The 57,671-nt window shown below is 53.6% G+C and carries 52 protein-coding genes and 1 tRNA gene (1 of these 53 running past the window's edge); 21 read left to right on the top strand and 32 right to left on the bottom strand.

Annotated elements, in window-relative coordinates; translation table 11 throughout:
• Together LJ739_RS10300 and LJ739_RS10295 are read right to left on the bottom strand one after the other, a co-directional pair.
• Nucleotides 1-742 carry the 5' portion of a general secretion pathway protein GspB gene (locus LJ739_RS10300; protein WP_229160168.1) on the bottom strand. The gene continues 308 nt to the left of window position 1, outside the view, so 742 of the gene's 1,050 nt are visible here — the first part of the coding sequence; it begins with the start codon at nt 740-742; its stop codon lies off the left edge, out of view.
• Complete coding sequence (locus tag LJ739_RS10295) at nt 735-1,646, bottom strand: ExeA family protein (RefSeq protein WP_229160166.1); 912 nt, start codon at nt 1,644-1,646, stop codon at nt 735-737. Before LJ739_RS10295 ends, LJ739_RS10300 begins: the two co-directional genes overlap by 8 nt.
• Before the next feature lie 147 nt (nt 1,647-1,793).
• Here LJ739_RS10295 and LJ739_RS10290 point away from each other — a divergent pair, with 147 nt between their 5' ends.
• From LJ739_RS10290 to hemW, 6 genes are all read left to right on the top strand, one after another.
• Nucleotides 1,794-3,020 carry a multifunctional CCA addition/repair protein gene (locus tag LJ739_RS10290; protein WP_229160164.1) on the top strand — a complete coding sequence of 409 codons (1,227 nt, stop codon included), beginning with the start codon at nt 1,794-1,796 and terminating at the stop codon, nt 3,018-3,020.
• A 174-nt stretch (nt 3,021-3,194) separates the two neighbouring features.
• Complete coding sequence (locus tag LJ739_RS10285) at nt 3,195-3,677, top strand: acyloxyacyl hydrolase (protein WP_229160683.1); 483 nt, start codon at nt 3,195-3,197, stop codon at nt 3,675-3,677.
• Between the two features lie 170 nt (nt 3,678-3,847).
• The gene (gene srmB / locus LJ739_RS10280; RefSeq protein WP_229160681.1) at nt 3,848-5,059 is read left to right on the top strand and encodes an ATP-dependent RNA helicase SrmB; all 1,212 of its coding nucleotides are present in this window, start codon (nt 3,848-3,850) and stop codon (nt 5,057-5,059) included.
• Between the two features lie 39 nt (nt 5,060-5,098).
• Entirely contained in the window at nt 5,099-6,016 is a 918-nt protein-coding gene (locus tag LJ739_RS10275) for a M14 family metallopeptidase (RefSeq protein ID WP_229160159.1), read from the top strand.
• A 23-nt stretch (nt 6,017-6,039) separates the two neighbouring features.
• On the top strand, nt 6,040-6,639 hold the full coding sequence (locus LJ739_RS10270) for an XTP/dITP diphosphatase (RefSeq protein ID WP_229160158.1): 600 nt from the start codon (nt 6,040-6,042) through the stop codon (nt 6,637-6,639).
• On the top strand, nt 6,632-7,771 hold the full coding sequence (hemW, locus tag LJ739_RS10265; protein WP_229160679.1) for a radical SAM family heme chaperone HemW: 1,140 nt from the start codon (nt 6,632-6,634) through the stop codon (nt 7,769-7,771). Before LJ739_RS10270 ends, hemW begins: the two co-directional genes overlap by 8 nt.
• A gap of 9 nt (nt 7,772-7,780) precedes the next feature.
• On the opposite strand, the gene LJ739_RS10260 is transcribed toward hemW, so the two are convergent.
• From LJ739_RS10260 to LJ739_RS10215, 10 genes are all read right to left on the bottom strand, one after another.
• On the bottom strand, nt 7,781-8,587 hold the full coding sequence (locus LJ739_RS10260; protein WP_229160157.1) for a YggN family protein: 807 nt from the start codon (nt 8,585-8,587) through the stop codon (nt 7,781-7,783).
• Between the two features lie 136 nt (nt 8,588-8,723).
• Nucleotides 8,724-9,254, bottom strand: coding sequence for an Lcl C-terminal domain-containing protein (locus LJ739_RS10255; RefSeq protein ID WP_229160153.1), 531 nt, complete (start codon nt 9,252-9,254; stop codon nt 8,724-8,726).
• The gene (locus LJ739_RS10250) at nt 9,251-10,942 is read right to left on the bottom strand and encodes an Lcl C-terminal domain-containing protein (RefSeq protein ID WP_229160151.1); all 1,692 of its coding nucleotides are present in this window, start codon (nt 10,940-10,942) and stop codon (nt 9,251-9,253) included. Before LJ739_RS10250 ends, LJ739_RS10255 begins: the two co-directional genes overlap by 4 nt.
• A 53-nt stretch (nt 10,943-10,995) precedes the next feature.
• Nucleotides 10,996-11,478, bottom strand: coding sequence for a PAS domain-containing protein (locus LJ739_RS10245; RefSeq protein WP_267494317.1), 483 nt, complete (start codon nt 11,476-11,478; stop codon nt 10,996-10,998).
• Nucleotides 11,479-11,502: 24 nt separating this feature from the next.
• Nucleotides 11,503-12,498 (bottom strand): response regulator, encoded by a 996-nt coding sequence (locus LJ739_RS10240; RefSeq protein ID WP_229160147.1) that lies wholly within the window; start codon nt 12,496-12,498, stop codon nt 11,503-11,505.
• Nucleotides 12,499-12,708: 210 nt separating this feature from the next.
• The gene (locus LJ739_RS10235; RefSeq protein ID WP_229160144.1) at nt 12,709-13,392 is read right to left on the bottom strand and encodes an LrgB family protein; all 684 of its coding nucleotides are present in this window, start codon (nt 13,390-13,392) and stop codon (nt 12,709-12,711) included.
• On the bottom strand, nt 13,392-13,757 hold the full coding sequence (locus LJ739_RS10230; protein WP_229160142.1) for a CidA/LrgA family protein: 366 nt from the start codon (nt 13,755-13,757) through the stop codon (nt 13,392-13,394). Before LJ739_RS10230 ends, LJ739_RS10235 begins: the two co-directional genes overlap by 1 nt.
• A gap of 58 nt (nt 13,758-13,815) precedes the next feature.
• Entirely contained in the window at nt 13,816-14,640 is an 825-nt protein-coding gene (locus LJ739_RS10225; RefSeq protein WP_229160140.1) for a LytR/AlgR family response regulator transcription factor, read from the bottom strand.
• Nucleotides 14,641-15,195: 555 nt separating this feature from the next.
• Nucleotides 15,196-15,513 (bottom strand): DUF3718 domain-containing protein, encoded by a 318-nt coding sequence (locus LJ739_RS10220; protein ID WP_229160138.1) that lies wholly within the window; start codon nt 15,511-15,513, stop codon nt 15,196-15,198.
• Nucleotides 15,514-15,887: 374 nt separating this feature from the next.
• Nucleotides 15,888-16,217 carry a hypothetical protein gene (locus tag LJ739_RS10215; RefSeq protein WP_229160136.1) on the bottom strand — a complete coding sequence of 110 codons (330 nt, stop codon included), beginning with the start codon at nt 16,215-16,217 and terminating at the stop codon, nt 15,888-15,890.
• A gap of 249 nt (nt 16,218-16,466) precedes the next feature.
• Here LJ739_RS10215 and LJ739_RS10210 point away from each other — a divergent pair, with 249 nt between their 5' ends.
• The 6 genes from LJ739_RS10210 (at nt 16,467) to LJ739_RS10185 (ending at nt 21,731) form a co-directional block, all read left to right on the top strand.
• A complete protein-coding gene (locus tag LJ739_RS10210; protein ID WP_229160134.1) occupies nt 16,467-17,861 on the top strand; it encodes a DUF945 family protein in 1,395 nt (464 codons plus the stop codon).
• A 120-nt stretch (nt 17,862-17,981) separates the two neighbouring features.
• A tRNA-Ile gene (locus LJ739_RS10205) sits at nt 17,982-18,058 on the top strand.
• Nucleotides 18,059-18,912: 854 nt separating this feature from the next.
• Nucleotides 18,913-20,295: a hypothetical protein gene (locus LJ739_RS10200; RefSeq protein ID WP_229160132.1), complete on the top strand. Its 1,383-nt coding sequence runs from the start codon at nt 18,913-18,915 to the stop codon at nt 20,293-20,295.
• 326 nt (nt 20,296-20,621) lie between these two features.
• Nucleotides 20,622-20,831 (top strand): transcription antiterminator/RNA stability regulator CspE, encoded by a 210-nt coding sequence (gene cspE / locus LJ739_RS10195; protein ID WP_229160129.1) that lies wholly within the window; start codon nt 20,622-20,624, stop codon nt 20,829-20,831.
• A 133-nt stretch (nt 20,832-20,964) separates the two neighbouring features.
• Nucleotides 20,965-21,129, top strand: a complete 165-nt coding sequence (locus LJ739_RS10190; protein ID WP_229160127.1) for a hypothetical protein — start codon at nt 20,965-20,967, stop codon at nt 21,127-21,129.
• Between the two features lie 173 nt (nt 21,130-21,302).
• Nucleotides 21,303-21,731 carry a hypothetical protein gene (locus LJ739_RS10185; RefSeq protein ID WP_229160125.1) on the top strand — a complete coding sequence of 143 codons (429 nt, stop codon included), beginning with the start codon at nt 21,303-21,305 and terminating at the stop codon, nt 21,729-21,731.
• Between the two features lie 66 nt (nt 21,732-21,797).
• On the opposite strand, the gene LJ739_RS10180 is transcribed toward LJ739_RS10185, so the two are convergent.
• Nucleotides 21,798-22,460, bottom strand: coding sequence for a hypothetical protein (locus LJ739_RS10180; protein WP_229160123.1), 663 nt, complete (start codon nt 22,458-22,460; stop codon nt 21,798-21,800).
• A gap of 99 nt (nt 22,461-22,559) precedes the next feature.
• Here LJ739_RS10180 and LJ739_RS10175 point away from each other — a divergent pair, with 99 nt between their 5' ends.
• Nucleotides 22,560-23,327, top strand: a complete 768-nt coding sequence (locus LJ739_RS10175) for an SDR family oxidoreductase (protein ID WP_229160121.1) — start codon at nt 22,560-22,562, stop codon at nt 23,325-23,327.
• A gap of 74 nt (nt 23,328-23,401) precedes the next feature.
• Entirely contained in the window at nt 23,402-24,115 is a 714-nt protein-coding gene (locus LJ739_RS10170; protein ID WP_229160118.1) for a hypothetical protein, read from the top strand.
• A 10-nt stretch (nt 24,116-24,125) separates the two neighbouring features.
• On the opposite strand, the gene LJ739_RS10165 is transcribed toward LJ739_RS10170, so the two are convergent.
• The 5 genes from LJ739_RS10165 to LJ739_RS10145 form a co-directional block, all read right to left on the bottom strand.
• The gene (locus tag LJ739_RS10165) at nt 24,126-25,385 is read right to left on the bottom strand and encodes a serine hydrolase domain-containing protein (protein WP_229160117.1); all 1,260 of its coding nucleotides are present in this window, start codon (nt 25,383-25,385) and stop codon (nt 24,126-24,128) included.
• 84 nt (nt 25,386-25,469) lie between these two features.
• Nucleotides 25,470-26,525 (bottom strand): AraC family transcriptional regulator, encoded by a 1,056-nt coding sequence (locus LJ739_RS10160; protein ID WP_229160115.1) that lies wholly within the window; start codon nt 26,523-26,525, stop codon nt 25,470-25,472.
• Between the two features lie 97 nt (nt 26,526-26,622).
• Entirely contained in the window at nt 26,623-27,711 is a 1,089-nt protein-coding gene (locus LJ739_RS10155; protein WP_229160112.1) for a M12 family metallopeptidase, read from the bottom strand.
• A gap of 270 nt (nt 27,712-27,981) precedes the next feature.
• Complete coding sequence (locus tag LJ739_RS10150; RefSeq protein WP_229160110.1) at nt 27,982-28,812, bottom strand: hypothetical protein; 831 nt, start codon at nt 28,810-28,812, stop codon at nt 27,982-27,984.
• A 131-nt stretch (nt 28,813-28,943) separates the two neighbouring features.
• Complete coding sequence (locus LJ739_RS10145) at nt 28,944-29,309, bottom strand: hypothetical protein (protein ID WP_229160108.1); 366 nt, start codon at nt 29,307-29,309, stop codon at nt 28,944-28,946.
• A gap of 256 nt (nt 29,310-29,565) precedes the next feature.
• Between LJ739_RS10145 and LJ739_RS10140 the strand changes: the two genes are divergently transcribed.
• Nucleotides 29,566-30,591: a LacI family DNA-binding transcriptional regulator gene (locus LJ739_RS10140; protein WP_229160106.1), complete on the top strand. Its 1,026-nt coding sequence runs from the start codon at nt 29,566-29,568 to the stop codon at nt 30,589-30,591.
• Nucleotide 30,592: 1 nt separating this feature from the next.
• On the opposite strand, the gene LJ739_RS10135 is transcribed toward LJ739_RS10140, so the two are convergent.
• From LJ739_RS10135 to LJ739_RS10105, 7 genes are all read right to left on the bottom strand, one after another.
• On the bottom strand, nt 30,593-31,945 hold the full coding sequence (locus LJ739_RS10135; RefSeq protein WP_229160104.1) for a Na+/H+ antiporter NhaC family protein: 1,353 nt from the start codon (nt 31,943-31,945) through the stop codon (nt 30,593-30,595).
• Between the two features lie 78 nt (nt 31,946-32,023).
• Nucleotides 32,024-32,959, bottom strand: coding sequence for an alpha/beta fold hydrolase (locus LJ739_RS10130; protein WP_229160102.1), 936 nt, complete (start codon nt 32,957-32,959; stop codon nt 32,024-32,026).
• The gene (locus tag LJ739_RS10125) at nt 32,959-33,819 is read right to left on the bottom strand and encodes an SDR family NAD(P)-dependent oxidoreductase (protein ID WP_229160099.1); all 861 of its coding nucleotides are present in this window, start codon (nt 33,817-33,819) and stop codon (nt 32,959-32,961) included. Before LJ739_RS10125 ends, LJ739_RS10130 begins: the two co-directional genes overlap by 1 nt.
• The gene (locus LJ739_RS10120; protein WP_229160097.1) at nt 33,819-35,282 is read right to left on the bottom strand and encodes a flavin-containing monooxygenase; all 1,464 of its coding nucleotides are present in this window, start codon (nt 35,280-35,282) and stop codon (nt 33,819-33,821) included. Before LJ739_RS10120 ends, LJ739_RS10125 begins: the two co-directional genes overlap by 1 nt.
• Before the next feature lie 96 nt (nt 35,283-35,378).
• Nucleotides 35,379-36,386, bottom strand: a complete 1,008-nt coding sequence (locus LJ739_RS10115; protein ID WP_229160096.1) for a LacI family DNA-binding transcriptional regulator — start codon at nt 36,384-36,386, stop codon at nt 35,379-35,381.
• Between the two features lie 57 nt (nt 36,387-36,443).
• Complete coding sequence (locus tag LJ739_RS10110; RefSeq protein WP_229160094.1) at nt 36,444-37,769, bottom strand: glycoside-pentoside-hexuronide (GPH):cation symporter; 1,326 nt, start codon at nt 37,767-37,769, stop codon at nt 36,444-36,446.
• 4 nt (nt 37,770-37,773) lie between these two features.
• Entirely contained in the window at nt 37,774-39,117 is a 1,344-nt protein-coding gene (locus tag LJ739_RS10105; protein ID WP_229160093.1) for a GH1 family beta-glucosidase, read from the bottom strand.
• 211 nt (nt 39,118-39,328) lie between these two features.
• On the opposite strand from LJ739_RS10105, the gene LJ739_RS10100 reads away from it, so the two are divergent.
• The gene (locus tag LJ739_RS10100; RefSeq protein WP_229160092.1) at nt 39,329-40,336 is read left to right on the top strand and encodes a glycoside hydrolase family 16 protein; all 1,008 of its coding nucleotides are present in this window, start codon (nt 39,329-39,331) and stop codon (nt 40,334-40,336) included.
• 55 nt (nt 40,337-40,391) lie between these two features.
• Here LJ739_RS10100 and LJ739_RS10095 read toward each other — a convergent pair whose 3' ends face one another.
• The 5 genes from LJ739_RS10095 to LJ739_RS10075 form a co-directional block, all read right to left on the bottom strand.
• The gene (locus tag LJ739_RS10095; RefSeq protein ID WP_229160091.1) at nt 40,392-41,234 is read right to left on the bottom strand and encodes a tetratricopeptide repeat protein; all 843 of its coding nucleotides are present in this window, start codon (nt 41,232-41,234) and stop codon (nt 40,392-40,394) included.
• Nucleotides 41,235-41,379: 145 nt separating this feature from the next.
• Nucleotides 41,380-42,936 carry a methyl-accepting chemotaxis protein gene (locus tag LJ739_RS10090; RefSeq protein ID WP_229160090.1) on the bottom strand — a complete coding sequence of 519 codons (1,557 nt, stop codon included), beginning with the start codon at nt 42,934-42,936 and terminating at the stop codon, nt 41,380-41,382.
• 178 nt (nt 42,937-43,114) lie between these two features.
• A complete protein-coding gene (locus tag LJ739_RS10085) occupies nt 43,115-44,611 on the bottom strand; it encodes a tryptophan halogenase family protein (protein ID WP_229160089.1) in 1,497 nt (498 codons plus the stop codon).
• A 10-nt stretch (nt 44,612-44,621) separates the two neighbouring features.
• Nucleotides 44,622-45,335 carry a SapC family protein gene (locus LJ739_RS10080; protein ID WP_229160088.1) on the bottom strand — a complete coding sequence of 238 codons (714 nt, stop codon included), beginning with the start codon at nt 45,333-45,335 and terminating at the stop codon, nt 44,622-44,624.
• A gap of 157 nt (nt 45,336-45,492) precedes the next feature.
• A complete protein-coding gene (locus tag LJ739_RS10075; protein ID WP_229160086.1) occupies nt 45,493-48,462 on the bottom strand; it encodes a TonB-dependent receptor in 2,970 nt (989 codons plus the stop codon).
• Between the two features lie 559 nt (nt 48,463-49,021).
• Here LJ739_RS10075 and LJ739_RS10070 point away from each other — a divergent pair.
• The 5 genes from LJ739_RS10070 to LJ739_RS10050 all read left to right on the top strand — a co-directional run bounded on the left by LJ739_RS10070 (nt 49,022) and on the right by LJ739_RS10050 (nt 55,532).
• Nucleotides 49,022-50,254: a sugar MFS transporter gene (locus LJ739_RS10070; protein ID WP_229160084.1), complete on the top strand. Its 1,233-nt coding sequence runs from the start codon at nt 49,022-49,024 to the stop codon at nt 50,252-50,254.
• A 10-nt stretch (nt 50,255-50,264) separates the two neighbouring features.
• Nucleotides 50,265-52,802, top strand: coding sequence for a glycoside hydrolase family 3 protein (locus LJ739_RS10065; RefSeq protein ID WP_229160082.1), 2,538 nt, complete (start codon nt 50,265-50,267; stop codon nt 52,800-52,802).
• 125 nt (nt 52,803-52,927) lie between these two features.
• Nucleotides 52,928-54,298, top strand: coding sequence for an oxygen-independent coproporphyrinogen III oxidase (gene hemN, locus LJ739_RS10060; protein WP_229160080.1), 1,371 nt, complete (start codon nt 52,928-52,930; stop codon nt 54,296-54,298).
• 69 nt (nt 54,299-54,367) lie between these two features.
• The gene (locus LJ739_RS10055) at nt 54,368-55,135 is read left to right on the top strand and encodes a HesA/MoeB/ThiF family protein (protein WP_229160079.1); all 768 of its coding nucleotides are present in this window, start codon (nt 54,368-54,370) and stop codon (nt 55,133-55,135) included.
• Nucleotides 55,128-55,532 (top strand): hypothetical protein, encoded by a 405-nt coding sequence (locus tag LJ739_RS10050; RefSeq protein WP_229160077.1) that lies wholly within the window; start codon nt 55,128-55,130, stop codon nt 55,530-55,532. Before LJ739_RS10055 ends, LJ739_RS10050 begins: the two co-directional genes overlap by 8 nt.
• Nucleotides 55,533-55,546: 14 nt before the next feature.
• Here the strand turns inward: LJ739_RS10050 and LJ739_RS10045 are convergent, their stop codons facing one another.
• The gene (locus LJ739_RS10045; protein WP_229160075.1) at nt 55,547-55,738 is read right to left on the bottom strand and encodes a hypothetical protein; all 192 of its coding nucleotides are present in this window, start codon (nt 55,736-55,738) and stop codon (nt 55,547-55,549) included.
• A 99-nt stretch (nt 55,739-55,837) separates the two neighbouring features.
• Nucleotides 55,838-57,613: a cyanophycinase gene (locus tag LJ739_RS10040; RefSeq protein WP_229160073.1), complete on the bottom strand. Its 1,776-nt coding sequence runs from the start codon at nt 57,611-57,613 to the stop codon at nt 55,838-55,840.
• Between the last annotated feature and the right edge of the window lie 58 nt (nt 57,614-57,671).

Raw genomic sequence — 57,671 nt, 5'->3', positions numbered from 1 at the left:
CAAAGCGACGCAGCAGTTCCGGCGACAATTGCTCGCTGTCCGGTTGTTGTGCTGGAGCGTTCAGCACCCGACCTTCAGGCTCGGACGCCTGTTGTGGCGAAGCGCTATCCGCTTGCAGCTCATTGCTCATCACCATGGCGGCCTGGTTTTGCTGCGCGGTATCCGATTCTACCAATGCACTGTTATTTTCAACCGCCGGCTGGGCAGGCGCACTCGCCTGAGACGCAATGCTGTTAGTGGGGCTGGCCGCAGGTTGTTGTGCCGGTTGTTGTAGCGGTTTAGTCATCGGCGCTGACTGCTGTGCCAGCAAGCTGTCGACTTCAATCGGTTGATGCAACCAGCGCGCGCCGCCAAAACCAATAGCACCACCGAGCAGCAACACCACGAGTGCCTGCAAAACCGGTTTGGCATAGAAGCGCAGCGGCGTGGGCAATTCATCGGCAGTGGTCAGAAACAGGCTGCGGTTAATGTGATCATGCCCGTCAGGGTCCCTTGCCGGCCCTTTATCACCCTGTTTGAGCAATTGTGCGGTGGCCGACAAGTTGGCCGGTGTGGATGCAATTTCAACGGTCTGCGCAGTATCAATTTCCACCTCGACCACGCCCATCTCGCGCAAGCCGTTGATCATGTCCTGGCTGCTGATCAAGCCTGATTTTTTGATCGTGACCGGGCCGTTTTGTTCGGTAATCTGAACAATCACCATGCCGGGACTCAGCGCATCAATGTGCTTACGCTCACGCATAGCCACCTCCCACAACAAACCCCATCAGCACCGCCAGCGTGAACAAGCCCGTCAGCCATATCCAGCGGCGTTTTTCCTGGCGCTGGCTGACCACATCGGTACCGAGGATCTGTTCAGCAGCCACCACCAACACATGACGACGTACACGGGTCTGTTGGGCCATAAATGCCAACGACAGGGCGCGATCACACAGCAGGTTAATCACCCGCGGTATGCCGCCAGTGATTTGATACAAGGCAGTCAGGCTGTGAGCAGAAAACAGCGGCGCCTGACACCCGGCAACCGTCAGGCGGTGCGCAACATAGGCCTGCACCTCAGTCGCGGCCAATGGCAACAGATGGTAACGGGCGGTAATTCGCTGAGCCAGTTGGCGCAATTCATTGCGCTTGAGCAATACCTGCAATTCAGGCTGGCCTATCAACACCACCTTGAGCAACTTTTCCCGCCGGGTTTCAAGATTGGTCAGCAAGCGCAGTTGTTCCAGCACTTCAGGCATCAGGTGCTGGGCCTCATCGATAATCAAAACCGTGTTGACGCCCAGGGCGTGATTGCTGGCCAATTTGGCCAGAATGCGATCGGTAAAATACTTCAGACTGGCTTGTTCCGCACTGTACTCAATCCCCAGCTCATCGCTGATGGTGGCCAGCAACTCCATCGCCGACAAGGTCGGATTGAGGATCATGGCAACCTGGGTATTGTCAGGAAGCTGTTCGAGTAGCTTACGTGCCACGGTGGTTTTGCCGGTCCCGACTTCGCCGGTGAGCATCACAAAACCGCCACTTTCTCTCAGGCCGAAGGTCAGGTGAGCAAGGGCTTCTTTATGCCGGGGACTCATGTAAAGGAAGTCCGGATTAGGGGCAATCGAAAATGGGTTGTCGGTCAAACCGAAATAATTAAGATACATGCACGTCTGTTATGGTTGGTTCACGCCGGAAGCGAGCCTAAACTAACCACTTCTGCCATGCATGTCAAAGACACTACAGTGACAAGCAGTTGGGGCATGAGCCAAGTTCAGGCATACTGATAGCCTGACAGTTTACGCGTGGGATTTATGCAAGTCTATCTGGTAGGTGGCGCCGTTCGCGACCAAATGTTGAACCGACCGGTCACTGAACGTGACTGGGTTGTTGTGGGTGCGACCCCGGACGATATGCTGGCGAAGGGATTTACCCAGGTAGGAAAGGATTTTCCGGTCTTTCTGCATCCCCAGACCCGTGAAGAATATGCCCTCGCCCGCACAGAGCGCAAGGCCGGTCGGGGCTATACAGGCTTCGTCTGTCACACCACTCCTGACGTTACCCTGGAGCAGGACTTGCTGCGCCGCGACCTGACCGTCAATGCGATGGCCGAGGATGAGCACGGCAACCTGATTGACCCCTTTAATGGCAAAGCCGACCTGGAACAACGAATTTTACGCCACGTGTCCGATGCCTTCGTGGAAGATCCCCTGCGGGTGTTGCGGGTAGCCCGCTTCGCGGCACGCTATCACGGTCTTGGCTTTAGCATCGCCCCCGAAACCCTCACACTGATGCAGGACATCGCGGCATCGGGCGAACTGGTGAGCCTGACCGCTGAACGGGTCTGGAAGGAAACCTCACGGGCCCTGACCGATCCTCACCCTGCGGTGTATTTCGATATTCTGCGCCAATGCAATGCACTGTCGCCCTGGTTCGCTGAGCTGGAGCCCCTGTGGGGGATCCCGAACCCGGCCAAGTGGCACCCTGAAATCGACACCGGCATTCATACCCTGATGGTGGTTGAACAGGCGGTGAACTTGTCAGAGCGTTTGGATGTGCGCTATGCGGCGTTGGTGCATGATTTGGGCAAAGCCAAAACAGACCCAGAGCAATGGCCCTCCCATCATGGCCATGAACACCTGGGACTTGAGCCCATTGACGCGCTGAATAAACGCCTCAAAGTCCCTAACCATTGTGCCGAATTGGCCCGCCTCGTATGTCAGTATCACACGCTGGTACACCGGGCCATGGCAATTAAACCCACGACCATGCTACGGCTGTTTGACAGTTGTGATGCCTGGCGCAAACCCGAACGCTTTGAACATATCCTACTGGCCTGTGAGGCGGATGCCCGCGGACGCACCGGTTTGGAACAAACCCCTTACCCTCAGGCTGATCATGTCAGACGGGCACTCCGTGCCGCGCAATCGGTTGATATCAAAGCAATCGTTGCCCAAGGCTATCAGGGAGCAGCGATCAAGGAGGCCATTCAGCGTGCGCGTCTGGAAACGATTCGGCAACTGGGTGTAACCGACGCATAAAAAATCCTGATGACCGGCATACCGTTGTTCAATGCTTTCGGCCTGATCGAACGTTTATTCCAATATTTGCTAATATTTTTAATATCTATACGTTTTTAGAATAGGCCACCATTAAGGAGGTCTGTTGTGAAACGCTACATTTTTCTGCTTTTATGCCTGAGCCTTGTGACTACGATGACTGCCAATGCCGGCCAGGCAGTGGCCATTGATTACCTGCAGGGTGAGGGCAATGTCAAAGGGCTGCGACTCGGCTACCGGCCGGTAGAAACGCAGCTGATAACGCTGCCTTGGGTCGGTGACGTGGATATTTACTGGGAAGCCAGCCTGAATCTTTGGGAATTTGGCGATCCGGCTCGCCATGAGTCAAACCTGGTGCTGGCCCTGTCACCGGTGATCAGCAAACAGTTCGCGACACTGGCAGGTACCTATCCGTTGTATTGGGAAGCCGGCATCGGTGTGTCATTGGTCAACGATACCCGTTTTGCCGGCAAGGATATCGGCTCTCACTATCAGTTTGAGGACCGGCTCGGCGTAAGACTTGAGTTTTCCCGCCAACACACGATTGCGGTGCGCTATCTGCACTATTCCAACGGCGGACTGAATTCCAAAAACCCCGGTATGGACTTTTTTAATCTGGCCTACGTGCATCGCTTCTGATTGTGCCAGAAGCCGTGACATTGCCAGTGGCGGGCATACATCGGTCAATGCTACAATTCGCCCATTATCAGTACCGATCATCCGCTGTGGGTTAGCCACACATCGCCCAGTCATTCTGACACATGGGGCAACCCGGTTGATCCGTTCATACAGTGGGAAAACTGCACGTGATGTTTGAAGAATTGGAGCTGGACACCAGCTTATGCCGGGCCGTGGCAGAGATGGGATATTCCCGTCCGACCGGCATTCAGCGATCTGTTATACCGGTGGCGATGGAAGGGCATGACATACTCGCCTCTGCCCCCACCGGCACCGGCAAAACCGCCGCCTTTTTGTTGCCATTGTGTCAGTTTTTGCTCGACTTCCCACGCCAGGAACCCGGTCCCTGCAGGGCGCTGATCCTGACTCCAACCCGTGAATTGGCTTTGCAAGTGTATGAACAGGCGCGACAAATCGCTCGCTTCACCGAACTGCAATGCGGCGTCATAACCGGTGGTATCAACTACGGTACAGACCGGGAAACCCTGAGCCAGAACATGGACATCATGGTGGCCACGCCGGGGCGGTTGTTTGAGCACATCGAAAAAGAAAGCTTCGACTGTCGCGCCATCGAATGCCTGGTATTAGATGAGGCTGACCGCATGCTGGACATGGGCTTTGGCGGTATCGTGAACCAAATTGCTGCCGAAGCGCGCTGGCGTAAACAGAGCATGTTGTTTTCCGCCACCCTGGAAGGTAAAGGTATCGAACGCTTTGCCCGCGACATTCTCGACGACCCCGCCCATCTGGAAGCCGACGCAACGCGCAAAGAGCAAGGCAAAATCCTCCAATGGGTGCACCTGGCAGATGACTCGGCACACAAATACGCGTTGCTGAAACACATCCTTACCCAGGACATGCAAAGTGCGGTTGTGTTTGTCAAAACCCGGGACCGACTCATTCAGTTGCGGGATCTGCTGGCCCGGGACGGCATTGAAACCTGTTGGCTGCAAGGTGAAATGCCCCAGGACAAACGGATTGCCGCACTGGCTCGCTTTAAAGCCGGTGAAATCAATATTCTGCTCGCTACCGACGTTGCGGCGCGAGGGCTGGATGTGGAACACATCAGCCATGTGATCAATTATGATTTGCCGCGCTCGGCCGATGTATATGTGCACCGTATTGGACGCACCGGTCGCGCAGGCAAAAAAGGCAATGCCATTTCCATTGTTGAAGCCCATGACATGGGTATTCTGGGTAAGATTGAGCGTTACACCCAACAGCGAATCAAACGTCGGGTGATCGAAGGGCTCAAACCCAAACACAAAGAAGCCAAACCGCCGGTACGTAAGAAGAAAAACAAAGCCGTCGCCAAAAAATCCGCCAAAAAGAAACGCAAATAAGCGTTCTGGCAGTGACGGTACAACGACAGGAGAAGCATCATGCACGGAAATGACTATCCCATTGGAACCCCTGGTACACCGTGGGGCGACGCTGAGCGCGCCGCCTGGCGTCAGCAACAGTCGGTAAAGCGCAGCTACCGTGACGACGTCATCACTCGCCTGGACGGCTTGAACGACGCATTTGAGTGCGTTCAATATGGCTCCTTACCCTACGACACAGAATACCCATTGTTTGCCCTCAAAAGTCGCCAGTGGGATCACCAGCGACCCACGGCGCTGATCACCGGAGGCGTGCATGGCTATGAAACCAGTGGTGTACATGGCGCACTGCAATTTGCCGAACAAGGCGCGGGCGCGTATCTGGATAAACTCAACCTGGTCGTCTGCCCTTGCGTCAGTCCATGGGGCTATGAAACCATCAATCGCTGGAACCCCGAAGCGGTGGATCCCAACCGTTCATTCCTGAATGACAGCCCAGCCCCTGAGTCCGCTGCATTGATGGCCTTTGTCGGGCAACTACCCGGCGCACTGCTGGTGCACATCGATTTGCACGAAACCACCGACACCGACAACAGCGAATTTCGTCCGGCGCTGGCGGCTCGAGATGGCGTGACCCATGACGAGTGGGACATCCCGGATGGTTTTTATCTGGTTGCCGACAGCCACAAGTCAGAACTGGCGTTTCAACAGCACATCATTCGCGCAGTCGCCAAGGTCACCCAGATTGCGCCGGCCGATGGCCAGGGACGCCTTATTGGCGAACCCATTCTGGATAACGGGATAATCGAATATGCCGCCAAACCATTGGGATTGTGTATGGGTCTGTCAGATGCGCCGTTTGTAACCACCACCGAAGTTTACCCGGACAGCCCCAATGCATCGCCGCAAAACTGTAACGATGCTCAACAGGCTGCGGTACAGAGCGCGCTGGACTATGCTCTGGGCGTCAGATCCTAATCCTTCGGCAAAGAGGACTCGTTATGCAAATCGTTTTAGCCACCGGTAATCAGGGCAAAGTGAATGAACTGGCCAGCATGCTTGAGCCGATGAACATTGACGTTTTGCCACAAAGTCAGTTCGATGTGCCTGACGTCGCCGAAACCGGCACGACCTTTGTTGAAAATGCCATTATTAAAGCCCGGCATGCAGCACGGATCACCGGCTTGCCGGCGATTGCCGATGATTCCGGCCTGGCCGTCGATGCGTTGGGCGGAGCCCCTGGCGTGTATTCTTCACGCTATGCCGGTCCCGACGCCAGTGATCAAGACAATATCGAGAAGCTGCTGGCCGCGATGAAAGATGTGCCCATCGCCAAGCGCCAGGCGCGATTTTTGTGTGTTCTGGTGTTCATGCGTTCAGCCGACGACCCCACGCCGCTGATCTGTCAGGGCGAGTGGGCAGGCCGTATACACCTCAAAGCCGAGGGCCAGGGTGGCTTCGGCTATGATCCGGTGTTCTTTATTCCCGACAAAGCCTGTGTGGCAGCACAGTTGAGCGCGGTTGAAAAAAATGCCATGAGCCACCGGGGTCACGCGCTGCGTCAACTGGTTGAACAACTGGACGCGACTTTTGCTGACTAACCCGCCTCTGGGGCTGTACATCCATATACCCTGGTGCGTGCAAAAATGCCCTTACTGTGATTTCAACTCCCATGGTCAGAAAGGCCAGATCCCTGAACAACAGTATGTGCATCATCTGCTCGACGACTTAAGTCAGGAGGCGATGTTGGTCGGCGATCGCACGGTGGATACGGTGTTTTTCGGTGGTGGTACCCCAAGTCTGCTCAGCGCCGATGCTGTTCATACACTGCTGCGTGGTGTGGCCGCTCGGGTGAACTTGTCTGCACAGGCGGAAATTACCCTCGAAGCCAATCCCGGCACAGTGGAAGCCGCCCGTTTTGAAGGCTATCAACAGGCCGGCATTAACCGTATTTCTGTGGGGGTACAAAGCTTTCAGGCCGACAAACTGGCCGGATTGGGACGCATCCATGACCCGTTGCAGGCGACCCAGGCTATCCAGTTGGCGCACCGCATCGGCCTGACGAGTTTTAACCTCGATCTGATGCACGGGTTACCCGGACAATCATTGGCCGACGCACTGTCAGACATTGACCAGGCCATTGCCCTGTCCCCTCCCCATCTGTCCTGGTATCAGCTGACCATTGAACCCAATACCCAGTTTGCCAGTCGACCACCACGACTACCGGAAGATGAGATCTTGTGGGACATTCAGGAACAAGGGCACCAGCGCCTGGTTGCTGCCGGTTATCGCCAATATGAGATTTCAGGCTACAGCCAACCCGGGCACCAGTGTAGCCATAACCTCAACTACTGGCGTTTCGGCGACTACCTTGGGATCGGCTGCGGCGCACACGGAAAAGTAACCCATGTCGACAAAGGCCTGATTGAAAGACGGGTGAAGGTCAAGCACCCCAAAGGCTATATGGATCTCACCCGACCCTATCTGGATCAGCACTGGCATGTCGGCGCCGATGAACTACCGTTTGAGTTTTTCATGAACCGGTTGCGACTGGTAGAGGCCTGCCCAAAACAGGATTATCAGGCCTTCACCGGGCAAACATTGGATGCCCAGACGCGCGCTAAAATTGAACAGGCGATCCACAAAGGCCTGCTCGACGACCAGACAGACCATTGGCAAGTCACCTCACTGGGCCGTCGCTATCTGAATACATTGCTGGAAACCCTGGTATAGCGGGATGCTTCAGGGGTTTTGATCACCCTGTGGTTGTGCGGTAGCCCGGGTCAGGATGACGTTGTATTTTTTTAACGCCGGCACTTCATTCCTGAGGTTATCTTCAATTTCATCAAGCAAGTGCATTTTATTGCAGAACCAGCGGGCTTTCTGACGCAGCGAATTGGCGCGCGGATTCACTTTACGCTCAATTTCCTGCTCCATGATTTCAATCCGTCTCGACAGGTTTTCAATCCGTTGTTCGGTGTTTTCATCGCCGCCGGCATTCAATCCGCCAATGGCCGTCAGTACGCCACCGACAGAGGTGCTGATGGCTTGTTCCAATTGCTCTTCTAATTCGCGGTCGACCAGATCATCCACGTTTTCAAGGCTGCCTGGCCCCATGTAAAAATTGTCGTTCGACTGAATAAATTTTTCGCGAATACGGCCTTTGACTTTGCGCAACGAGGCGGTGAGCTTCTCGTAGCTGTTATGATCCTGCCCCACCAGCCCCTGATACACATGTTCTACAGTATCCACGGCCAGTTCGACCCCTTCAGTGGCCAACAGGATCATTTTAGGCACCACATAATGCAGGCCCTCTGCTAAGCGCTCCAGATCACGCTGTTGCTGGCCTTCAAGGGGCAACCAGTTGCCCTCAACGATTAACTGATCGGTGCCGTTGATCTGGTAAACGGTGCGACTCTCTTGCATGATTCGAATATGGCGCTCGTTCACTACGATCCCATACTGCAAATCAACGTCACATTGTAAATCGCCTCGCACGCTACTGCACATCAGCAACGTAACAATGGCCAACAGGCCTCTGAACATCATCGTCCTTCCATTCAACGCACACGTTGGCGCGTCTGAAACTGCGTTTATCTGCCTCTATTGTGGCGTCTGTTCGTGCACCTGAAAAGGGTTAATCCGACAAGGCGGGCAAAATTCAGGGTAATTGACCACAATTCCATCAGCGCTGGGCGACGGCTGGGTCAATCTGGCGTACCAGACGGGCAAACACAAAACGCTGTTTCTCTTTCAGTGCGTTGCTGGAGTTGAAAAACGCCACCACCCAGGCTTGAGAGGCTGACCGTACCGACGGTGTGGCACTCCAGTAATCATCAGATGGCGTGGACGGAAAAAGGTCCTCGTTGATTGCCGGACGCACACAGGCCCGTTCAGTCAGGGAAGACAGTTCTTTCAGATTAGGTAAACGCCAGTCGCTGTATCCGGCGAATTGGTTGCCATGCGCATACGCAAGCGCCTCCTGCCAGTTCAGGCCTTCAGGATCGCCAAGGCAACTGCCGTTAGACCATGTTTGTCCTACGCTGCATTGACGCCACATCAGGCCGGTGGCCAGATCGCTGACGGTACCATCACCGTTGTCCACCCATAGATCTTCAGGGGTGGTTGAATCGATCCCATCCACACAGGTCTGGCCGTTGACTGTGGCACTGAGCAACAGCAAGCTCATGCTTAACCAGCGAAATACATTCATCATCGTCCCCCCCGTACCAGCCGGACACGAACCGGTGTAGATTTATTAAGAAAGTTGTCGTTACCGGACAAAAAGTCTATCGCCCAGGCATTCTGCGCATCCTCCTGAACCCCGTCGGCGCTGGGGATCCTCGTCCAGTACCACAAGGGATCAGCGCCACCGCCAGTCGAGTTAGGAAAGTAATCCGTATCCAGCAGCACACCACTGGTCTTGCCGAAATGGGCAATAGACATCAGTTCATTATGGGTTGGTAATCGCCAGTCATAAAAATTACACAAGCCTTGGGCGTTCACTGCGGCAATAAAGGCGGTGGTATTACAGGAGGCCAATGAACAAGACGTTCCCGCCCCATTTGTATCGCCTTGGTCACCGCCATTATTGGTGGTGTGATACCATGAATAGGTGTGGTCCCGTCCGTGTAGTGATGTACTGGTATCCTTTACTTCCCACACCAGACCTGAAACATTGTCGCGCACACACGCCCAGCTGGTAGCACTGTCATCAATTTCATCACCGAGCACATCGAGACGGGTAAAATCAAAGCCCTGACTGCCCTGCCCAGCTTTTTCCAAAACACCATTGGCAGCGATCACATCACGACCGCGCTGACCATCTTGTCCTAGGAAGGCTGATTGATAGGTGGTTGCTACCTGAGTCAATGACGCCTGAGCCGCCACTCCGGTGTCGTTCATCGGACTTAAAGGCATTGGCTTTACGGTGATCGCGACGGCATCTTCGACCACATTGCCGAACCGATCAGTTACCGCGAGACTAAAACTGATCACCTGGCTACTGCTCACCATCGGCGCAATTGCGTAGGTTTTCAGTGCGGTACTGTCGGCAATGGTCGGTTCAAGGGTGGAATCATTGAGCCAGCGATAAGCCAGCGGTGTTGCCGCCGGCACCGTTGAATTGGCGTCCCCGACCAAAGCGATCAACTCGCCCGGATACACAGTGTGGTCTGTGCCTGCATCTACCGTAGGGACAGTATCCGCCTGGCTGAGTACCGACAGCAGAATACTGGCTGTGTGACTGCCACCTTCCTGATCGGTCACGGTCAGTGAAAAGCCCAGTTGTGACGCATCGTCCCGTAGGGGCGTGGTAAATGCCACACTGTCACCATTGAGGCTGACATTCTGCAATACCGATGGTCCTTCCGTCTGCGCCCATTGCCACTGTGCAATTGCGGCGCCGGTGGCCGGTGCATCGATATCCACACTTTGCTCGCCAGACAGCACCACATCTATCCCTGCGGGTAGAGGCGATGGAACCGGGTCCGGCGAACGTACGGTGATCACGGCCCGCGGCAATTCATTGACTGGCTCTACAGTAATGATCACCGAATCACTGCCTTGGTTGCCGTTCGCGTCTGTCACTAACAGGGTAAAGGTGTATTCCAACGGCTCGATGGTTGTCGGTGCGGTAAATGTCACCTCAGGCACACTGGTGTCAGCCTGCTCGATGGTCAAAGCCGGTACCACCGACCAGCTGTAAGTAAACGGCGTCGCTTCGCCGCTGGCCTCACCGGTCAGGGTCACATTGGCCCCTTCTGACACCGAGCGATTGGCACCGGCGGTCACCAGTACGGTTCGGTTCTGATCATCGGAATCACTGTCCAGCGAACCGCCAGAGCATCCGGACAACAGTGCTGCCAGCAGTATCAGCAGCCCCGGAAGGCGAATTGTAGGCATGGGATGTTCTATCCTGTGTTGGAAATTTGTCACTGGGATGGAGAATGCAAATATCAGACCGGATTACGTGATTTAACTGACAACGACTCCTGCTGCTCGCTCATTCTTACCTGCAGCGACTCCAACTGCTTCTTGTGTACAGCGACATCGGTCACGTCATACAACATCATGCAGATATGATCGGTCTTCCCGGCTGCACTGGTCAGTGCTGACAAGGTCAGATTCTGGTACATGAAATCTTCACTGCCGGTGATGGGCCGGTAGTTGGGGAATTTGAACAGGTAAGGCCGCTGCTCCCAGGTCATAAATGCCCGGGTGCCTAATTCAAACACCGGTCGCGCCTTGCGTTCAAACCATTTGCGACTGATGTCGGGAAACAATTCAAACAGTGTCTTACCCTGTACTTGACTGGGTAGCATACCACTGTGACTTTCCATAAAGCCGTTCCAGACTTTTACCCGAAAATCCCTGTCCAACACAACAATCCCGACATCCACGGTTTGCACCATGTCCATCATCCAATGGAATTCCGCCATGCTGTCATCATGTTCAGTCACTGCTCAGTCCTCCAGCAAATGGGACAGTTTGTAGTTCATCACGTTCATGGACTCTTCGGTAAACAACAACACCAGGTCGCACTGCACATTGTAGCCTTCCAGCCCATAACTCAATTCAATGGCCAACGTTCGCCGCCAGCGGTTTTTGTTACTGGAGATCAGCTCTTCAACATTACGGTGCTGGCCAAGCACGACGGGATGGCCCTGACTGAAATACAGGTCAAGCTGGTTGGCGAGCCCACGCAGACACGTCCCTATCAGGATGTTGGCCGCATCCATCAGCATTTCCAGCTGCATCTGATCATCAACATCTTCCTCGATGTTAAGGATCTTGGCCACATCGCCAAAACTGGAGTCACTGAGCATGAACAATGCTTCACCGCTGACCCCTGGACCAAGAAATCCCTGACAAATGCCGGACACCGTATCTTTGTCCCGAATGTCCTGCAGCATCATGTGCATCTCAGACACTTCAATCAGGTTGACGTTGGGGATCGGTAGTCGTACAAACACACCCAGGATCCGCGCCAGATGGTCACCGGCCTGCCCCATCGCAATATTGGTAATTTCCTGATAAACATCTCGAATATCCGGATCGAGGGAGGGCTCTTCAGTCACGTCTTCGGGCGCATCTGGCGCCAACAACTGGTGCTTAATCAGCACCTCTTTGAGGGTCTCAGGTGAAACCGGCTTTTCAATGAAATCAATCGCGCCGAGCTTTTTGACCCGCTCCTGGGCTTCGGGCTGAATATCACCGGAGATGACAATAACCTCGGACTGTAGCTTCTTAATGCCGATGGTTTTGAGGGTCTGATAGCCATCCATGAAGGGCATATTGAGATCGAGAAACATGATCTGTCCTTTGCCATCTTCGAGGGCCTGAATCGCTTCCTGACCATGCTTGGCAAAATGGACAGCCACTTCCCAGTCTTGCGGCAAACACTTCGCTACCTGCTTGCGCGCCACCAGTGAGTCATCACATATCAACACCGAAATCATAAAGGGGAGTACGTTCCATAACGAAGGTTGAAAACAGTCCGTAGTACTGACAAACAACGCCAGCGACTTGTGTAATAGATAGCAGCAATCCCGCTAATAACCAAGGTCAGAAGCAACAATTTAGACCAATTGACGAACAACAAGCCGTTGATTTACTTAACGCTTATGATCTTTAACGGCTGAGTGAGGTTGACCTTGACCCCAACAATGCTAAAAACCCAGCAACCACAACAAAAGCGGTAACAATAATGCGGTAAGAATGCCATTCAGGCACAAGGCCAGGGTGGAATAAGCCCCGGTCGTTTCGCTTAACTGAAGTGCTCTGGCGGTACCCACCGCATGGGCGACCGTGCCCAGCGCCGCCCCCTGAGCTTTGGCACCGGTGACACCCGACAAGCGGAAAATCCACCCCGCCGCCAGTGCGCCAACGATACCGGTCAGAATAACAATCACCGCGGCCAGCGCCGGAATGCCTCCCACTTGTAAGGCCGTTTCCATCGCCAGCGGGGTCGTGATTGACTTGGTCAGCATGGTACGCAGATAAATGCCATCCACGTCACACATCCACAGTCCGGCAACGGCCAGCAGCGGTGCAATCGTGCCGCCGGCAATGATGGGCACTAACACCCGACGTCCATCCTTGCGCAAATGCGCCAGTTGATTGTACAGCGGCAATGCCAAGGCAACCGTGGCAGGCCCCAATAGCCAGTGCAGCCAGGCCAGGTCCTGCTGATAGCGTTCCACCGGAATATCTGTCCACAGCAGAAATCCACCGATCAGGACACTGGTGACTACCAGCGGATGCACGATCACTGCGTTGCGACACCGGGCAAAGACCCATAAAGCCATCACATAGCAGGCCAGGGTTAAGCCCCCCAATCCCAGCATTGTCATCAGCCCTCATCCTCATCGGGCAACACCCGTTGGGCGATCAGGCTGGTGATCCACAGGCTGGCAATGGTACTGGCCACCAACACCAGTGCTATGGCCCAGACATGTGCTTGTAACCCTTCGTAAAGGGTGATCACACCCAGTGTGGCAGGCACAAACATCACCGACATGTGCCGCAGCAGCCATTGTCCGCCAAGCTGAACCTGAGCGGCCACGGACGGAAAAAGCACCAACAGTCCTAACAGGATGAACATCCCCAGCAACGGTGCCGGTAGCGGCAGTTGCCAACGCTGCACACACCACACCGAGAGGGTATAGAGCAAACAAATAAACGCGATGGCCAACAGTGATTTGCACCAATGCAGCATGGGGACCTCCAGCAGACAGTGGCTTTGATGCTAACCCGCTGGTGTTAGATTACAAGCCCTATGCCGGTTTTCTGAGTTCTTCGAGGCGAAACTTATACTTGCGACTGACCTTGACTTCATCACCGGTCGACAGCAATGCCAGGTATTCACCGTTCGAATTGGGTCGCAACCGCTCCAAGCGGGATAAGTTGATTATCGCCGAGCGATTCACCCGAGCAAACAAGGTAGGGTCAAGCTGATGTTCCAGCTCTTTGAGGGTGACACGGACAATGTGGTCGCCCTTTACGGTGTGCAGGCACATGTAATCGCCAGCCGCCTCAATCCAGTCGATGGATGACAAGGGAACCCGCAGCCAATCGTTGCCACTTTTCAGCGCAATGGTATTGGGCAGCTCGGCCAGGTCGAGCCTGTCAACCTGATCCAGGGTCTGAATAAGGTGGGTTACCCCCCGCCCCGTTTTACGGGTCAGCAGGGATTCCAATTGCTGCTGCCGTTGATTGGCGCACATCACCTGTCTGGCCTGACGCAGGTTGAGCAAACACACCGCCAGGCGCTCTTCGGAAAAGGGTTTCAGCAAATAATCAAACGCCTGGCAATCAAACGCCTGGCAGGCAAATTCTTTATACGCAGTAACAAAAACGATTTGGGTGGGGAGACGCTTTTCACGTTGCAGTTGTGTCACCAGCTCCAGACCGGTGAGTCCGGGCATTTCAATGTCTACAAACAGGACATCGGGCGTGGTGGCACGCAACACACTCAACGCATCGTTGCCATCCCGACACTGGGCAACGATGGTAATGTCATCGTGCTCCTCAAGACGTTTCACCAACCCCTCTCGGGCCAGCGTTTCGTCGTCTACCACAACTGCAGCTATTTGCTCCATACCACCAGTGTCCTCTTTTATGCAGCAGAAAATATCGTTGTTAACAGTGCAGCACCTGACGCGGGGAATTCAACCACAAGATGTAACAAAGTATTGGACCTGTAACAGCCTGCACTGGGCTTCATACTAGACCGCTAAGCGGATTATCGAGGCAGCGCTGCGACCAAATCACCGGATGATTCGTTGAAGGGTTGATTGAGCGCCAGCGGCGCAAAAAAAAGAGGCTGAGCCTTTGCAGACCGACAGCCTCATAATCCAGGAAACAATACACATTGTTAAATATGTATTCATCGGGTCACTACTCCGACAATCAAAGTTTAGCCAAAATACCGGCAGTTAGTAGTCGTATGTGACGAAAACCCACACTGGTGGGATCAGTGGGTAGGAGATTGAGAAAAACGGTCTTAACCTATAGAGCAGCGGTGCACATTCAGGTGCGAAGAGGGACTTACGGTGCTGCAGTGCCTATCTTGTCGGGGTAAACGCAGCGTGTCAAACTTGCCAACAGGCAACAAAAAAGGGGCTTGCGCCCCCTTTTTCATTACAACGAACCACTTAGCGTTTCGCCAGCATGTTATCGACATCCAGGTTGGCGCGCTTGGCCAACAGGTCGGCGGTCTTGGTGGCGTTGTTCGAAACCGCGAACTGATGGGCAGATTGGCCGTTACACATTAAATCATCTGCCACCGCACGATAGTTAACACGCGCCCGTTTAACCGCGCGCTTCAGGTCCAGCACGCTGCCGCTCTTCAGTGCTTTACAGATATTCACCAGGTTTTGTTCGGTTGATTCGTCATACTTCATGGTTGCCTGCGCCATCGCACTGGTACCTAAACTCAAGGTTGCTGCAATTGCTATGATTACTTTTTTCATGTCCTATCCCCTTACTGGAATCTCATCATCTTCATCGATGCGAACACCGTGTCCGCTCAGTGAGTAAGATAGGGTTTACCCCCCCAAAAGTTGTCTCGGTTTCGCTTTGTCGCGGTGAAATACGACCAAGCGACCAACGGCGGAAAAGTGCGATAAACAAACCGGGATTGCGGTGATTTGGTCGACAAAATGACATACTTTGTTACGTCCTGACCTGAGCAGACTCAGCGAAGAAGAACAGAAATGGGATGTTTTGTTGTTAAAAATGAGGTCGTAGCGCCGCAATTGAGCAGCAAAAAAAGGGGCAATTAGGGCAAATGTGGAACGTGCGGGTCAGCGCGATGGGATGACCCGCCTGATGTCAGTCTGAACAGTTAGAAGGTACTGTCCTGGTGCAAACGGATAAACAGTGGCGTACCCTGCTTGCTGTAATCGATTTTGTACTCTTTGCCGTTCATGGTTTGCACAAACAACAAGGTTTTTTCATCGCCGAACACTTCGCCCAGGGTGACATCCACCAGCTCCATGTCCATCATTTTGGCTTCGCGCTTATTATCAGGGATTTTACCCGAATACTCTTTCAACCCTTTGTGGGTTACCAGTACCGGGGGATTGTCTTCCCCATTGAGGATCAACAAATCCAACTTTCTGATTTTATGAATAAGCGTATTGCGACCGCTGGTCAGAAAGGCTTTCTCTTGCATTGTCGTCTCCGAATGGGCAAATGCCCTTACTAGCAAAATTCTTATTATGTTCAGGAAGATAACAGAGTTTTAATGACCTTGCACCTGCAAATTCCCTACTTGCTTCCCCTTGTCGTGCGCACGCTGACACTGCCACAAAGGGTGATTGTGCGTCTTTGAACGGTTAGTATATGTCACTTGATCAGTTCGTGGTACATTAAAGTCCCGTCATTCGTGGGATGGTGTTGCTGTACAGGTAAAGGAAGCGCTGTGAAAAAAGCTCTCATTGGTGGGTTTCTGGTGGTGCTGGCGATCGCCATTACGCCACTGCTTACCGGATATCAGGCTCGCCTGGCTCTGGGTCAGGGGGTAACCGCACTATCACAACAAACCCAGCTACACGCTGTCATCGACACTGTCGATGCGCAATGGCGCCACTCCTATCTTACGTTCAACGTCACGTTTTCGCTGTCTGGCGAAGAACCCCTCCATGTACCAGTAAAGGTTGACCTGCAGCATGGCCCGGTATTAAGTGACAGCGATATTGCCCTGAGCCGTGCAGTAATCACCGTTGATGGCGACCAACTGCGTGACACCTTGTTGTGGGACAAGCAATCAGCGCTGTATACATTGACCCTGACCCAGCGGCTGGACGGCAGCCTGAGCTGGCAAGACACCCTCGCGCCGTTTACCTTTTCGGATGACAGCAATGATACGACCCTGGCTTTCAGTGGCTACCAGGGCAGCGGGCGTAGCGAGCAGCAGACAACAACCTACCGAGGACATTCGGACGTTACCTATTTTCGTCAGCAGGAGACCTTACTGGCGCTGCGGGATATGAACCTGACGGGCTGGTTCGACAGTGACATGCCCCGCCTGCTGACCGGCGGCGTGGTTCCCGGTGAGTTCGTTGTGCAATTGGGTAAATTTGACCTGCAAGCGGACCCTGTCGTGCAAATTGATGGCTTGCAGTACGCAACCAGAGGCGATGTTGACATCAGCAGCGATCGTATCGACATGACCCTGGACATCAACGCCGACCGGGTCACCCTGGACCGTTATGAAATCACCGATATGGCATTGCAGGTTTCAGTTAAGAACCTGATGCAGGCCTTGTTCGACGCCCTCAAACAGCGCAATGCAGATGCGGCGCTTGTAGGCAACAGTCAACCGATGCAGGTTGACGGGCCACTGCGGGAGGCACTATTGCAGCAGTTGCAACGGGCACCGACCCTGGCCATACCGACCTTGACCATGAATCTGCCTGAGGGTCAGTTAAGCGCCAGTGGCAGTGCCACAGTCAAAGACGTCATCGCGCTGCCGCAACAGCAAGACATCGCCGCTTTCTGGTATCAGCACCTGGTTGCTGATGCGCAAATCACCACACGCTTACCCGTCGCCAGGGCTTTGGCTCGCCACTATGTGAAACATCAGATGGCACTGGCGATGAAGAACAGTGAGCAGCCCAGTGAAGCCCAATACGAAGGTATGCTGGCCTACAACACCCAGATGTTGCTGGATGGCCTGGTCCAGCAAGGCTTGCTGCAACGGGACGAAGAGAACATCAAAAGCGAATTTTCCCTGCAGGATGGTGAAGCGATTCTAAACGGGAATCGTATTCCCCTGCCCGCCCCATCGCCTGACTCGCCAACGGATGAACAATAAATCGCCAGTCGTAATCTGGTGGCTCGGCAACGGGTGACAAGGGCAATAAAACTGCTTATACTGCGCAGCGCTTGGCAGCCACACGAACGTGTGGCGTTCGCCGGCAGCATTTCTGCACATGGCCCTATAGCTCAGTTGGTTAGAGCATCCGACTCATAATCGGCAGGTCCCCTGTTCAAGTCAGGGTGGGGCCACCATTTTTTCTTTGTGAGATGAATATCTTGCAATCCCAAAGCAGCGATTCGCATTGACTTCAAGGTATCACACATCCCTGTGACCTGGTTCCAGTCTCGCCTTCCTGGCTCGCCGTAAATTGCTTAAGACGTGATGTTAAATCACGTCATGTGCCGAAGGCACACGCAATTTACCCCCTGTTCAAGTCAGGGTGGGGCCACCATTTTTTTCTTTGTGAGATGAATATCTTGCGATCCCAAACTGGCGCTTCGCATTGGCAATTGTAGCTGCATCCCTGCGGCCTTCCAGCCGCGACGTCCTGTCGCGTCGCTCATTCGCTTAAGCAGTGATTACCTATCACTGCTTATGACCTTCGGTCACCGCGCTTCGCCCCCTGTTCAAGTCAGGGTGGGGCCACCATTTTTTTCTTTGTGAGATGAATATCTTGCAATCCCAAACTGGCGGTTCGCATTGACTTCAAGGTGTCACACATCCCTGTGACCTGGTTCCAGTCTCGCCTTCCTGGCTCGCCGTAAATTGCTTAAGACGTGATGTCAAATCACGTCATGTGCCGAAGGCACACGCAATTTACCCCTACGGCCTTCCAACTCGGCCATCCACGGCCTCGCGTTCATCTCTCTTGGCGTGACGTTAAGTCACCCCTCGCCGCTTCGCGACCGAGCTTCACCCTGTCCCGTCGCTCGTTCGCTTACGCAGTGATTACCTATCACTGCTTATGACCTTCGGTCACCGCACTTCGCCCTCACTCGTTGCCGTTCCATTGAAAGGAATAAAACTTTCAAACTCACTTGAATTGTCTTCGCGAATCAGTGCAAAGTGGTCGTTCTAGACCACTCTATTGATTGAGAGAGAAAGGATGCTGTTCCTCGGATCTGTTGATGATAAATCAATTCAATACCCTAATGGCGGCCGTAGCCAGCCACCAAACATAGTCGAAAGAACAGTTTTGGTGAACCTGCTGTTCAATCACAAACCGTTGTTGGTTGAAGAAGGCTTTATACTAGCATCTGCAGAAGCACTGGATCCGGAAAACAGCTCACCCATTTATCTTCCGGCAATAAAGCATGGCCTCATTAAAGTCATCAGCCGCAATGGTGATATGGCGAATTACGCGAAAGCCAGACGCAAAGTCAAACATGTTGCACCACCTGATAATCAGGCCGGTAACACTTACTTACGCTTGTTGCAGCAAGCGTGTGAAAACACTGAAAACTACTACGATGGCAACGCATTTTTAACGTATCCACAGTCCAAAATCATTGACGAATTTACCTATTACCGTTTGCGCTCAATGTGTGATAACGATGAAATCGCCGGACTCATGGACGGTATTAACTTAGCATTACCACATACTTTTTTAGACGAATATGAACGTTGCTACCGATCGGGGAATGATGGTCAACAGTGGACCGCAAGAGCAGCTTGGGAAAAAACTGCGATGCACTACTATTCGGCCCAGCCGCATATCGTGCATTTTTTGATGATTAAAGCCAATCGAGAGCGACAGATCATTCGCGCTGCAGCCTCAGCCTATGTAAATAATATTGCGATATCTGTTGAAACTGGCTTTGACCCACTGCCCCATGATTTTGCTACACCATCAGGTGACGCTCCTCAGAAGCAGCCATTAAGACGTTCTTTGCCAGCTCCGGCAGTCAATATCGACGACTTGGTAGCCAATGCGAAAACCTTGTTTGCAGCCATCTCAGATCCAAAAACCAATCTCTTTCACTCGCGCAATACTTATCTGCAAATGATTAGCAAGCCAATCAATCAAATAGATGCAAATGCTTTGTCAACCGCAAGCCGTCGATATGAAGAAGACCTCTATAAAGACGGCATTAAGAAAACACCACTGGAAAATAGCGTCGTCAGGCCAGCCTTAGAACTGGGTTCCGGATATATCATCGGAGCCGCAGCAGAAAAACTATTGTCTGAAACCTACGCTGGGCTTAGCAAGGATCCCTCTCGTCTGAATGAGAAGCACGATCTGCAATTGCTGCAGTCAAAAGTCAGCCGGCGCACGTTGTTTGCAATGATTGGCGCAGCAACCGTTTTTGGTTGGGGTTATTTAAACAGTAAAATATCAGATAGCACCAGAACAGCGCTGAGAAGTGGGCGAATAGCGATGGAAGACAGTACTTACGAAACACTGTTGGAAGCGATGATGCAGTCTGGTGCAAAACAACAATTTCTGGATGTCGACGCGCAAACAGCCGCACATATGATAGGCTTGTGACATATCATCCATGCTGGGCACTTACATCAAAGGTCATTGTGAAATTGACTGAGCAACCGCGCGCCAACCCACATACAGCTGTGCTTCCCACGGCCAATGAATAAAAAATCAACATAATTGAGACAGGGATGCATAAACGTGTTACCGTGGTCGCCGTTAACTTAGTGCTACACCATCTCGATTCTACTTTCATTGACCCATTCTCCGTTCGATTCGATCCGTTTCAAGCCTGAATAGTTTATTTAAAGTCACTCGCTTTAGTCTGGTCCTACTTTGGCAGCGGCCGTTGGGGTCGCAACAATCTATTAATTATTCAGGAGTTATTTATGTCTACCACTACAGGTACTGTGAAATGGTTTGATGAAGGCAAAGGTTTTGGCTTCATTACACAAAACGACGGCGGCAAGGATGTTTTTGTACATTTTCGCGCCATTGCGTCTGAGGGTTACCGTACACTCAGTGAAGGCCAACAGGTTACGTTCGGTATTGAGCAAGGCCCTAAAGGCCCTCAAGCTGTGAACGTTGCTGTTAGCTAACACGTTACGACCCTATTCGGCCGGCAAGCTTTGCTGGCCTTATTTCCCCGCAACGCGACTATCTCTTCGTTCGACCAATCATTGGCAGCAGACGCCAAGCTATTAGAAACACTAAAAATAAGAATTTATGATTATGTCCTATACCATCAATGGTGCCCGCTTTCACAAAGCGCCGCCAATCAGCGACGTGTTTGTGAATAAAAACACCGTCGTCTTTACTGACCACAAAGGCCAGCAACGGGTTGCCTTGAACAACTCATCCCAGCGCGTAAAATTTTTACACTGGCTGGTGTCCTGAAGTTAAAGCCAAGACGAGTGCAATCAAAACTTTGCACACTGTTCACAGTGTCATCATCTTTATTGTCGATATGAAATGATCAGAGAAAATTAATTTGACCTTTTAATAACCAGCCTTTATCGTCCTTTTTGCACACAATGTGCATTTTTATTCTCTTATCATTAAGGACTATGATGAACAATTTTAAATCCACACTTGCCGCAGCCAGTCTAGTTTTCGCTTCTTCTGCTGCCTTGGCCAGCACTTCTACCATCGAAAGCTTTCACCAGGTCATGACCCATCCCGGCAATGGATCCGACATTTTCGTACAAGTAGATGTGGCTCAGATTGACGACGTAGACGTTTCAGGTTATGACCAATTCTACGCCAACGCCAGTGTGCAAGAGTTTCGCAGCCTTTCTTCAGGCCAACATCTGCTGAAATTAACCTGCCGGGTTTCACAAAGCGCAACCGTTCCTAGCGGTTCAGGTGGTCCCGATGCAATCTTTTCCACGGTGATTGAAGCCGGTCAGGACTATGAGTTGTATCCGCACGTCACACACGTGATAAGTGGCCCCTATGAGTGGGTATTGTGTAACCCAGGAATTAAAAAATCCAACTGATTCATTCATAAAGGTGTCATATGACACCTTTATTTTCTTACCTGACAATTGCATACTTCGATAGTATTAAACTGTCAACTTACCCGCCCTAACCCACCAAAATAAATACAAAATGATCACCTTAGTGATACCACTGACGGTGGCCAATAACATCAATGGCCAGCCTTGTGCCATGCCCAGCGACGCGGCAAAAGCCAGGGTAGATACATCCATGATCAGAATGTACAGGCTCATGCGTTTATCCAGCGCCCCGGTGTCCCCGGCACGGATCACGGTCAGTATCTGGTGCGCATAGCCCTGAGCGAGAATAACAGTCACCACGACCAATAAGGCAGTCATCAGGGTTTTGCCCTCATCCTGATAGTTGGATCCGAACAGACCAAATGCGATACCTGCCAGCAGCAGCGCCCCTGCCCCGGCAGCACAACCCAACGCCAGGGCTGAACGCCGGTCCCGCCAGATTTCAATCAGGATCAACCACATCAACAATGCCGCCATCAGACGCGGCCAGACGAGGAAGTGGTTAAATGGCACGGTAGCCATCCCGTAAATAAAAAAGCTGCAATAGGCCAGAAAACTGACCAGAAACTGGTTGTTTGACAGCAAATGGGTCGCCTGCACTTCCCCTGTAGCCCGCCGCAACCACACGGTACGCAGTTGCAAAAATATCCCCATCACACTGAAAATCACCAAAGCGGCATTCACCATACCAAGTCCATGCGTCCACATAACGTCGTTCCTGAATTATATTTTGTCGACAATATACTAGAGTTATTGTCAAATATCGGCTTTAATTGCTGAATAACCATTATTTATGTCGACAATATAATGATTCGCAAACACAAACAGCAACCTGTGGCGGTGGTCACCGGGGGAAGTCGGGGCATTGGTGCTGCGACTGCCATCGCGCTGGCCGATGCAGGCTACGCCGTGTGCATCCACTACCGCAACAATGATGCAGCGGCGCAAAAGACCATAGCGGCCATCCGTGACAACAACGGACACTGCATTGCCGTAAAAGGTGATATTGGTGTGCAAAGCGACGTAGCCGCTCTGTTTACAACCGCCTCAGAATCGCTGGGTCCGATAACGGCGGTGGTCAATAACGCAGCCGTCTTATCTACCCAAACGGACATGCTCGGTATCACTGCCGAGCGCCTCGCCAATACTGTACAGACCAATCTGATGGGTACTTTTTACTGTTGCCAACAAGCTGTCCGACACATGTCGACCCGATTTGGGCACAGCGGTGGCAGTATCGTGAATGTCTCATCGCTGGCAGCGCGTACCGGCGCACCCAACGAGTATATCGACTATGCTGCCTCAAAAGGCGCGGTCGATACCCTGACCAAGGGCCTCGCCAAAGAGGTCGCCGCTCAGGGGATCCGGGTCAATGGGGTCAGGCCCGCGTACATCGATACCGATATGCATGCCGATGGTGGCGAGCCGGGACGCGTGGCTCGCGTTGCGCCCACCATTCCGCTGCAGCGTGGCGGCACACCGCAAGACGTGGCCAATGCCATCGTCTGGTTACTCAGCGACAAGGCAGCCTTTATTAACGGCGAATTGCTTGATGTGGCAGGCGGTCTGCCATAACCACCATCCGGTGCGTAACAGTTGGCAACAGGTACATTTGTGATTAAGGTGGAAGAAAAAACACGGATCTCACGATGAAGCTACGGGCCTTTCTGACCGCTCTTGCCTCCAACTGGAAGGACTTAATCCTGTTGGTATTGGGTATCTACCTCGCTCTGTGGATGGAAAACACCGTCCAGAGCTGGGAAAACGATGACAAACGGCGGGACTACCTGTATCGCCTGAGTGTGGATTTGCAGCAGGATGCGGAAATGCTGGCACGCCTCAACGGGCTGTTGGAAGATAAATTACAATACATGATGAGTCGCATCGAAATCCTGACCCGGGCGGATTTTGATCTGGCCAATCGCGAGGATGAGGAGGTTTTACTCGCCGCTGCCGACATGGCCAACAACTACCATTTCTTTACCCCGCAAGATTTCACCTTGCTGTCCATGCGGGAAAGTGGCGACTTTAAATTGCTGCGCAACGAAACCCTCAAAAGAGATCTCCTTAAGTTGCACGCCCGCTACCGCGAATTGGACAACTTGCAACAGAACTATATCCAGGGTCTGGATGATGAGTTTATTCCCTTGTGGATCCGCAGCATCGATTTACTCAACAACCGGGTGGCCGATCGGGAACTGATGGACACCCCGCTGTTCATCAACATGATGCTATTTGCCGTGAATGAAACCAGCAACCGTCAACGGTATGTTGAAAAATTGCTTCAGCACGCTGAAAAACTGTCTCAGCAACTGCTGGCGGCGAGCGGCCGAACACCGCCAGCGACCAGCGCCGAACCCTAGTCGGTTGTTATTACATGACCTGTTGCCGCTGTAAAATGAACGGGCGAGCCACTGCCACACTGGCTTGTCCAAAATCCCAGAACACCTCGGTATTGGCGTTAATGTTCACCGCCACTGCCATGTTGTAGGCCGGGATCACCATCAGCCAGCTCTGTGAACCACGGGATACACCGCCGTGGTTGGCCACCAACAATTCACCGATACCTTCGCCAAAGTCTATTTTCAACACTCGCCAACCAATCGCGTAGTACTGCTCGTTAACTTCACCATTGTTGAGGTGTTGGGGCGTCCAGAACATTTCCCGTACATCGGCCGGTATAAAGTGGTCATCCGCAAACCCCATCCCCAACTTAACCAGATCGGATGGCGTGGACACGAACCCACCACCGGCCAGCCGGTGGCTCAGATCCACTGGCCGCCAGGGCCTTACACAAGGAAGGGATTCATCATTGCGCCAGTAAAATGTTGCCTGTTGCGGGCTTGCCTTGCCCATTGGCGGTTCCGGCCCCGTACTGTCCATCCCCAGCGGTGCCAGCACGCGCTCATGCATCGCGTCCTGAAAAGGTTTCCCACCTGCCGATTGCATTGCCGCGCTTAGCAAAACGGTGCCAAGACTCGAGTAACTAAAATCCTCTCCCGGTTCAAACAACACCTCGCTATCGTCAAACAAAGTTACTGCCTCGTTGACGTTTTCATAGCGGGTGTCCAGGGCCATAAATTTGTACACCCCATACCTCTCGGTACTCTCCCCATAGTGAGGCAAACCCGCCATGTGTGAAGCCAGCTGTCGCGGTGTGATTGCTTGCCAGGCTGGGTTAGGTACCACGTCCATCAGTGACGATAGCGGCTCATCCAGGGTCAGATCACCGCCATCCACCATCCGCGCCAACAGCGTCGAGGTCAGGGCTTTGGACGTGCTGCCGATGCGAAACTGTGTATTTCCTGACACCGCCCGACCTTCTTCAATATCGGCCCAACCGGCGCCGCCACGCCATACAACACTTCCCTCAATGGCCACAGCCGCTGAAATACCGGGACTGTTGATCCGCGCCCGGTGTTGTTGCAGCGCCTGAACGGCATTGCTGCCCGCCGTCTCCAACGAAGGTTCGAATACCTGATTGAATTCAGGTGGATTGTCGGGGATGGTTTGCCAGCCCCAGGGAAGCATGGGCACCGCATCCCGGTGGGCAAAAAATTGATATACCGGCCAGCCGTAGCTGACTGTAGCGACCACCAGCAGGATCGCAATGAATAACATAACGTGACGCATAGCACTCTCTTAACAACAAATAATGAGAGGCAGACACTACGTCACGACTGCTGTGAAGGTCTTATCACATCTGAAAAACACTGATCATTTTTGAAATCGATCACGATATGCACGTGGCGTATCACCCATATTGTGCTTAAACGCCCGATTAAAGGGGGCAATCGAATTGAACCCCGCCTCCAACGCGATGGTCAGAATCGGCACGCCGGATTGAGAGGGATCCTTGAGCACTTCGCACACCGCCGGGATGCGATAGCTGTTGATAAAATGGGTGAAATTGTCAAAGCCCAGTTCATTGTTGATCACTTTACGTAGTTGGTGGGCCGGCACATCGAGTTGTTCGGCCAGAGCGCTTACCGACAATCCGTTTTGTCGATACGCCCCTTCAGCCATGTGTTTATGCAAGCGCACGGCCAAGGGACTCTGCGACGGGCTTGTAGCATCAGGTGACGGGTTATCTTGCCGCACATCAGACCCAGATGCTGCTTCTGAAATCTTAAGGGCCGGGTGCAACACCCGATAGGTGATCACGGTACTGATACACAACGCCACGGCACTGTTGATAAGGCTGAATAACCAATGATCTTTAACCCCCAACAGGGTCAGTTCAAACAGGGTCAGTACCGCCATGTAACAGCTGATCCCGGCAATCACCACCAGACGCCAGCGGCGACGCGCTTCAACCAGGTCATCCGCTAAGCCCCTGACCGCGTCAATCAATACGTATACCAGTACCGCAAATGACACTACATGGTGGATGTCATGATAATCACCACGACCGGCAAAGATCAGGAAGAACACGCACACCCAGGCTAACCATAGTGCGGCCAGGCACCACAGCCACGCAGGTAAGGCTGAAAAACGAATGGCGCCGTGCACATGGGTCCAATACGCACCAAACAACGCGACGGTGGTCAGATCGGTCAGCAACAGCAACGGCGGACGCAGCACGCCGTAATGTACATTGTCAATCGGTGCGGTCAGCAGCAGATAGGCCATTGAGCAGACGATCGCCGCCATATCCCAATACTGCCGCTGATGAGTCAGTCGCAGAAGCAAACCAAGTAGCACCCCAACCGCGCTGAAGCGAAAAAACAGGTCAACGATGTGTACACCGGACAACAGGATGTCTGCTTGCATGGACTCAGGTAAACAAAAACTTTGCAGCGATGATACGGATTACCACAGCACGGGTAAAGGCAGCATCGCTTTTAACATCATCAACCGGTATGGGTGGTCACCACATCATCATGGCACCTTCACCAGACTGCTGGGCGTAATACAAACGAATACGCAGCAGATAGCGACGCCCGCGAAACAAGCGTACCTGGATGCGGGCGTTAAAGTCAGTGCCACTGTCATCGTCACCGGCGTAGAAAATGTCTTCGCCGTCCATCTGCTCGAACAACACCATCACCGTGTCCATGTTGCCAAAGGTTTGTACGGTGTATTGTCGGCTGACGTCCGGCGTGATCATAAAGTCAATCTGCTCACCACTGCCAATTTGAATACGCTGTGATTCCCACGGTCGTAACTCAGGCAGGGTTGGTTGTAGGGGCGGGTAAAAGCGCAGCGCTTCGGCAATATCCCGCGCTGAAAACCCGTTTGCCGGTAGCAATGGCTGGCTGCGGTATTGTGAGGGTTGCAGGATCAAGCCCTGTGGAAACTGATAGTGCATGATAGAGTCCCTATCCCATTCAGAACCATCGGTTTCCCACGGTTTAAGCTTACGCAGAATATTGTGGCGGGTTTTTTCCGCATTCCAGAAATTCGGCGCGCCAGCAAAATAGTCCAGCACCGCTTGTTCATCCCACACAATGCCGGCATTCGGATTCTGATGCTCATGGGAAAAACCCAGCGCATGACCGATTTCGTGCAATGCTGTGTCGCGACCATAGGGCGTGGTCAAATCCCAGCCGAAATTCATGGTGCGTTCTCGTGGATCGGTGGCATAGTCGACGTTGTCCCGCCCGACATAGGACCAGGAGCCGGCCCCGCCTTCAAAGCCAATGCGCAGCATCGCTTCTCTGGGCTCATTGACTTCCCGGAATTCCAAACCAATACCAAGGCCTTTCCATTGAGCAAAGGCAGCACGCACGGCTTCTTTTTGTCCGTCAGCCCCCTGCCAGGTTGCCGGTTGATCTAAAAAACAGTAACGAATGACCGTTCCGTTTACCCATTTTTTCTCTGTTACCCGTATCAGTCCGGCGCGGTGTTCATTGACGTGAGTATCCAGTGGACGGTTGGGCATTTCCTTTACTGCGCATAAGGGCTGTGCGCCCGCCTGGGGAGGTGTTTGATTGCTGCTCGTTTTGTTACTGGCCATGGCATAGGTCTCCTGTGGTGAAAGTGCCAAAGGCGTTGTATTACGTTGAAGACCGCACGTAATACGCATGTGGGATCAATATTTCTGGCAACGACGCCATAGCAAAATTTGCGCGTTGTACAATGCTCCAAACAGCGTTACGGAGCAAACCAGCGGCGGTGTAAAAACGACCTGAGCTAATAGGTCATGCACCCTTCGAGTGGCCTGTTGCTAAACAATACGTGTTGCCGCAACGGACTTTCTCCCGCCAGCGGCGGTCGATACAAAGCCTTAAAAAGCAGCTGAATTATGTTGCGAATAAATGTGGCTGGCGGGCTGTGTGGCAAATCGACGCAACAGGGATGCAAATAATGGCTGGCCAATCAGTCTATCCCACTGATGGATCACATCCTGAAGGGTTGTGTCATTCAGACGACAGCATGCAACATACTGTTTCACCAACGCGGGTAACGTAGTGTTATGCCGCTCTCGCAGTTGTTTATCGGCCAGGATGAAAAACCAGGCGGCGGCCCAATAGCCAGACTTGTAGCGCCGCTCGGCAAACCGTTGCTCGATCATCGACAATGCACTCTCCTGGCGCTGATATCCGGCCCAATGCCCTGACAATTTGCGCCAATAGGCCTCGCCTGGCGATACATCAAGGGTGCCAGCACTCGCCATGATGGGATACTGCATAAAACTGGCAAAGCCTTCTGCGAACCAACGGTTTCTGCTGCCCAGGTAAGGCAGCGCGAGGTGAGCAAATTCGTGATACGCCGTCCAGTCATGCTCAAAGGCTCGACGTGGAAATCGGGTATCCACATAAAAATGCACCGCCTGACCATCCTCACGCCAGGTGTTAGCCCAGGGAACGGGTTCGTTACCTCGACGGGGGTGAAGGTGCACAGTGACGGCAAACGGAAAACTGCCCACAACCTGCTCAGTGGCCATCGTGGCCGTATTCAGCCAGGCCTGCAAATCCTGCTGTTGAGTATCATCAAAACGTGCGAGCCCACGTACATTCAACGGATAATCAACCTGCACATTGCCCTGTGGCAATGCGACAGCGGGCGTAAGCATCATTATCGACATACACACTACCAACCAAACTACGCTATTCACACCACGCTCCTGTTCTGACCTTAAACAGCTTGACCGGCTGAGTCAGCCAATTCTTACTAAAGAACAGGAAGCGATTCTGGTAAACCCAATTGCGGCCAAAACAACAAAGCGCGCGACACTTACCGCCAGGATCAGGCCGCCATTGGAACTGTGTGGGCAGCACTTTGCAGCGCTTGCATGATGATGTCACAGGCCTGAACGGACTTGCGATCCCGGGGGTAATACACCTTTTCCAACACCTGTCCGTGTTCGTCCACCACCGCACACAACAAACGACTTTGCTTATAAACTGCCGTGAAGCGGTGTAAATACACGGTGCGATCCTGAGATTGGCGACCAATCGCCTGCAAAATACAGTGGGGCAACCCCATGCGTAACGCACGGGGGTCCCGTCCTGTTAGCGGAGTAATCTGTTGCAGTGGGTTATCTGTGTCAGCTTGTAGCGAGATCCCCCATTTGGCAATGCAGTTGTCCAGTGCTTTGATTCCGGTACGCATCGGTCACCTCCATACTGTTTATATACACAGTATACTGTATGATTATCCAGTATCAAGTAAAAATGTTTACTTTTTGTTCATCACAGGCCTGGCGCATTGCCCTCTGTTGCAACCATCACCGGGGAAACGCGCACGAAGATGCCCGTTTCTGTATTGATTAAGTGTCGTTAAGTTACTATGCTGAGTGACTATTTTGACCATTGCGCTGTTTGGATAACTTACCTGACAACCGTAGCAACGATGCAGTCCCGCTAACATGAAGAAGAATAAACTCACCCTTAAAGACGTTGCCCAGCAGCTCGGCGTTTCCACTGCCACCATTTCCAATGCGTTCAACCGTCCGGATCAATTATCCGCCTCACGCCGCCAGGAAATTCTCACCGCCTGTGAGCGGATCGGTTACCACGGTCCCAACAAAGCAGCACAAATCTTGCGTAAGGGGCACTCAAACATTGTTGCCCTGGTACTGGCGGACAGCATCGAATACATTGTCAGTGATCCGGTCGCCAGCACCCTGATCAAAGGGGTCTCAAGCGTACTGCAGGCCCACGGTAAACATCTGCTGTTGTATGCCGGTGACGCCCAGTCAATTCGCGACGTAGTAGATTTTGTTGATGGGTTTATTTGTTATGGCGCGCCCCGAAACGTGCAACTGGCAGAAGAAATCAATCAGCAGGATAAACCGGTCGTTACGGTCGACTTCAACCTGCCGGGGCGGCCCGCAATCAATATCGATAATCAGCAAGCTGCCTATGATATTGCCCGCAAAGCACTGAATAAAGATGACAAAGTGGCGATCCTGGGCTTGCGCCTGATCGATGCCCCCACGACATGCCGTATCTACGACAGTCCGTTGTTTGAGGAAGATCGCTCGATTTCCCATCGTCGCCTGGATGGCTACCTGCGCGCGATTGAAGAAGCCGGATTAACCATCAGCAATGACTGGATTTGGCACATCCCCGAAAGTGGTGGTAAGTACTCCCGTCAAGCCGCACAGGAAGTGCTCAACAGCGCACCGCGCCCGACCACGATATTGTGCATGAGTGACATCATTGCGTTGGAGGTCCTGCAGTGTGCCTTGAGCATGGGCATCAAGGTGCCACAGGAGCTGAAAATTACCGGGTTTGATGGTATCGATGAAGCCGCCCGAACCCGCCCCTATCTGACCACTGTCTGTCAGTCCAGTGTCGATAAAGGCAAGGCCGCAGCACAGTTGTTGCTGGCAGGCGATACCAACAGCCAGCAACTTCCCTATGTATTAAAAAAGGGCGAAACCTGCTGACTCACTGCTCGCCGGCCCGTGCACGCAGTGCAATTGGCAGACGTACAACCCCTGATAGCAACACATGCAACACCACGATCAGCGCTAACACCTGGCAATAGGTCACAAAGGGTATGATGGACAGCGGCGAAATAGACAGCGCGGCCCCAAGCAGCAATACCTGCGCACCGTAGGGCAATAACCCCTGCACACAACAGGCAAAGATATCCAACATGCTGGCGCTTTTTGCGCGACTGACGCCGCCCTGCTGTGCGATATCACGCGCAGCATCACCACTGACCAATATGGCCACGGTATTGTTGGCCACACACACATTGGCCAGGGCAGACAATCCGCCAATCACCAACGTTGACGCGCGGGATTTACCCAGCGGCAAGCGCTGGACAATACTGCTGAGGCGCTCAACCAGCCAGGTCACGCCCCCCTGGGAAGCGACCAGCGCAAACAAACCACCGAGCAGCAACGACAACAAAAATATGTCCTGCATGCCGGTAATGCCCTGATACGTGTCGCTCACCACCTGGTCCAAGGCATAGTCGCCGACCCACACACCGAGGATGACGCACGCCAGCCAGCCACTTGCCAGCACCACAAACACATTTACCCGGCACACCGCGAGTACAAGCACCAACACATAGGGCAAAGCCAGCAGCCCATTTGTGGCGTCGGCCAAAGGCGGCTTTGCCGGCTGCTCCAGAGCACTCAACACCAACAACACGATACATGCCGCAGGCAGCGCCAGACGCAGGTTGGTGCGCCACTTCTCGGCCATATTTGCCCCCTGGGTGCGGGTTGCGGCGATGGTGGTGTCAGAGATCACTGACAAATTGTCACCAAACATGGCACCACTGAGCAGAATGCCGGCCATCAGCGGCGCAGACATTTCGGTCGTCTGAACAATGCCCAAACCGATGGGCGCCAATGCAGCCAGGGTCCCCATCGACGTTCCCATCGCCGTCGCCAACAGGGCACTGAGTAAAAACAATCCCGATAACATCGCCCAGTCCGGCAGCACAGACAAACCAAACTGAACTGCTGCATCCACCCCACCGGTCTGACGGGCCAGTTCTGAAAACGCCCCAGCCATCAGATAAATCAGGCACATGGTGATGATATTAGTGTGTCCCATACCATTGATCAGGGTATCCAAACGGCGCTGCAACGGGCCTCGGGCCAGCCAAAGACTCAATGCAATGGCCGGTATCACCGCAATGGGGGCAGGCAGTTGGTAAAAGCCGTATTCGACACCTTGCGCCTCAAAATACAATCCACTACCCAGAAAAAGCAGCAAAAACAGTAAGATGGGCAACAGTGAAATAGCCTTACGCGCTGACAAAGGGGTCAGAGATAGCACAAAAAAATCCTTATAGACGTCTAAACGGCCGCAAGTCTACACGACCAGACGTTTATAATCCACTCACTTGGGAACGTGCTATACCGTGATCATGTCTTTGGTGAACGACATCACCGTGGATGCGGTGCGACGCGGTGCTTCCATCATCGGCATATGTCCCAGGTCTTCCCAGATGTAGCAGACGCCTCCGGTGGCCTCTTGCCAACGGGCGGCGGCGCTGACATGGATCAGCGCATCCTGCCCTCCCCACAGCACCAGTGTAGGCGTCTGAATGCTATCCAAAGCGTCACCGATGGCCGCGTCGGCGCGATGAAAGTCAGCAAAAATCTGCGCCAGCGCCGGTTTACGCTGCCGGTAATCAGCCGCCAATGCACGCACGACAGCGCCCGGAAGATACGGCGGACGGGCCATTGTCATGGCCAGAAAGCGACGAAAATCATCATCGCTGTCGATCAGAAATGGATTATTGCCAACCGCCAGCATTTGCTGCATTACACTGGGCTCAGGAGATCCCACACCGGCCGGATCCAATACCATCATCGCAGAAACCCGCTCTGGTGCCGCCGCACAGAGATGCGCTGCCAACAAGCCCCCCATCGAGTTGCCGATCACCATGAACTGCGAATGGCCAAGATGATCCATCAGGGCCAGCATACGTTGGGTCTGGGCCGGCATGCCGCAATCCCAATCCGAGGAATAACCGGTCGCGCCGTGGCCGGCAAGATCCGGGCAAACCAACTGGAAATGCGGTTGCAGGTAGCGGGCCATGGGTAGCCAGACCCGGTGATCGGCACTGAAACCGTGCAAACACAACAGCACCGGTTTATCACTTTGGGGTGACAACCATACATGGTGTTCAATCCCATCCAATGTGACCCGCGTCGGGCGTAGATCGGTTTTATTCAGTTCCGCACGATGACGCAATCGATACAACCAGCGGCCCAAGGGGACGCTGTAATGCCATGCGCCGATCAACAGAGCAACGATCAGAACGACAAAAAACGTGGTCAACATCAGGGTTTCTCCTTCAAGCCTGGGTGGTCGGTGGAAAATGCTGCGGTATCGCACACATCCTGCATTTCCCGTTGCATCAGCCGCACAATCCAGCGCAGCGGCAGCAGTTTACTGCCCCAATAGGTTTTTTTCGCCTGATGACCGAACACGATCCTGGGACGGTTAGCGGCCACGGCCGCCAGCACATGTCTGGCGATATCCATCGGATCGGTGATCAGAAATTTGTCCCGAAACGCGCGGCTGGCCTGCTTACGATTAATATTGGTGTTGATGCCGCCGGGATGAACAAGGTGTATTTGTGGCCCTGCCCCTAATTGCTGCATCTCAACCATCAGTGCTTCGGTATACCCCCTAAGGGCAAACTTGCTGGCACAATAGTCGGCAGACGTCGGTGCGCCGACAAAGCCAAAGATACTCGACACGTTAACGATTGCCGACCATGGCTGGGCCATGAGCTGTGGCAAAAATGCCCGGATGCCATGCACCGCACCGTAAAAGTTCACCGCCATGACCCGCTCCAGCGTGTCCGGCTCAATCTCCCATACCGGCGCTACTTCGCCTTCAATCCCGGCATTGTTGATCAAAACATGGGCGCCCCCCCACTGTTGCGCGACCTCTGCAGCCAGCTCGCTCCATGCCCTGGGATCACTTACATCCATGGGCTTTATCATGCAGCCAGCTTCACTCTCTTCACCCAGTAAACCCTGGGTATGCCGCAAACCCAAGGCATCGTTATCCACACAAACAACGTTGCATCCCGCTTCATGTAACAACTGGGCATACGCCCGCCCCATACCAGAGCCGGCGCCGGTAACAACGGCGACCAACCCGCTGAAGCGTAATTGCCAGGATGTGTTCATCAGGTCACCTCATGGTGTTGTGGTTTGAATCGGCGACACAGGCGACGAAACGTAAAACTAAACCCCGGAAACATGGCGATCACTTTGCCACTCTGGCTCTGATACCAACTGTGGCAACCACCGTTGTGCCACACCGTTCTCGCCATTTCCTGGTGGATGTTTTCGGTATAGTTGGCTTCAGCCTGCGCCGTCACCGCTATGGACCGGGCGGCCTTGTCCCGCACATGACGGATACAGTTCATGATGTAAAACATCTGCGATTCAATCATGAAAATCGCCGATGTGTGGCCAATGCCGGTGTTTGGTCCGGTGACCAGAAAGAAGTTAGGAAAACCGGGCACAGACGTCCCCTGATAGGCACGGGGAAAGTCCTGCCATACGGAAGACAATGTCACCCCCTGCTGACCAATCACCGGGTAGCTGATCACGCCATCCGTTGCGTCGTAACCGGTGGCGAACACCACCAAGTCCAGCGCCAACGTCTGCCCCTGGGCGGTAACAATGCCCTGCGGAGTAAAGTGCGCAACACCGTCGGATTTATCATGCAGGGTCACATTGTCCCGACACAGTGCCGGATAGAGGGTATTCGACAGCAGGATACGCTTGCAGCCGATGGTATAATCCGGGGTCAGGCTGGCGCGCAGCTGAGGATCACCTACCTGCTTCGCTAACAATGCACGGGCGGGCCGCTCTGCCAGCCACTTGAGTACCCTTTTCGAGTATTTGAACCCCAGAATGCGCAATTCCAGCGCCATGTACAACGCCCCGCGCAACCCCTTATACACCCAGGGCTTTCTCAACCAGCGACGCTGCCAGGGACGAAACGCCATGTCCTTGCGAGGCATTACCCAATGGGGCGTACGCTGGAAAACGTGCAGGTGTTCTACCTCTGGGGCTATGGCTGGGATCACCTGCGCGGCACTGGCGCCACTGCCAATAATGGCTACCCGCTTGCCACGATGATCATAGTCGTTATCCCAATCATTGGTGTGAAAGGTCTTGCCCTGATAGCTCGACAAGCCGGCAAAATCGGGGGTGACCGGTGTACTCAGAGGACCGGAGGCATTGATCACAAAGCGCCCGTGCAACACCCGTTCGCCATGATTAATCTCGACCCGCCATTGCTGCTCGTCTGCCAGCCAGCTCACCTGGGTGACTGTGCTGTTGGTGGACGTCTTCTGATGCAGGCCATAGCGCTGGTAAACATCATCGGTATAACGGGCCAGTTCATCTTGCTGAGCAAACATGCAGGACCAGTCATAGGGGGCAAAAGACAAGCTGTATAAGGGACTTTGCACATCCACCGCTGCGCCTGGATAACGGTTCTGTTTCCAGGTTCCGCCAATGAATGTCCGTCGTTCGAGAATGACAAAATCGTCAATCCCTTCGTTGATCAGATTGACGGCAGCGCTTTGCCCACCAAAGCCACTGCCGATGATGATCACCTGGAAAGTTTCTGTCACGTGCTACCGGGTATGTCCGTTACTCATTCCCTTACGTTACCCAGAAATCAGGTATTTGTAGACTGTTTTGTTGAAAAACTGTACGAAAGAATGGACTTAGCGTCGACGGGGGCGGGTGATACTGTCCCGCTCAATGATGTGCGGCGGCAACACATGTTCAAGCTCCAGGGTCTCTTTGCCATAGGCCCGGGCAAGGATCCAGCGAGCGGCCATCTGACCAATTTCGCGCATCGGATAGTTAACGGTCGTCAACTTCGGGGTCAGGTAACTGCTGAATTCGATGTTATCGAAGCCAATCACTGAGCAATTCTGCGGTACGTCGATACCTTCCTGACGTAGTGCTTCAATCGCGCCGGAAGCCATTTCATCGTTGGCACAGGCCACGGCGGTAAAGGCATCCAGGTGACCGACCAGCGACATCATGCCTTCAAACCCGGAATGGGCCTGGAAATCGCCTTCATAAAATAACGCCGGATTGAACATGATGCCGGCTTCTTCGAGGGCCTGTTTGTGCCCGGTCAGACGTTCACGGGCATCGGCCTTAAACAGCGAACCGGCGATGTAAGCGATGTCTTTATGGCCGGCATCCAACAGGGTTTTAGTGGCCAGGTAGCCGCCCTGCACGTTATCCAGGCTGATGCAATAGTCACCGATCTCCTCGATATAGCGGTTAACCACCACGAAGGGAACATCCTGTCGGGCAAGATCAATCAGATAACTGTCGCTGACCGCTTCAACGTGCAGGATCAAACCATCACAGCGTCGTCCCAGCAAGGCTTCAATTTCTTCCTGCTCAACCTTTTCATCACTGTGCCCGGTGGCAACAAACATGTGTTTGTTGGCATTGCGCAGCTCAGCTTCTGAGCCGGACATCATCGGCCCAAAGAAGGAACCATGCAGTTCAGGCACCACATAACCAATGGTATTGGTTTTGTTCGACGCCAGCGACGCCGCGATCACATTGTGGCGATAGCCCAATGTGCGCATCGCTTCCAGCACGAGGTTTCGGGTTTTCTCTTTCACGCTGTCGGCATTATTGATCACCCGCGACACAGTTGCCGAGGATACGCCTGCCAGTTCAGAGACCTGTTTGATGGTTGCCATTGACCTTTTTCACTTCTGTTATGAAGTTGCCTTTTGTACCTTTTTCAGCGCCATTCGTCACCCGCTAATTGCCAATTTTTCCTGCATCGCCAATACCTTGTCCCTTTTCAGGCGATAAAAGCACATGCACAGGGCAACGCCGATTGACGCCAACGCCGGGTAGACACTAAAAGACAGCAACAATCCCTGCAAGGTTTCCTGACTTTGCGCTTGCTCGGCCACATAACCGTACACACCCAATAACCAGCCTCCCAGGGCGCCGCCCAATGCCAGGCCGAACTTGATGAAAAACACTACCGAGGAATAAGTCACACCGGTCAGCCGCACACCGGTTTTGTAATGTCCGTAGTCAACGGTGTCAGCAATTTTGGCCCACAGTAGCGGCGTGGCCATTTGTATACTGAAGCACCACAAGAAATACAATCCAACCGCCAGGTAAAGCTGATCACCAGCAACCCAGTAGCTGGCCGCGGTCAGGACAGCGGCAAACACCTGTAGCATCTGGTAGGCCCTGACTTTACACATGCGCTGACTGAGGGGATGTGCCAGCGCACAACCGAGAATATTGCCCAGCATGCCGATGGTAATGATGGTGGTGACCAGATCGGGGCGCTGCAGATAGTATTTGATGTAGAAGATGGCCAGTGAGGTTTTCAGCACCATGCCGGTCAACAGCAGGATGGCCACCACACACAATACCCGCCACTGGTCGTTCTGCCACATGGCTTTGGCCTGCTCGACAAAAGAGGACTGGGTGGCTGTACTGGGCTTGACCCGCTCTTTAGTGCCGGCAAAACAGGCCAGAAACATGGCTACCCCCATGATGCTCATGACCACCATGGTCATCTGATACCCGTATGCCGCATCCCCGTTACCAAAATAATCCACCAGTGACAGGGTCAGCATACTGACAATCAACCCACCACTCATACCAAACACAAACCGGTAGCCCTGTATGGCCACCCTTTCATCCGGGTCGGGACTCAACACCCCGCCCAACGCAGAATAGGGAATATTGATTGCGGTGTACGCCAGCATTAACAAGGCATATGTCGCATAGGCATACAGCACTTTACCGTCCGGTGACAGGTCTGGCGTGGTAAACGCCAGAACACTACAAATGCCGAAGGGCACCGCCAGCCACAGCAGGTAGGGCCGATAAGCACCGTGACGGGTACGGGTGCGATCTGCCAATGCTCCCATCAGCGGGTCAGTGACCGCATCGAAAATTCGCACCACCAAAAACATGGTGCCAACCACGGCGGGCGACAGTCCGAAAATGTCGGTATAGAAGTAGGTCAGGAACAGCATGACCGTCTGGAAAATGATATTGCTGGCGGTGTCACCCAGTCCGTAGGCGACCTTTTCACGTACTGAAACCATGGCGTTAAGACCTGTTGCGTTGCGTCAACAAATGAGTCAGGGCTTGTGCGCTGCTTTTGAGTACCCGTTGTTGGGTATCAAAGTCAACGTACACAATGCCGAAGCGTTTTGCGTAGCCTTCGGCCCACTCGAAATTGTCCATCAGACTCCACACAAAGTAACCGCGAATGTCGACGCCGGCAAGAATTGCCTTCTCCACCGCCTCAAAATGGTGTTGCAGATAGCGACACCGCTGTTCATCAACGACCGCTCCGTCAACCAGCTCATCGTCTGTTGCGGCGCCATTTTCGGTGATCAACAACGGTGGCAAGCTGAACCGACTGTGCAACCGGGTTAACAGGTCGGTCAGGCCCTGTGAATACACTTCCCAACCCATGGCGGTGGTTTCTGCGCCGGTGGGCGGCCCTACTTCCATCGGTTCGCCCGCCGAATCCAGCGTACAACGCATACGGGTGTAGTAATTGATACCGATGAAATCCAGCGGTTGGGCAATGATCGCCATATCACCTTCTTCTATATCAGGGCGATCACAACTCGATAGCCGTTGCAGGTAGGCGGGGTACTTCCCCTCCAGCAATGGTTGGATATACCAGTGATTAAATTTCTCGTCGGCCAGCATGGCCGCCTGCCGGTCATCATCACAATCGGTGGCCGGATACGTGGGGGAAAAGTTTAAAACAATACCATGCTCGGCATTCGGTGCGGATTGCTTAAGCACCTGCATCGCCAGCCCGTGAGCCAGCAATAAATGATGCGCTGCCTGCCGGCCGCCTTTGATGCTGGCTTTACCCGGGGCGTGAATGCCGACTTCGTAGCCAAGATAAGCGCTGCAAAAGGGTTCATTCAGGGTGGCATAAGAATACACCCGATCACCAAAAGCTTCGGTGACGGCCCGCACATAGTCACGGAACCGATAGGCGGTTTCCCGACTCAACCAACCGCCTTGATCTTCAAGGTATGCCGGCAAGTCCCAGTGATACAAGGTGACATAGGCTTTGATGCCTCGCGCCGCCAGCGCATCCAGAATGTTGATATAGAAGGCGATGCCCTCAGGATTAAGGCTACCATCACGGTGCATGACCCGTCCCCAGGCCACCGAAAAGCGGTAAGCATCAACGCCCAAGCCAGCGATCAAATCGATATCCTGCTGCCAAAGCTCCACATGCTGACAGGCAACCAAACCATCGCTGGCATCTCGAATAGCACCTGGCTGGGCACAAAACCTGTCCCAAATACAAGGTTCTGCTTTGCCGGTTGCCCCCTCAATCTGAAAAGACGACGTAGCAACCCCCATGGTGAACCCGGGAGCGAGCAATGGCGACGTGTGTGCCAGGGAAAATTGGGTCATGATGTTTTGTGCCTGTTGCTAACCCGAGTACGACGGTCGGACCGGGGTTTTGGTGAACGTTACAAATACGCAAATGAAAGCGCTTACATGAGAGAGTAGAGGGATGTTAACCAAAGGTCAATAGGCAATTAACACAAGGTAAACACATCTTGCCTCGCAAAACTGTAAGCGCTTACAATGGTTGCATTTTTCACTGATGGATATCGACCACATGTTCACACGAACCTTGAGAATAGGCGCTCTGTTGACCAGCGTTTCACCATTGACGCTGCTACTATCACCTGCCCTGGCCAGCGCCCCGCAGTGGCAGCTTATCTGGCAGGATGAGTTTGATGGTCCCCACGTTGACGCAGCCCGCTGGTCCTATGAAGTGAACTGCTGGGGCGGCGGCAATAACGAGCGGCAATGCTACACCCCCAACAACGCCACAGTGGAAAACGGCGTATTGCATATCGAAGCGCGCAAGGAAACCTACACCGGACCGGTTGTGCACCGAGACAGCCCAGACTATCGCCTCGACAATGTCCGCACCCAATCCTATACCTCTGCACGCCTGCGCACCAAACACCTGGGAGACTGGCAATACGGACGGTTTGAGATCCGGGCCAAACTGCCTCAGGGTCAGGGCGTGTGGCCGGCGATTTGGATGCTACCCAGTGACAGCATTTACGGCCCTTGGGCTGCATCCGGCGAAATCGACATCATGGAAGCGGTCAACCTGGGGACACCCAGTGATGCAAAAGATGATGGCCAGGGGAAACCTGAGGTTCGGGTCCATGGCACATTGCACTATGGCGGCAAGGCACCGGACAATGTTTACACCGGCACCGGATACCGACTGCCCGACAATGCCAGCCCGGCAGATAACTTTCATGTCTATGCAATTGAGTGGCAGCAAGGCGAAATTCGCTGGTATGTGGACGATGTTCACTATGCCACACAAACCCAGGCCACCTGGTACAGCGAACCAACAACGGCCTACAAGCCGGGCCAGGACGCCCCGTTTGACCGCCCTTTCCACCTGATCCTCAACCTCGCCTTTGGCGGCGACTGGCCTGAGGCCACCAACCTGAATGGGGTTGACCCGACAGCCTTACCTGCGACGTTCAGCATTGATTATGTGCGGGTCTACCGGTGCTCTGATCCAAGCGACGGCGGTGCAGCCTGCGCCCAGCGCAGTCCACACGCGAAACGTGTAACCGAGGGGCCGGCAAATTGATGCTGGTTTGCCGAGGGCGGTTGCTTTCACCGCCCTTTGGCAGTTGAACGTTTAATTACCGTTGCTGGTCAACAATGCGCTTAAACATGTCTTTCGGCATGGCACCACATTTATAGACATCTTCGCAGGTTCTGCTTTTAATCCGGCTGCCCGTAGACGCAGAAACTATGCTGCCTGGCTGTTCACCCATTACCTCAATACCGACATCGAGCATGTCCGTCAGCGACATACCGTCCACAACGATGCGTTCAACATCATCATCAACTACTGCAGCATCAGCGTACGATGACACTGCGGCCACCTCTGTATTAGCAGGGCTTTTCATTCTTTGCTGCGCCAATGTTGCGGCTTCTGGGAAATAGGTTTCATTGAGCATCTTGCTGGATTGAATCGCAGCCAGGAGTGCATCAATCGAGGGGTGGTCGATGTCGATGGCTTTTACCAGCCATTCATCGGCTTGGGCCAGATCCTGAACACCATAGTCTTCAGTGGTCAGCACCTCGGCCATAAAATAAATCGCATCCGGATTATCCTCCAGTGCAGCGCGCTTCAAGTAACGCAACCCCCACACGGGATCATAGAGTGTTTCATTGGTCAGCAATAGCAGTCCTGCTTTCAGTGAGCCAACCGGATCCCGATACTTGGCCGCAGTGCGATAGGCCTTCAATGCCAGCTCGATGTCTTTCTCGGTGCCATAACCGTGCAGGTACATGTCACCCAGAACCGCGTTGGCTTCAGTGTGCTTGCGGGCCAGAATGTAATAGCGATCAAACTGCGCCTTACACTCGCTGGTTTGGCAGGCGGTCACGGTAAAACTCAAGTTACCTGCCCAGCCAGTCTTACTGGCCAACACGATAACGAGCCCTGCGAACAACGAAATAAAACGGCGGTGTGCCATACAGTTTCTCCCTGTCAGGTAAAATCCTTCAGATTACTGTAGCAACATCGTTGCGGCATTGTCCAATCGGCCATTTTTTTACGCCGGGCATTCTTTGTATGAAACGCCCCTCTTCAGCACCTCACGGTACCGCGCAACAGTGCCCTCAGGCAAACTGACGCAGCAGTACCTTCTGCGACGCAATCCGCCCCAGCAGATCTTTGTTGCTGTCGTGAGAAAGCTGACCCAGCGTACGACTCTTGTCGGCCAGGGTACTGATTTGCTCCACGTTGGCGGCGACATGACCTGCCATGGTGGTCTGTTGCTCCACCGCTGACGCAACGCTACGGTTCATATCAGCCAGACTGGAAACCTGCTGGCTGATGTGTTGCAGGCTGTCGCCGCTGGCACTGGCCATGCTGACACTGTCCTGCGACAACTGAGTGCCCCGCTGCATGGCTGCTACCGCAGTACTGGCGGTCTGAGTCAGTTCACTCAGCAACTTTGAAACCTGCTCGGTAGACTGCTGGGTGCGTCCCGCCAGAGAACGGACTTCATCCGCCACCACCGAGAAACCACGCCCTTGTTCACCGGCACGGGCCGCTTCAATCGCTGCGTTCAACGCCAGCAGGTTGGTTTGGTCAGCAATCGCATTGATTTCGCTGAGGATGTGCTGGATCTTGTCATTGCCTTCAGCCAGCAAATTGACTTCTTTGGTCGCCTGCTGCAACTGCTCATCCAACTGGCGGATGCTTTCGATGGTCGACTGCACTGCCTGGCTGCCATTCAGGGTTTGTTGCTCCGCGGCTTCTGCCGCCGTTGTGGCATCAACAACCACATCCGACAATGCACCAATGGTCGCGGAGAACTGGCTCATGGAGTTTGCGGCCTGCTCGGCTTCACCGGCCTGTTGGGTCAGCAACTCGGCAACCTCTTCACAGTGGGTTGCGCTTTGCTGAGCATTGTCGCTGACGCTGTCACTGACATCGTTGACCCGGCCTACCACGGCACGAATACGGGCTTGGTTCATGCTCAGGGCCAGGGTGATCTCGCCCAAGACATCGCGCTGTCCGGAATACAAGTAACTCATCATCGGGTTGTGGTAAACGCTGCGCGCCTTGTCGAGTACCTTGTGAAATGCACCCCGCCAACGCCACAACAGTGCGATTGTCACGCCCTGTACGACAGCCATTGATAGCATCCACCACACAGATGGACTCAGCACGCTGCCGACCAGACAAAGCAGGAACGATATCACCATCATCAGCAGGATCAGTGCGCTCTGGTCGCTGGACTTGCGGGTAGCAGGGGTGGACTTGTCGGCGCGGATATCACGGTATGCGTGCTCTGCGCGCTCAACCACGTCTCTGTCGGGCAAGGTACGAACCGACTGGTACTCGACGATCTTACCACTGGCGTCTTTGACCGGGGTTACAAAAGCATTCACCCAGTAATAGTCACCGTTTTTACAGCGGTTTTTCACCGGCCCCATCCAGGACATCCCCGAACGCAGGGTTTTCCACATGTCAGCGAATGCCGCTTTGGGCATATCAGGGTGGCGTACGAGGTTGTGGGGTTTGCCTGTCATTTCCTCCAGACTAAAGCCTGCAATGTCGCAGAAGTGCGCATTCGCGTACGTAATGTGACTGTCCAGGTCTGTGGTGGACAACAAAATCTGATCGGCGCCAAAAAGGACTTCTTTACCGGAAGACGTACTGCTCATAACCGCTCCAAAGCTGATGATTTTTTAATCAGGCGCTAGTGTATTCAGCGCCAGAAAATTCACTATTCAACTTTGGGATAATTTGTGTGCGATCTTCCGTCGCTCCCGGGCATATCGCAAAAAGCCCCGATGATTCGGGGCTTTTATTGATCAAACATGCATGCGCTGAGGCGGCGGCTCAGGCGCTCTTTTGCAGTTCAGCCAGTTTACCGACAAACTGTTGCAGGTATTGTTGATGGGCCGGTAACCCGGCCACCGTGTTGGCAACATTGGTTTCGATATGGCCGAGGAACTGGCGCAACTCCTGCTCGCTCATGGTGTCCACAATCGGGTGATAGCGCTCCGGTATCAGCCCCTGCCCAATCATGACCTGTTGCCACGAATCGTCGAACAGTTCGCTGCCTTCACGGAACACCCGACCGGTTTCACGAAACAGTTCGATCCGATGGGCCAGTGATTCGGGCATATCCAGATTACGACAGTGTTGCCAATAAGGGCTGTCGTGTCGGTTGGTGACCACGTAGTGCAGAATGATGAAGTCACGAATATGCTCGACGTCAAAATCGGTCTGACGGTTATATTCCAGCACGTCTGCCGGGCAAATGCCCTGGGTCGGAAACATCCGCAGCAGTCGCACGATACCCTGTTGGATCAAATGGATGCTGGTCGATTCCAGCGGCTCCAAAAAGCCACTGGCGAGGCCCAGGGCCACACAATTCTTGTTCCATTGCTTGCGCCGGCGACCGGTTTTGAACCGGATCAGACGGGGCTCTGTCAGGTGCTCCCCTTCCACGTTATCCAGCAGTCGCTGGCGGGCGGCATCATCGTCCAAATAGTGATGACTGTAAACCAGACCGTTACCAACCCGATGTTGCAATGGAATGCGCCATTGCCAGCCGGCATCATGGGCAATACTGCGGGTGTAGGCACGAGGCGGCTCCACCGCGGTGGTCTGCAGCGCCAATGCACTGTCATTGAGCAACCAGTGGGACCAGTCTTCGTAGCCGGTGTGCAGCGCTTGCTCAATCAACAGGCCCCGGAAGCCGGTGCAGTCAATAAACAAATCACCGTCAATGCGCTGGCCGTTGTCCAGCACCAAGTGATCGATGAACCCATCGCTGCTGCGGGTGTTGACCTGGGCAATCTTGCCTTCTACGCGCTGGCAACCGTGCTGTTCGGCAATCTTGCGCAGGAAGCCGGCGTATAGGCCAGCATCCATGTGAAATGCGTAGTTCAGGCCATTATTGGGTAGATGAGCAAAGCGACTGCTCACCGCCGCCTGATGCTCAAGGCAGTAGTCGCCAAAGGGCTTGCTGATCCCCATTTCACGACCTTTCAGCCAGAAGTGCTGGAAACCGGCCGCCCAACAGTCTTTGCCGGTAACACCAAAGGCATGCAGATAGTCTTCACCCACATCGCGCCAGTTCTCAAACTGAATACCCAGCTTGTAGGTGCCGTGGGTGGCGGCCATAAAATCACGTTCACTGATCCCCAGCAATTTATGGAAAAACACCAGGGTCGGAATGGTGGCTTCACCGACACCCACAGTGCCAATGTCATCGGATTCGATCAGGGTGATGTCGAGGTTCTTGCCCAACAGCTTGGCCATGGCGGCAGCCGCCATCCAACCGGCGGTGCCACCACCGGCAATCACGACACGTTTGATGGGTTGCATACTGAACCTCCTAACGCTGCTGTTTGCGCTTAATCAAATCGTTCAGGGCACTGTGCGACGCCATGATCATATGGATCGCCTGCCAGTAGCCCTGTTTGTGAAACGCCAACACCGTCTCATCGTCCAGTTCTGCCAACTTTTCTTCATTGATGGTCAGAAAGCCACTCAGACGGTGTGTCGCGCCCGTAGCATCGCTGATATCCAAAAAGAAACTTTCCAGCAGTCCCTTTTCCTCGAGCGCGGCACAGAAGGCCTTATTGTGGTGCTCGCCCTGATGGATGGCCTGCAGTACAGACGCGATATGATTGATGAAATCGCTGTTACCGCCGTGGGGTAAAAACACCGCCTCCCCCTGGGTGTCGTTGACCCGCGGACTGTCCATATCAACATAGATGGCGAGCTGCTCGCTCTCACCCTGTTGTGGGCCAATCAAAAAGGGTTGACGCTGGATCATCAATGGTTTGTAGCTGGCCTCCCAGCCATCATCGGTCAGGAACAGGTTTTCACCGTGCTCGAAGCCGAACAGGCACACGCTGGCCATTTGGCCATCTTCCCGGGCCTGAAAGAAAATTGGATAGTGGGCCTGCACGTTACGGAACTCGGCGGGATACACCATGCAGGACATGACGGCATCACCGTATGCCTCGGGCAACTGTTTGCCATGACGGGTGTCAATTTTCAGCGCCTGATGATCGATGTTGTTTAAAAGGGCATGGTTACTCATGACAACTCCCTGATGCCTGAAGGGTCTATTGAGCTTTCAGCCTAATCGATAAACCCCTAAACAGGCAAGGCAGACAACCCAGTTCAGGCCACCTGCCTGTAAAGAAAAGCCGCTACACAAGGTAGCGGCACACACACATGGTCACAGGAGTGACACACTAGAACTTATAACGAAGTCCAACGTTGTAACGCGCGCCGGTCTGGATAGCTGCGGTTACCATGTTGGGGTGGCGACCGTGCTGACGCTTGTTTTCATCAGTCACGTTGATGCCTTCAATAAAGAAGCTCAGGTTGTCGCTGTACTCGTAGCTCGCATTAATATCAATCTGTGAGTACGCCTCGGTATAAATCGGGTTTTGTTCGCCATTACCGTCGATGGGGGTAACGAAGAACTTGTCACGCCAGTTGTATGCGATACGTACCTGGATGCCATCTTTGTCGTAAAACGCGACCAGGTTAGCGGTGTCGCTCAGGCCAGTAAGAACAAATTGCTCGCCATCGGCATCTTCACCTTTGTTGGTATCGTAGTCATCGTACGCCAAGTCTCCATCCACATAAGTGTAGTTAAAGATGGCGCCGAAACCGGTATCACCGAACAGGTGCTGTACCGCAAATTCCCACCCATCAATGGACGCATCGCGTTCGTTAACCGGCGACAGAATGGTGAATACCGCAGCTGCATCCTGGCCAGGAATACCGACGATGTCGCCGTTGGCGTCAACATAACCCTGGTCTAGGAAATATTGACGAATATCCGCCATATCGTCACCTACCGCGGCCTGCGCTTCTTCAAAGCGGGGACCTTGTGCAGGATGCGCCAGGTCAAACACGGTCTCTTGCGTTACCTGCTGAGCAATGAAGTTCTTAACGTCTTTGGCATAGTAGCCCAAGGATACGTAGCTGCCTTCTTCGTAGTACCACTCGGCAGAGAAGTCCCAGTTAGTCGATTCGAACGGCTTCAGGTTAGGGTTGCCAGAGTTACCCGTACCGCCGTTAAAGCGCAGCAACTGGTTGATGGTCTGGCCGCCCTGAATGTCCTGATAGCTTGGACGGGTGATCGACTTGCTGTAAGACGCCCGCAGTAACACGTCATCGGTCGGCTCAATGTTGAAGTCGATGCTGGGCAACCAGTGATCATATTCACCTTTCAGCTCAGTAAAACCTTCACCACTGCTGACTGCACTGAATTCGTTCGCGCCCGCCCAGACAATTTTGTCATACAACGGCACCAATGCAGCAGATTCAACTTCGGTATCTTCATAGCGCATACCGAGGGTCAGGTTATACGGCATGTCGTTGATATCGTTGCGGATATTGACCTGAGCATAAACACTCAACTGGCTTTCTTTGGTACGGCGGTCAGTGCTGTAGTTCGGGTCAGCACACAGAACCGTGCCGCACGGGCTGATGGTTTCACCGTTAGCCTGGGCAATACCGGAAATGGCATCAATCAAGTCCTGCAAACTGGTGGAATAGTAGTAGGGTTCCAGATTCGGGTTATTGTGTGCACTGAAGTTATCAAACTGGCTTGGCAAATCTTCCTGCACATAGATGCTGTCATCATAGTCAGCCGGCGTACCATAACCGCCCCAGGTATCACGTTGGGCGTTGGAGAACGCGGAACGTGCTTTCACCTCGGTTGAAGCCAGACCAAAATCGATACTGTTAACGATACCTTCATCAAACACATAGGTACCGTGCAATTGGGCCTGATCAATTTCCGTTTTCATGTAACTGTTACGGAACGCACTACCGGAAGACGACATCAACGCCGGATCGAGCGCACCACCGCCTTCGAGAGTGAAATCCATCACGGGTAAATCACTGGAATAATCTACGGTGGTCAGTACGCGACCAAATTGCACCGCGCTGATCACGTTGTTGCTGCCACGGGCCAGATCCTTAGGACCAGCTTCCGCTTCAGAGCTGTGGTAATCAAATTCCAGGCTCAGCGCATCGGTTGCCTGCCATTCCAGGTTAAACGCAATAGAGTTGTTTTCGTTCACAGTGCCGTAATCACTGGTACCCAAGCCGACGTCACAGCAGGTCGCGTCTGTGTAGATCACCGGGCCGACCACGGAACCTTCGGTATTGGTACCCTGGGTGTATTCACCGGATACTGGAACACCGTTAAACCAGGTAGACAGTTCCTGACGGCGTTGCTCCACTTCCAGTTCGGAGTAGATATATTCCAGTGTCGCCGTCACATCATCGTTCGGTGCATATTGCAGCACCAACTGACCATTGGTCCGGGTACGTTCAATCTCGTTAAAGTTGTACAACAGGTTACGAGGTACCGCATATACATCGTTTTCCTGTGGACGGTTGACAAAACTTCCGTCAGTAGGCAGTGAACCCCAATCACCGTTAGTACCCTTAATGGTGTACCAACCACTGGAGGTTTCCGCTGCGCTGTAGCCGCTGTCCCGTTCCTGAACACTGGCAATGATAGCAATACCAAACTTGCCGTCTTCAGAGGTGTTGCTGTAAATACCCGAAATTTCTGGCGTTAATGTCGATCCTTCATCGGTAGAGGTATCGTACACACCTTTCACACCGACATTCGCAATCAGGCCGGGATTTTTCAACGGGCGGGCAGTCAGAATATTAATGGTAGAACCGATACCACCGGTCGGCTGCGCCGCACGGCTGGTTTTATACACTTCAACCCCGGCAACGCCTTCGGAAGCCAGGTTAGCAAAATCAAATGATCGAGAAGAGGATGCGCTTGTTGCCTCGATGCTGGCACCCGGCATCTGACGACCGTTCAGGGTGACCAGGTTGAAATCAGGGCCAAAGCCACGCACGGTAACTTTGCTGCCTTCACCGTTTTCGCGGTCAATCGACACACCGGTGATACGCTGCAAGGATTCGGCAAGGTTGGTATCAGGAAACTTACCGATGTCTTCGGCTGAAATGCCGTCAACGACACCGTCGGCGTCACGTTTCATGTCCATCGCACGGATCAGACTGCTGCGGATACCAGAAACCTGAATCACTTCAAAGTCGTCTTTTGGTTTGTCGGCAGTGTCAGCTTCCTGCGCCATCAATGGGCTGGAGCTCATTGCGCCCAACACAAGCGACAGGCTGGTGGCCAATCGTGTGCGGTGAAATATTTTCGTTGTCATATGTGTCCCCTGAGATGCCTGTCTGGCAACAATTTCAATTTTGACGGGCAATCATCGTTTCACGATTGCACGCTCACCCCAGTGTCTTCACCGTGCGCGCATCAGTTGTGTTCAGTGACTGATAAGCGCGCCAGGCAGTCCTTTTATCAAGGCCGACCGACAGCATGTACTTCCTGAAAGCATAGGTAATTTTACTTACCTCGCCACTTTCATCACCGTCGCGTTTGGGCGTGGTCTAATATGTAAGCGCTTTCTGTAAGCGCTTACATTTTTGTAACTGTAATCATTTTTTAATGTAATGCAAGTGTTTTTATTTTGTTAACGACGAAAAAATGCTGGCGTTTAAGACCATGTGTTAATAAGTGTCTGGCAGTACAGTAGAAAAACAACAAGGACGACCTTGAATGCCAACCCCTGTATGCATTACATCCCATTTAGGTAATAATGGGAGACCAAGTATAACGCAGAATGTAAGCGTTTACATTGCGTTTTTTTACGCCTATACTGCCGACACATTTTGTTCACAAATGGCCTTTGCCTACACAAACCGGGAACACGTATGCAAACTCAATCTTCTCCCTCAACACCGCCACATGGCCACAAATTCGCCATGACAGCACTGACGTCATTGTTTTTCATGTGGGGCTTTATCACCGCATTAAACGATGTCCTGATCCCGCACTTAAAAGCGGTGTTTGATTTGAATTACACCCAGGCAATGTTGGTGCAGTTTTGTTTCTTTGGGGCTTATTTCCTGATTTCTGTACCTGCCGGCCGTTTGGTGAACCGAATGGGTTATCAACGAGGCATTGGTGTCGGTCTCATCACGGCCGCTGTCGGGTGTTTGCTGTTTATACCGTCTTCCTACACCGAAGTGTATGTGATGTTTCTCGGCGGACTGTTTGTGTTAGCCAGCGGGATCACCATTTTACAAGTGGCCGCCAATCCGCTGGTCACTGTGATTGGTAACCCGGCGACGGCTTCCAGTCGCCTGACCATGACCCAGGCATTTAACTCTCTGGGTACAACCGTAGCACCTATCCTTGGCGGCTATGTCTTGTTCAGCGAGCACGCCGATGTCAGTGCCGATGCCGTCAACATGCCGTATTTCGTGCTCGCCGTCGTGCTGGTGCTGATTGCCTTTGTGTTTATGAAAATCCAGTTGCCGAAGCCTAACTACGAAGCCCACCCTGTTGACGCGCTACCCAGCGGCAGCGTGCTGAAACATCGCCATCTGGTACTGGGTGCACTGGGCATTTTCCTGTACGTGGGCGCCGAAGTCTCCATCGGCAGTTTCCTGATCAACTTCCTCGGAGAAGAACACATCATGGCCATGCCAGAAGCGGTGGCCGCCAATTACATCGCTTATTACTGGGGCGGTGCAATGGTTGGCCGCTTCATTGGCGCGGTTCTGATGCAGAAAATTCGTCCGGGTCTGTTACTGGGGGTCAACAGCCTGCTATCGGTGACGTTGATCGGCATTGCAATCAGCAGCGAAGGTGCTGTTGCCATGTGGGCAATTCTGGCGGTCGGTTTGTGTAATTCGATCATGTTCCCGACCATCTTTTCCCTGGCCCTGAGCGGTCTGGGTCACCAAAGTAGTCAGGGGTCCGGTATCTTGTGTCTGGCCATCGTCGGTGGCGCAATCGTGCCGGTATTGCAAGGGTTACTGGCCGACAGTATGGGCCTGCAGATTTCATTTATTCTGCCGTTGCTGTGCTACGTCTATATCGGCTTTTACGGTATTAAAGGCAGCCAGCCCGTTCACCAGTCGTCACCCGCGACCGCATAAGGAGAGCGCGATGAAACCTTTCGTATCTAAACGTGCAGCATTGGTCAGCCTCGCCGGACTGGCATTGTTGGGCTGTAATCCCAACACCACGGCACCACAGCCTGAAACACAAGCCGCAACGGCGACGGTACCCGAGTACTGGCCACAGATCACTGCCGAGGTGGTTGATCCCGCCGACCTTGAACAGCGCATCGATGACATCATGGCAGGCATGAGTCTGGAAAACAAAATCGCCCAGATCATCCAACCCGAGATCCGCGACATTACTGTAGAAGACATGCGTCGCTATGGTTTTGGCTCCTATCTTAATGGTGGTGGCGCCTTTCCCAATAACGACAAACACGCCAGCGTGCAGGATTGGGTAAACTTGGCAGAGGCGATGTACCAAGCCTCTGTCGATGACAGCCTTGATGGCAGTACCATTCCCACCATGTGGGGTACCGATGCTGTCCACGGCCATAACAATGTCATTGGCGCGACCCTGTTTCCGCACAATATCGGTCTGGGCGCAGCACGCAATCCCGAACTGATCACCAAGATTGCCAATGCCACTGCGCGGGAAGTCATGGCCACCGGTATCGACTGGATCTTCGCCCCCACGGTAGCGGTTGCCCGGGATGACCGCTGGGGCCGCACCTATGAAAGCTACAGCGAACACCCCGATGTGGTGAAGCAGTATGCCCGCGCCATCGTCAGCGGTCTGCAGGGCGATCTGACCCAGGGACCTATCGACGATCAGCACGTGATTTCCACGGTGAAGCATTTCCTTGGCGATGGCGGCACCGAGAAAGGCGACGACCAGGGTAATAACATTGCCGATGAGAAAACCCTGTTCGATATTCATGCCCAGGGCTATGTGTCCGGACTCAGCGCTGGCGCGCAGACCGTGATGGCGTCCTTTAACAGCTGGCACGGTGATAAGATCCACGGCAGCCGCTATTTGCTCAACGATGTACTCAAAGACCGGATGGGTTTTGACGGTTTTGTAGTGGGTGACTGGAACGGTCATGGACAGGTAGCCGGTTGTAGCAATGAAAGTTGCCCTCAGGCCTTCAACGCCGGTCTCGATGTCTTTATGGTACCCACTTCAGCGTGGAAACCGCTGATGGAAAATACCCTGGCCCAAGTCAAAGACGGCACCATTGGCTTGGCACGACTGGATGACGCCGTGCGCCGGGTGCTGCGGGTAAAACTGCGGGCCGGCTTGTTTGACAAGCCATCTCCGGCCAATCGCCCGCTGTCTGGCGACACCTCGCTGATCGGTCATGAACAACACCGTGAAATTGCCCGTCAGGCGGTGCGTGAATCACTGGTATTGCTGAAAAACCATCAGGGGATCTTACCCCTGTCACCCAAACAACGGGTACTGGTGGCGGGCAGCGCCGCGCACAACATTGGTCAGCAAAGTGGTGGTTGGTCGATTACCTGGCAAGGCACCGGCAACCGCAACGAAGACTTCCCCGGCGCCACCTCCATTTTCAGTGGTATTCAGGCAGCTGTCGAAGCCGCTGGCGGCACCGCAGTCCTGAGTGAGGACGGCAGCAGTGAACAGACGCCGGACGTTGCCATCGTGGTGTTTGGTGAACAACCTTATGCCGAAGGCAATGGTGATTTGGACAACCTGGAATACCAGCGTGGCAATAAGAGCGACCTTGCATTGCTGCAGCGCCTGAAGTCAGAAGGTATCCCGGTAGTGTCGGTGTTCATTTCCGGCCGTCCACTGTGGGTCAATCCTGAGCTGAACGCCTCGGACGCGTTTGTTGCCGCCTGGTTACCGGGTACCGAAGGACAAGGCATCGCCGACGTGTTGTTCACCGATGCAGAGGGCGAGGTGCGTCACGACTTTGTCGGCACCCTGCCCTTTTCCTGGCCGGCGACGCCGAATCAGGGCCCCCTGAATACGCCAGACGATGGCGCAGCATTATTGCCCTATGGCTTCGGGCTGCGCTATGGCCAACCCAGTACCCTGGCACTGGATTTGTCTGAACAGACCGGACAGGATGCTGGCCTGACAAGCCGTGATTTGTTGGTCGGCCAGGTCAAAGCGCCCTGGAAACTGATCGCCAGCACAGCTGCGCAAAACGTGGAAATGAGCAGCAATACCCTGACCCTTGAAGGGTTCGCTGCGCGCACCATGGATCGCCGTATCCAGGAAGATGCCCTGCAACTGTCCTGGCAGGCAGAGGATGTGGTGTCGTTTGGCTTATCGACGCCCTTTCCGGAAGATCTGCGAGGCTACCTGGAGGCTGGCAGCCAGCTTCAGTTTGATGTCCAGTGGATTGCCGGTAATCCTGAGCACGTCGAATTGTCGTTGCAGTGCATGGAAGCCTGCGAGTGGTCAGTACCGTTGAGTGCGCTGGTCACATCAACGCCACAGTGGCAAACCGTCAGCATCGATATGCGCTGCCTGGCCAGCAAAGGGGTTGATTTTGGCGCGATCATGTCACCCTTTACCCTGCGCGCGTCGAAGGGGGTTGAGTTGGGATTGTCGGATATACGCCTGCAGCCGAATCCAACGTCTGCGCCATCATGGCAGTGCTCGCCGTAAGAATGTTTGAGAAGGCCGGTTGTACCGGCCTTTTTTGTGCCCGATAAAACCTTGCGCTCGATCAATAAAGGCTGGCCCAATCGTCGTTACACTGGCGCCATTGTAATTTGCCGAACGACCATGACATGAATCTGAAGCATTTGTTTGAGCCATCGGTACTGGACAAATTTGACCGCCCGGGGCCGCGCTATACGTCTTATCCGACCGCCTTGGAGTTTCATCAGGACTTCTATCATGATGATTTTCTCAATGCCTGTCGCACCTCACCCAACCAGGATTTATCGCTGTACATCCATGTGCCGTTTTGCCACAGCTTATGTTACTACTGCGCCTGCAATAAAGTGGTCACCCGTCATCAGGACAAAGCCGAACGTTATCTGGACCACCTGATCCAGGAAATTCATGTGCGCAGTCAGGGCTTTAAGGATCATCGGGTGATCCAAATCCACCTTGGCGGCGGCACGCCCACGTTTCTGCAGGATGAACAATTACATAACTTACTTAAGGTACTGCGTCACCATTTCCGGTTTAGCGATGATGTTGAAATCAGCATTGAGATCGATCCGCGCCAATTTGCCACACAGCGGATCGATGCCCTGGCCGAGATGGGATTCAATCGCATCAGTATCGGTGTTCAGGACACCGACGACCGGGTCCAGCAAGCCATCAACCGCACCCAGTCAACCGAACACATTGCCGGTTTGGTTGCGCGAGCCAAACAGGTTGGCATGGCGGGGGTCAATCTGGACCTGATCTACGGCCTGCCGTTTCAGACCGAACAGACGTTTGGGCGCACACTGAGTGACGCCCTGGCGATGGACGTGGCACGCATCTCCTTGTTCAGTTACGCGCACCTGCCGCAACGTTTTGCCGCGCAGCGCAAAATTCCCGAACAGCACCTGCCAGGGCCAGGCCAAAAGCTTGAATTGATGCGACTGGCGATGCAAACACTGACCGATGCCGGCTATGTGATGATCGGTATGGATCACTTTGCCAAGCCCGATGATGAACTGGCGATCGCTCAGGGACAGGGCCGTCTGCAGCGCAATTTCCAGGGTTACACCACATTGTACGAAGCAGATTTGCTCGGTCTGGGGGTCTCTTCCATCAGTCACGTCAATGATTGCTTCAGTCAGAATCACAAACAGCTGAAGGACTACTATCAACAAGTGAACGACAGTGGTCATGGGCTGTGCAAAGGCCTGAAGCTAACCCAGGACGATACCATTCGCGGTTTTGTCATTCGGGAATTAATGTGCAACCTGCACGTCAACAAAGCGGTGGTGAACCAGCGCTTCGACATCAATTTTGATGATTACTTCAGCGCCGAGCTGGAGGCACTGCAACCCTTTGTGGATGACGCGCTGGTGGAAAAAGACGGCTGGCATGTGGTGATACAGCCCCGCGCCCGACTGCTGGTGCGGCGTATCTGTATGCTGTTTGATGCCTACTTGTCGGATCCGCTCAAAGCCAAGCGCTTTTCACAGGTCATATAAGCAATAAAGTTGCCCCAAAGTGGGCTCCTTAGGTAGCATGACAAAAACACCAACAGGCCAACCATACCCATGTCGTCAACGCTAACATCGTCATCGGCCATGCGCTATAACCGCCACATCGTGTTGCCGTTTGTGGATCTGGAGGGTCAGGAAACCTGGCTCAACGCGCGAGTCCTGATCATTGGTCTGGGCGGTCTTGGGTGTGCCAGCAGCCAATACCTGGCCAGCAGTGGCATAGGCCATCTGACACTGATGGATGATGACCGGGTTGAAGTACACAACCTGCCTCGTCAGGTCCTGTTTAGTGACAACGATGTTGGCCAACACAAGGTCACCGTCGCCGCTCGACGCCTGAGCGCGCTGAACCCGGATACAACAGTCACCTGCCATACCCAGCGGTTTGATGAGGCGTCATCCGCAATACGCCTGCAAGACGTTGATCTGGTGCTTGATTGCACTGACAACCTGCAAACCCGTCAGGCCATCAACCGCAGCTGCTATCACAACGGTGTTGCGCTGATCAGTGCCGCCGCCATTCGCGCCGAAGGACAATTGTGTGTGGTGTCACCGTCAGCGGGCCCGTGCTACCAGTGTCTGTATTCACAGCCTGCCACAGAACAGGAGAGTTGTGTTGAACGGGGTGTCATGTCGCCGATGATTGGCGCCATAGGCGCACTGCAGGCACAACTGGCATTAATGGTGTTGCTAAACGGTGCGGATGCCTTCACTGGACGCCTGCACTGTCTGGATGGCAAAAACCTGCAATGGCGAGAACTTGCGTTTGCTCAACAACCGGACTGTCCGGTTTGTCAGACCAAGGAGTGGGCCAATGGATAAAATTACCGCCACCCTCGACGGCCGCTTTCTGCGCATACGCGCGCAGGGTCCACTGTCAATCGACGACGTACTGCAATATCACAATAAGGTCCAACCGCTGCGGGACCAATTGCGCGGCGCGCCCTGGGTAAGTGTGTTGCAACTTGATCAGGTCGAGCAACTTCCCGAGCAAAGCATTCCATTGTTGCTTGAAGGAATTAAAGATGCGGTTTCCGGTGGGCTGGTCGCCTCGGCAATACTGCTCAGTAACGTCAGGTTCAGCGCCGACGTCACGGCCTTCTGGGCGGATATCCATCAACAATGTGGGCTGTCGTATCGGTTTTTTGAGACATTGCCCGCGGCGGAAGGATGGTTGTGGGCAAATTTGCGTAAAGCACAGCGCTTGCCCCCTGAATAGGGGGCAAGGCATATTCAATAGTAGGTCTGGCAGTCAGTATGCAACTGCGGATCTTCATACAAATCCAGACAATTGGCGGTAAAGTGCAGTCCATCAAGGGTGCGGCGAACCTGTACACGCCCTGCCGTTGAATCGACTTCCAGTACTTCAACAGGGTCCTGATGAAAACTGACCAACATGCCGGGTTTCAATTGTTGTGAGTCCATAACCTTTTCTCCGCGACCGACATTTGCCGGTCAAAAATACACCGGCTGTCACTATGACAGGGGTCTTTTCGGTTGGCAATACTGTTGTGTATTTTTTGATCATCCACAGACCCAGCGGATCACGAAAGGCCATTCTGCATATCCGCAATAGCTTGCTTTATCCTCTTGATAATATTGCGTTTTATCGCTTCCTTGTAACGCGAACTGATAACCATATTGTTGCCATTGAAGGGGCTTTTTATCCCCACAGGCGGATGTTGTCGCCTGGCGCCAACGGCCCGGTAAGTCAGAGACGGGTTTACCCGGTAAGTGGGTACTTGCTTTAGGCCAGATGATATGGGCATTGCTGTCTTTATCCAGTTCGATGGTGGTGCCCGATGGCCAGTAATGGGCGAGTGCTCCGATCACAACATCCTGCTTTTCTCCGCTACGGGAATGCTGGTGCACACTGTCCAAGCCATCAACGGCAAACACACCGCTTTGACCCACCACATGCATGCGGACACTCTCCGGCTGATAGGCGACCAACAGTGCCGTTGTCTCATCCACGCCGAACCCCCAGCGTTGCCCGGCATCAATCACCGCCATTGCCAGACGCGCTTCTCGATCGCGCTCGGAAAAGTGGGTATCCAGTAAACCAACATCAAATAAGCCCGTGCCACCACTGCCCCTTATTGTAATGTCATCGGCAAGGACACCACTGGCACAGGGTTGCTGACTGCAACGTTGACTGGGAGCAGAAAGTGCCAGGATCCCTCGGCGCAGCGCGTTTCGACTGTGGCCATTGGTCAGCATCGGGATCGGCCGTTGTTGATTGACGCCGCCGGCCTGCACAGCCGTACCGGCACTGGTACCGCCCACAATCAGCTCGTGTCTGGCCATACGCTGCCGGATCAAAGACAGTGTGGGGCTGTCACCGCCCTGCCCATTCATCAGCGCAGCCAGAGTCAGGCTTTGATCGCCGCCGTTGAAAAAAATCCCCTGCACCGAAGCGAGGGTGTCGAGCAGAGATTGGGGTGACTGACACAGCGCTTGCTGGGCTGCCCAGCGCTGAGGGTAAATTCGCTGGCGATCAAAACGCAGGGCGCGGGCATGCAATTGCTCAAGTGCGGCGCAGCCATTGAGCCCCTGGGCCTCACGATCCAACGCCTGACGCAAAGCATTGTCCAATGGTAACCACACCACTTCAGCCCCCGCCTGACGAAAAACCTCAATGTAAAAATCCGCCACTTCAAAGGGATCCCGCGAAGACGCCGTCACAACCGCAACCCTGGGTTTGTGTCCCTCTTCAACCCGCATCGCGGCTTGCTGCACGAAGGTCTGATAAATGGCCACGCTGGAGAGATTGGTGGTCTGTTTCAGGCTGACCTGCTCCCGTCGACGTTGGTTATCTGCGGTCAATAAGGGGACTTCGAGGGAATCAAGCAGCGCAAAATAAACCGGATCAGGCAAGGATGAAAAAGGCGTTTTGGTATCTTCTAACACAGATTTCAGCGCTGAACGATCCAGTTCACGGTCGCCATCACTTGCATAAGTATGCTTCAATTCTGCATACAAACGTTGGAATTGCGGCTTAAATTCAGGCCAGAATTGGCTGTTTTTGTGTAAACGCTCGAGCCCACGCTGATCAATCCGGTAAACTATCTTCTCTTTGGCATCGATGAACAGATCGGCATTTTTGCAATTTTGAGGCCCAAGACTGGCGCAGGTTTTTAACCCGCCACCGGCCAGCAAAAGATCAAAGCGCTGACTCGTTCCCTGTGCGTAAGAATTGTAACTTACTGTAAAACATGAAATAAAAATCATCTTGCTGAAAGTTGATGAAATCGTTCGCAGACGATCTTTTGTCGAGGTGGTGGAACTTTTTTTATCCATGCGGGAAAACTCAGAATTGTTGACTTTTTTTTACCCTAGTGTTAATCATTTTTGGGTG

The sequence above is a fragment of the Fluctibacter halophilus genome, from assembly GCF_020687825.1.
Classification (GTDB): Bacteria; Pseudomonadota; Gammaproteobacteria; order Enterobacterales; family Alteromonadaceae; genus Fluctibacter; species Fluctibacter halophilus.
This window is presented reverse-complemented; position numbering and strand designations above follow the sequence as displayed.

Coding starts and splice junctions, on each gene's coding strand:
- LJ739_RS10295 (WP_229160166.1), bottom strand. CDS start 1,646: ATGTATCTTAATTATTTCGGTTTGACCGACAACCCATTTTCGATTGCC.
- LJ739_RS10290 (WP_229160164.1), top strand. CDS start 1,794: ATGCAAGTCTATCTGGTAGGTGGCGCCGTTCGCGACCAAATGTTGAAC.
- LJ739_RS10285 (WP_229160683.1), top strand. CDS start 3,195: ATGACTGCCAATGCCGGCCAGGCAGTGGCCATTGATTACCTGCAGGGT.
- srmB (WP_229160681.1), top strand. CDS start 3,848: ATGTTTGAAGAATTGGAGCTGGACACCAGCTTATGCCGGGCCGTGGCA.
- LJ739_RS10275 (WP_229160159.1), top strand. CDS start 5,099: ATGCACGGAAATGACTATCCCATTGGAACCCCTGGTACACCGTGGGGC.
- LJ739_RS10270 (WP_229160158.1), top strand. CDS start 6,040: ATGCAAATCGTTTTAGCCACCGGTAATCAGGGCAAAGTGAATGAACTG.
- LJ739_RS10260 (WP_229160157.1), bottom strand. CDS start 8,587: ATGATGTTCAGAGGCCTGTTGGCCATTGTTACGTTGCTGATGTGCAGT.
- LJ739_RS10255 (WP_229160153.1), bottom strand. CDS start 9,254: ATGATGAATGTATTTCGCTGGTTAAGCATGAGCTTGCTGTTGCTCAGT.
- LJ739_RS10250 (WP_229160151.1), bottom strand. CDS start 10,942: ATGCCTACAATTCGCCTTCCGGGGCTGCTGATACTGCTGGCAGCACTG.
- LJ739_RS10245 (WP_267494317.1), bottom strand. CDS start 11,478: ATGGCGGAATTCCATTGGATGATGGACATGGTGCAAACCGTGGATGTC.
- LJ739_RS10240 (WP_229160147.1), bottom strand. CDS start 12,498: ATGATTTCGGTGTTGATATGTGATGACTCACTGGTGGCGCGCAAGCAG.
- LJ739_RS10235 (WP_229160144.1), bottom strand. CDS start 13,392: ATGACAATGCTGGGATTGGGGGGCTTAACCCTGGCCTGCTATGTGATG.
- LJ739_RS10230 (WP_229160142.1), bottom strand. CDS start 13,757: ATGCTGCATTGGTGCAAATCACTGTTGGCCATCGCGTTTATTTGTTTG.
- LJ739_RS10225 (WP_229160140.1), bottom strand. CDS start 14,640: ATGGAGCAAATAGCTGCAGTTGTGGTAGACGACGAAACGCTGGCCCGA.
- LJ739_RS10220 (WP_229160138.1), bottom strand. CDS start 15,513: ATGAAAAAAGTAATCATAGCAATTGCAGCAACCTTGAGTTTAGGTACC.
- LJ739_RS10215 (WP_229160136.1), bottom strand. CDS start 16,217: ATGCAAGAGAAAGCCTTTCTGACCAGCGGTCGCAATACGCTTATTCAT.
- LJ739_RS10200 (WP_229160132.1), top strand. CDS start 18,913: ATGCTGTTCCTCGGATCTGTTGATGATAAATCAATTCAATACCCTAAT.
- cspE (WP_229160129.1), top strand. CDS start 20,622: ATGTCTACCACTACAGGTACTGTGAAATGGTTTGATGAAGGCAAAGGT.
- LJ739_RS10190 (WP_229160127.1), top strand. CDS start 20,965: ATGTCCTATACCATCAATGGTGCCCGCTTTCACAAAGCGCCGCCAATC.
- LJ739_RS10185 (WP_229160125.1), top strand. CDS start 21,303: ATGAACAATTTTAAATCCACACTTGCCGCAGCCAGTCTAGTTTTCGCT.
- LJ739_RS10180 (WP_229160123.1), bottom strand. CDS start 22,460: ATGTGGACGCATGGACTTGGTATGGTGAATGCCGCTTTGGTGATTTTC.
- LJ739_RS10175 (WP_229160121.1), top strand. CDS start 22,560: ATGATTCGCAAACACAAACAGCAACCTGTGGCGGTGGTCACCGGGGGA.
- LJ739_RS10170 (WP_229160118.1), top strand. CDS start 23,402: ATGAAGCTACGGGCCTTTCTGACCGCTCTTGCCTCCAACTGGAAGGAC.
- LJ739_RS10165 (WP_229160117.1), bottom strand. CDS start 25,385: ATGCGTCACGTTATGTTATTCATTGCGATCCTGCTGGTGGTCGCTACA.
- LJ739_RS10160 (WP_229160115.1), bottom strand. CDS start 26,525: ATGCAAGCAGACATCCTGTTGTCCGGTGTACACATCGTTGACCTGTTT.
- LJ739_RS10155 (WP_229160112.1), bottom strand. CDS start 27,711: ATGGCCAGTAACAAAACGAGCAGCAATCAAACACCTCCCCAGGCGGGC.
- LJ739_RS10145 (WP_229160108.1), bottom strand. CDS start 29,309: ATGCGTACCGGAATCAAAGCACTGGACAACTGCATTGCCAAATGGGGG.
- LJ739_RS10140 (WP_229160106.1), top strand. CDS start 29,566: ATGAAGAAGAATAAACTCACCCTTAAAGACGTTGCCCAGCAGCTCGGC.
- LJ739_RS10130 (WP_229160102.1), bottom strand. CDS start 32,959: ATGTTGACCACGTTTTTTGTCGTTCTGATCGTTGCTCTGTTGATCGGC.
- LJ739_RS10125 (WP_229160099.1), bottom strand. CDS start 33,819: ATGAACACATCCTGGCAATTACGCTTCAGCGGGTTGGTCGCCGTTGTT.
- LJ739_RS10115 (WP_229160096.1), bottom strand. CDS start 36,386: ATGGCAACCATCAAACAGGTCTCTGAACTGGCAGGCGTATCCTCGGCA.
- LJ739_RS10110 (WP_229160094.1), bottom strand. CDS start 37,769: ATGGTTTCAGTACGTGAAAAGGTCGCCTACGGACTGGGTGACACCGCC.
- LJ739_RS10105 (WP_229160093.1), bottom strand. CDS start 39,117: ATGACCCAATTTTCCCTGGCACACACGTCGCCATTGCTCGCTCCCGGG.
- LJ739_RS10100 (WP_229160092.1), top strand. CDS start 39,329: ATGTTCACACGAACCTTGAGAATAGGCGCTCTGTTGACCAGCGTTTCA.
- LJ739_RS10095 (WP_229160091.1), bottom strand. CDS start 41,234: ATGGCACACCGCCGTTTTATTTCGTTGTTCGCAGGGCTCGTTATCGTG.
- LJ739_RS10090 (WP_229160090.1), bottom strand. CDS start 42,936: ATGAGCAGTACGTCTTCCGGTAAAGAAGTCCTTTTTGGCGCCGATCAG.
- LJ739_RS10085 (WP_229160089.1), bottom strand. CDS start 44,611: ATGCAACCCATCAAACGTGTCGTGATTGCCGGTGGTGGCACCGCCGGT.
- LJ739_RS10080 (WP_229160088.1), bottom strand. CDS start 45,335: ATGAGTAACCATGCCCTTTTAAACAACATCGATCATCAGGCGCTGAAA.
- LJ739_RS10075 (WP_229160086.1), bottom strand. CDS start 48,462: ATGACAACGAAAATATTTCACCGCACACGATTGGCCACCAGCCTGTCG.
- LJ739_RS10070 (WP_229160084.1), top strand. CDS start 49,022: ATGCAAACTCAATCTTCTCCCTCAACACCGCCACATGGCCACAAATTC.
- LJ739_RS10065 (WP_229160082.1), top strand. CDS start 50,265: ATGAAACCTTTCGTATCTAAACGTGCAGCATTGGTCAGCCTCGCCGGA.
- hemN (WP_229160080.1), top strand. CDS start 52,928: ATGAATCTGAAGCATTTGTTTGAGCCATCGGTACTGGACAAATTTGAC.
- LJ739_RS10055 (WP_229160079.1), top strand. CDS start 54,368: ATGTCGTCAACGCTAACATCGTCATCGGCCATGCGCTATAACCGCCAC.
- LJ739_RS10050 (WP_229160077.1), top strand. CDS start 55,128: ATGGATAAAATTACCGCCACCCTCGACGGCCGCTTTCTGCGCATACGC.
- LJ739_RS10045 (WP_229160075.1), bottom strand. CDS start 55,738: ATGGACTCACAACAATTGAAACCCGGCATGTTGGTCAGTTTTCATCAG.
- LJ739_RS10040 (WP_229160073.1), bottom strand. CDS start 57,613: ATGGATAAAAAAAGTTCCACCACCTCGACAAAAGATCGTCTGCGAACG.